The organism is Tolypothrix tenuis PCC 7101 (assembly GCF_963874875.1).
GTDB lineage: Bacteria > Cyanobacteriota > Cyanobacteriia > Cyanobacteriales > Nostocaceae > Aulosira > Aulosira tenue.
The window spans coordinates 8077974-8135644 of the sequence record NZ_CAWNJS010000001.1; the positions used below are offsets into that span (position 1 = coordinate 8077974).

A 57671-nucleotide genomic window follows, 5' to 3' on the forward strand; every position below is an offset into this window, starting at 1 on the left:
CAGTAACTCATCGCCTAAATCTAATGTTGTAAACTCATCATTATTTATTTCTGCAGTTTCAATATTTGCTAATAAATTTAGATTATTTTCCGGCTGTGCTAATTCTGCTACTTCGCCAAAATTCAGTTCTAAATTAGTTGCTGTTGCCAGTAAATCATTACTTAAACCTAAGTCTAACGCTGAAACATCTTCATTAGTGGTTTCTGCGGTTTCGACATTTGCTAATAAATCGATGTTTTGTGGACGTTGTTGTACTTCTGTGGATTCGTTGAAATCCAATCCTAAATCATCTGCTGTTGTTGGTAAGTCATCACCTAAATCTAATTCGGGATTCTCGGAAATCCTGATTTCTGAAGGGTCAAGCTGAATATGTGTTGAGTGAGTAGTGTTGATATCCTCAAATAACAATTGTGGATTATCGCCGCTATTTTCGTTGATGACTTTAAACAAATCATTATCCGCAGAACTACCAAATGTATTGTCTGTTGATGGCTGATTGGTAAATTCTGGGGTGAAATCTAATTCGGGAGGTAGTGTTGTTGAGGGGAGTGGAGAGTGTAGACTCAGTCCTTCATAGATATCGCTTTCCTCTGGTATCAAGCTGCGAATTTCTGTCACAGGTAATTCGGTAGTATCAGTAGAGGAAATAGCTGTGTTGTCTGATGTCAAATCTGCAAATAAATCATCTCCAGTATCAGATCCAAACATCAGATTGATTTGCTCATCATCTGGCTGAAAAGTCAGATTAAAATCTTCTACTTCAAAAGGCGGTGCTGAGGATTGAGCTAACTGGCTATCATCCAAAAAGTCATGAGATGCTGTAAACAAACTCTCCTCTAAGGCTTTGGCGACATCTTGCTCAACCCGAGAACCCAATTCTAGCTGTGGTTCTGCGCCAGATTCTTCATTCCAGAAGTTGCTTAAATCTTCTGCAGAAAGATCGTAATCTCTAGCTACTGTTGCTTGCGGATCGAATAAATCGTCAACTGTTGATTCGCTAGTAGAAAGTAGAGAATTGTCTCCCAAGTCAGTAAATGGATTATCCAAAGATAAGCTTTCTGGCTGTGGGAAGCTAATTGGAGAAATTTCTTCTAACAGACTTTCATTTGCAGTTTCTGAGAATAAGTCATCAAAACTAGCTTCTGGTTGATTTAATTCGCCTAGCGACAGCAGATTGTTATCATCTAGCTCTAAACCCAATAAATCTTGTACTACATCCTGTGGGGCAATATCACCAGGATATTCTTGTAGAATTTCTGTAAATTCTCTGAGACTTTCATTAGTAGATGAGTTTAAATTGATATCGTTTTGAGAGCTATTGCTGATATCAGATTTGCTTGCTGATGTTTGTTGAGGGTGCTGTGTAGGAGTTTCTTTTTCTAAGAAGTTTTCACCAAATAATAGACTGAAATCTTCGGTTTGAATAATAGTTTGTTTAGACTCATCAATACTCGTAGGCTCGTCAAAAGACAGTAAGTCAGCTAAATCGTTATCAGCATCTTCAGTATTACTAGTACTGATCTCAATGCCCAATTTGTTGGCAGCATTAATGTCTAATATTTCTTCTTGTTGCCAAGTCTCATCTAGTTCGGGAGCTTCACCTTCAAATAAATCAGCAAGTGTATTTAACTCAGCAATTCCAACTTCTGGCCCTTTAGGGTCAAGATTATGATTCGTTAGTACTGCTTCCTCTTCATTATTTGGCAATAAGTTAAATAGCTCAGAAGTCTCAGGCTTATAATTTTCTTTATTCGTGAAAATATCTTTCTCTTGTTGAACTGGTGCTGTTAGGTCAGGTAAGCTAGCTATATTGTTATTAGTTGTATTAACAAAATTATCCAGCCTTGGAGCAGCCAATTCATTAGCGATCGCTTCAGTATTAGCTTTAGCAAATAGAGTTGTCCCAATTGCAGATTCATCTGCTAAATCGGTAGAGATATCAAATAAATCAACTTCAGGGAAACTCAAGAGAACTTCTAGCTGCTGGCTAATGACAATCTCAGATTCTTTACCTTTAAGAACTAATTCCTGAGCTTTTTTAATTTCTGTAATGACAATTTTTGCCAGAGTTAGATAACTATTATCTGGATTAGCGATCGCATTTTCTGCGGCTTCGCATAACTTACACCAGTTGGGCAAATTAAATGTTTCACCCAATATGACTAATTGGTGACAAGTTTGCTGGAGATTTTGCCGACTTTCCTCGGTTGTCCCTTGTTTAAATAGCTGCAACATTTCTCGTAGAGTTTGCAGCACTTGAGCTTGAAATTCACCCCAGTTATCATTTGCTTTAGTAACAACTGGCGCAGGCTTTTGGAGTGGTGATTCTTGCGGGACGGGGAAATCCCGTTCCATGAAAATTTCTGTCAGTGTATGGGAGTTATCAACAAAAGCTGGCTGTCTTGCTGGTGCAATGCTACTGTCTACACTACCGCTTGCTTGTTGTACAAGTAGTTCTAAATGCTCGTTGAGCCATTGAAAGACTGGCTCAGTTTCCGACATCAATGTATTAGCTGTCTCTTCTGACAAACCAAATGGGCCGCTCAAATTCTCCAGCAGCGCTTTGAGTGTATCAGAAACCCCTAGAAATAAGGACTCTAACTTTTGGTCAACCTTAATCGGATTTTCTTTGAGGACTTTGAAACAATCTTCTAGGCGGTGAGATGTATGCTGGATGCTACTCAAACCAAGCATCGCCGCTCCTCCTTTAATGGAGTGAGCCGCCCGGAAGACTTCGTTGATCATTTCTGGATCGTTCAGGGTACTCTGAAGATTTAACAACCCCTGCTCAATGGTATTCAGGTGGTCTCTTGCTTCTTCAATAAAGTAACCTAAAATGCGCTGTTGTTGTTCCGGCAGCATAGGACATGATGAAGGATAAAGGATGAAAGAAAAAGATGAAAGATAAAGGTTAAAGGTTAAAGGGACTGAAGCATGAGTAATAGTTCATACTTAATATTTCATACTTCACATTTTATACTTCATCCTTTATCTAGATTCGAGAGTATCTACCCGGAAACGTTCCACAGAAGCAATTAAATCTCTTGATACGCCCACTAAGTGTTGTAGCGCACCAGATACTCTTTGTGCTTCCTGGGAGGTTTCTTGTGCTGTTAGTTCTACGGATTGCATAACGTGAGCTACTGCACGGGAGGTTTCGGTCTGTTCTACAGTATCCGAGGTAATTGAGCGCACCAAGATATCAATACGATTTGCTACTTGAATAATATTTTCTAGCGATCGCTTGGCTTCTTCAGCTAATTTAGTACCTTTAATTACCTGTTGTGTCCCTTCCTCCATTGCAGTCATTACAGAGCCTGTTTCACTCTGAATTTGCATCACGATTTGTTCAATTTCTTTTAAGGACTTGGCAGATTTGTCTGCTAGCTGGCGGACTTCATCCGCAACAATTGCAAACCCGCGTCCGGCTTCACCTGCCCTTGCTGCCTCAATACTAGCGTTGAGCGCTAATAAATTGGTGCGGGAGGCAATTTGTGAAATTAACGCCACAATCTTAGAAATTTCTTGCGAAGATTCAGCTAGCCGTTTCACTTTGCGAGTAGTTTCTGCCACAGTTTCTCTGATTTCTAAAATACCTGCCACGGTATTTTCCACGGCTTCACCACCTTTTAAGGCGATGGTGCTGGCATCACGGGCAACAGTTTCCGCTTCTCGCGCGGCTTCCGCTACCCGTTGAATGGAGTCAGTCATGACCTGTACAGAATTAAGTGTGACTGCTAACTCTTCTGCCTGCCTTAAAGCATCACTAGATAAGGCTCTAGCAAATGTTTCGGAGTTCGTTGCACCCTTGGTTACATCTCTTGCAGCTACTTTTACCTGTTGCACAATATCCCGCAAGTTTTGAATTGTCAGGTTAAAGGCATCAGCTACGGCTCCTAGTACGTCAGCTGTTACTTCAGCTTGTACTGTTAAATCGCCTCTGGCTGCTCCTTCTACATCATCCAACAGGCGAATTACTTGGCGTTGTAGATTTTCTTTGGCTTCTTCCTGTTCATCAGCTTTTCTTTGGGCTTCATTGGTAGTAGTAAAAATTACCCTTGCCATTTCATTAAAGCCAGTAGCCAGCAGTCCTAATTCATCTTCAGAATAGACTGTGGCCTGAACATTGAGATTACCTTGACGAACAGCATCAAACTGAGCTTGCAAGTTCTGGGTGGTGCGGCGAACCTGCTTGATAGTGAAATTACCCATAAAGGCTGCGGTAGCAAAACCAGCCAGTCCTGCTGCTAGTGACATAGCCCAGCCAGTGTTCCGCACTGATTCCCTCTGTTGTGGTGGTGAAAAGGTCGTAGCGCCAAAGCTGACTGTTGCGACCACTAGCGCCGATACTACACCTACAGTTCCCGCAATCAGCCATTGTTTCTTTTCTAGGGAAGCATTTTCTAAAGGCGCTAACCAACCTTGTTCAACGCTGACATTGGCTTCTAATTTAGCAACATCTACTTGGGTAAAAACTGGGACTGCTTCTTGTGAACCAGTAATTGAAAACAGTTCATCTTCGCGATCGCCTGTTTCATCAATTGCAGATGGTTGTCCGGTTTGACTGTGAGGGAGATTACCTATTTCCAATGGGCCAGAATCCATACTTACATCTCGGAAGTTGGCTTCTGCATCTGTCAAATCAAATCCAGGAATGTTACCTAGGTCGTCAAATTCATCAAAGTCATCTAAAAAATCTATATTAGTTTTAGAAGTCTCGTGATGAATTTCTCCTCTACTGATATTGCTTGGTTGGATATTACTTGGTTCTTCATCGGGACTAAAATCATCTGTGCCAAAGGCAGATTCAAAAGCCTCCAAATCAAAACTATCATCAATATCAGAATAATTTTCTTCTACCTTACTAACTTGTTTTTCTGGCTGTTTTTCTTGGTGAAAATTTTGCTCGGTAGCGCTAACTACCTCTTTTAATGTATCTTCAGCTTCTATCGGTCCCAACCAATTATCAGGTTTAGTTGGGGATAAATTTTCTTGAGGCTGGGATGGCAAATTGCTAGTTGTTGGGGCACTTTCCTGGAGAAGTGTTTGGTTTTTGACTAAAGTTTCATTTTCCAGGCTATTACTCTTCCACTCGAAATCAGCTTCGCTAGGTTCTGGATAGGTTTCTGAGGTTAAGAACTCAGTAGGTATTTCCCAATTATTACTGGTTGAAGTATCAAGTTCTTCAACTTCTGAAAACGGTGAATCGCTATAATTTTCCGAATTAGTGAAACCTTTATTATTTGAATTTGTAGTAGCTTCTACAAAAGGATTATTTATCCCTGAATCATCAATAGTATTTTGATTGTTGTCTTCTTGCCAAAAAGCTGGTAACTCTAATTCTCCTTGTTTTTCCCAAATGTTAGCATTGGCATCGCGATCGCTAGCTTCCTCGGTAAAACTAAAGGGATCGTTACTCAAAGGTTCTGAATCATCTGGTAATCCATTAAATGCACTGCTACTATATGCAGAGATATCAAATGAACTGTCTAAAGAACTGTCCAATGATAGCTCTTCTATTTCATCTCCAGATTCCTGGTATTCGCCAAAGGGATTGTCGCCAAAGCTGCCGCTAGCAAAATTATTATTCTGTGGCAAATTCTGTAATTCTTCTGTATCAGCGAACCGATCATTGGATATTGCTGATGAGGAAATATCCTCATTATTTTCACTGATAGTAAACGCATCTGGTAATGATTGTTGATATTGAGCAATACTTTCCAGACCATGCTGGGCAAAATCAATTAATTCTCGATTGTCGGTTAACTGTAAAACTTGTTGATATTCAGCTTTGGCTATATCGTACTGCTGTAAAACGTAGTATATGTGACCCCGTAACAAATGGGAGTTAGGGTCATTTGGCAAATTTTGTACCACTCGATCCACTAAAGTGGCGGCAACATCATAGTTCTGTTGCGCGTAAGCTGTACAAGCCTGCTTATATATTTCTAAGTAATCATCTATACTTGCTGCCATGTCCACCCTCCCAATATCATCCTGCCCACCTCGCACTCCGCAAAATTGCCATTTGATCCAGTAGTCTTAAAGACTTATTTGTTTTGGCATCTATTAACCACTCACCGCGCAGAAAGGGAGCCATCGTATCCGGTACATGAGTTGTTAGCATCAGATGCTGCACGTCAAGCCAGTCCATACCACCTATTTCTTCTACCGCTAAACCCACTATTGTGTCTTGTTCTTCGATAGCGATTACCGGAATTTCTGCTCTATCTGTATTTAATGCGGTTGCTTCTCCTAAAAATTGACCTAAATCAGCTACCCAAATGACTCGACCTCGTAAATTTAGAGTACCCAAAAGTAAAGGAGAAGCATTAGGAATCGGAGTGATTCTATCAGGGCTCAATTCCATTACCTCTCGAATTCCAGTTGCTGGTAGTGCAAACTCTTGGCGCGAGGGGATGTAAAACCGCAAATGTAATTCACCTTCAGGGCTTTCTACTTGTAATTCAGGACGGAAGTGGTCTTGACTACCACCACTTAAAAAGTCCGGTTTACTGACCATTTTCTTTTCATCCTTATCCTCGCAGCAGTTGTTTGACTGTTCCCACCAACTCAGTTGGTTGAAACGGTTTGGCTATGTAAGCGTCTGCGCCCTGTTTCATACCCCAGTAGCGATCGAATTCTTCACCTTTGGAAGAACACATCACAACGGGGACATTTTGGGTTTTCGGATCGGATTTTAACCGACGGCAAACTTCGTAGCCGTTCATCCGGGGCATGACAATATCCAAGACCACTAAATCGGGAGGTGTGCTTTGAATGGCCTCCAAAGCTTCAACTCCATCACTGGCATGGGTGACCGTTAAGCCACTTGCTTTCAGGAGGTCTGTAATCATCTCCCTTTGTGCGATACTGTCTTCCACAATCAGAACTGTACTCATAAATGCCTATCTACCTCCTGATGTAGACGTTCCTACTTGGAACATTCCCTGATTCCCCCGCAAGTATTTAGTGTATAAATTAAGTCTATTCCTTAACTGATTTACTAGATAATAACTTTATACTGGTTGTACTGGGGCTGGCTGATTCTGTGATAACATTTTTTACCTCATCTTTTATACAATCAACAACTGTTCTATCTCTTATGTATGCCAATGTAAGGCTGTTTATTGATATATTTTTCTACGAGCGTGAGTAACTCAGTATTTTGCAAAGGCTTAGTCAAATAATCGGTAGCCCCGACCATACTAGCTCTGACTCGATCGATAAAACTATCTTGACTACTCAGCATAATAATCGGCACCAGCCGAAATGCTGTAGACTGTCGCAACATGGCACAAATCTCATATCCATTTAATTCCGGCATGGTAATGTTGCAAAAAATCATCTGCGGCTTGAGTTGAAAAACAAAACTGAGAGACTCTAAGGGATTAGTTAAAGTTAACACTTCATAACCTTGTTGCTGCAAAATAGCCTCTATAGTCTCACCAATCGTTGTTACTTCGTCAATACATAATATCCGTGGTTTATAGTCTACCTCTACTACTAGCTCCTCTGTATTAATACTGAATATATTAGTACTGGGATATACTAATTTCAGCCAGCCCTGTTGGACGTAGGGATATATTACCTTGGCAATTGTCAAAATGTCTCGGTTGAGATAACGAGCAAGTTGCCGTAAAGATGTTTTGCCATCTGCCCAATGCTTAAGTTTATTGACTGTTTCTGCTGGTAAAGATGAATTCAATTGCACCATCTCAGAAAGTATGGGCACTTGATCGGCAGACTGAATGTGGGGATACAACTGCTGCCAATGTTGCAGTTGCTTGGCAATTTTACTGACTAGCGGAGCTATCTCCCAAGTAGTTAATTGTGGAGTCAGGGCCGGACTTTGATGGAAGATGAAACTACCTGTGTGCAAACCCAGTAAATCAAAGAGCGTTTCATACACCAGACTATGCATGATATTACGCGCTACTTTGGGGTTAATCATATTTTGCTCTAACAGTACCCAAAGATAGCTATATTCTTTTATATTCAGTGGATCTATGGAGGCTAGCTGGATTTCGTTGAGCGGAGTCTCCACACGGTAATGTCTTAAGTAATCGTTAATCCTTAATGAAGTACCATCCCCTTCTTGGCAATAGAGAATCTGGCCATTTAAGAAAAAGACGAACCAGTACTGTTGTGGTTGGTAGCAAAAGGAATGGTGATGTCTGTTCACCTCTTCTCTAGTTTGGTTGCTATTGCGAAAGTTATGAGTTTTCACCAACAGTTGGCCTGTTCGCTGGCCCAACTCAATCAATTGCAGGATACTACGAAGATCTATTTCATTTAAATTTCCCTGCATTTAGCTCAAAGGTGCTCCTTGCGATCCTGTTGATATTCTTTAATTAATTTTGCCCAGTAATTTTTTGATGTTTTAACTAGCACCACCGATCTACACTAAATTGATAATTTCTGCCTAATGTGAATTTGGTGTAAATTATCCCATCAGGGTTTCTAGCCTAGCCCAAAATTACAGTTTTGTGAGGATCTACGAAATTACCAGGGTTTTCCGGCTGGATTTACATTTTGTGTAATTTGTTATATACAAATAAAATTACTGCCTATACAAACATCTCTAGCAATAGAATACGTTCAGCAATATTCCTTAATTTTTTGTAATAAACTTTGATGAAGCTAGTAATCACACGGTAGCCATCATTATTACCATCAGCACACAATATAAAAGCGCGATCCAGAGTAAGCGCATCTAGATTTATATATATCAAGGCGTGATATGTCATGTCTATAAATAGTTTTGCCAGTTTGACTTTCCCTAACTGTGGTTAAATCAAACTGGCTCACAGAATTATCTATGGTATAAACCAAATCACGGACATCAAGTACACAAAAGGACTAACGGTGTGCTGTATTTAGCAGAAGTACAAAAGCAAAAAGGCGGCTTACTTAGTGGTAGTTCCAAAACCGAATTGAAACTGCTGGCTTGTCAGCGAACCGACCAGATTTGGGGTACTGTGTCGGAAGAAGTGATTGCGGCAGAGGAAGCAAGTAAATTAAATGATGGTGCATTAGTACTAGTAGAAGTGAATCCCAACCGCCAAGTGCAACGGATTCAAGAAGCTGGACGGCCACTGGTTAATATATTGCAGAATTTTTCTCGGCAGTTAGAAAAATTTAAGCTCAAGGAAGACGAGATCGATCAGTGGAAACAATCACTGACATTTCAGGCGCAAGAATTGAATCGCCGTGAATTGGACATGGAAGTCCGTATGGAGCAGTTGCAACAAATGGAGGATGAGTTTCAACGACTGGAAGCTCAAAAGCAGGAATTTGAAGCCTCCCGTCAAGAAATTGAAAAGTTGCAACAACAAATTGAACGCGATCGCACGGAATTAGCCGGGGCTTGGGAGCATCTCCGAGGTGAGCAGCGTCGTCTGGAAGAATTTCAAGCAGATGCCACACAGAGTAAGGTGTTAGACGAAGAGCAAAGTCGAGTATTAAGTGAGTTACTCGATCGCTTGTCTAGTCGTGTGGCTCCGACAGAGACAGTAAGGGAACACCTGAATTTTGCTTTTGAATTAGTCGAAAAACAGCAAGCGACTCTCAATGAACACTGGCAAAACCTAGAGCAGCAAAAAACTGTAGCAACTCAACAGCAACAAGAAGTAGATAGCCTTGCCCAAACCTTGAGCGATCGCCAAAATGGTTTGCAAGAAGCACAAAATTCGCTACAGCAACAAACAGCAGAATTAAAAGTTAACAGCGCAATTCTCACAAGCAAGCAAGAATACGCGCAAATTTTGAAAGCGCAATTGCAAAGCCAAGAAAATTTATATCAACAGATTCAGTCCTTGGCTGCAAACTCTAGTGACATGATTCTTTGCGAAGTAGATGTCAAAGCTTTAGAGAATATGCCTATAGATGAACTGCAAAGATTAGTACAAGATTTGCAGGAGAAATACGATATCGATTCTAGTTTTGTCCACGATCAGGAACAAGAACTGGAATATAAAGAAAAAGCTATAGAAGATTTGCAGAATAAGATTCACCAGGCATCCGATCAAGACGTAATCAATTTGGAAATGGAACTAGCAGATGAAAAAGACCTCTACCAAATGCTGAATGAAAGTTTGGTAGGGCAACGTCGTAATTTGCTACAACGGCAAAATTTACTCAAACAACACAAAACTATACTCTTACAAAAGCAAGGACAGACAGTTGTTAATGAACCAGAAGCAGCCAAAATTGATTTAGGGCCAATTCTATTGCAAACTGAAAATCTGCGACAAATACAATCTCAAGATTTGCAAAAATTGGAACATGAGATTGAGCAGATGCATTCTGGTATTGAGTTAGCCCAAGGAATGATTGATAATCACAACCATGACTTGGAACAGCAGCAGCAAGAATTGAAAGCAATGGAAGAAAACTTACTCAAATTGAGAACTGCAACTAGTGAATGCTGGGGTAGAGTGAATCTTTATCAAGAAGCACTACAACCAATTCAGGATAGTCTTGACGATTTACGACAAAAGTTGCAAGCAATGGTGGAAGCTTTGGGACAAATTCAAGAAACGGGCGATTATCAACTGCAAGCTATTGCCCAAATGCGCCATACTCTTCTGGATTTACTGTCTCAGCCAGAATTACTAGCATCCTGAAAATGGATAAAGTATGAAGTATCAAGGATAAAAAACTCCATCCCCTTGTGGTTGGAGTTTTTGGGCTTATGAGAGAAATGATATTCAGCCTTGAAACTTCAGCCTTCATTGTTGATATTTATCCAATCACCTGCGACTTGAGCGATCGCACCTCCGGGAAATGGATCGGTTTGGGAACGATTGGGTGCTGTAATTAAAGCAGTTAATTTTTCAATATGTTCAAAACTGGGAGCATCAGGGAGTATTTGTTGTAAGATTTGACGCATGACTCGACGCTGCAACGCCACTGGTGCTGTCTGCAATACGCGACGATTGAGCCGTAGAGGAAAATTATCTGGATTCTCTGCTGTTAGTGCTTCAGCTTTCAACTTTTGGGCGGCTGTCTCTAAATATTCCACTTCTGCTTGCAAGAGTTCTGCAGTTTGGGCTAAAGCTGATTCGACTTTGGGATTGAAGTGTGCTTGTAAATAAGGTAATAACTCGTTGCGGATGCGATTGCGAGTGTATTTTAAATCCTGATTTGTGGAATCTTCCCATACTGGCAGATGGAAATCATCACAAAATTGTTTGGTTTGTGTACGAGTAATTTCTAAGAGTGGGCGTACTAAGGTAATGTCTATTGTTAGTGGACGTTGCCAAGTTAGAGCTTGTAAACCATCTGCTCCCGTACCGCGCATTAAATTATAGAGAAGAGTTTCTGCGCGATCGCTGGCTGTGTGTCCTGTGACAATATAGTGATAATGATGCTCCTGGGCGATCGCACTCAAAGCCTGATATCGCCAATCGCGGGCAGAAGCTTCACTAGTTAAAGGCTCTTTTGCCGTTTCTAAATAAAATAATGTTTCCCAGTTTTTTGCTAACTGTTCTACATGAAGGGCATTAGCTTGGGAGTCTTCACGCCAGCGATGATCGCAGTGAGCAATACCTAAATGCCATCCCCATTTTGGTTGTAAATCTAATAGTAATTTTATTAAGCATAAAGAATCTTGCCCACCGGAAACTGCGATTAATAGGCGTTGATTACGCTCAAATAGATGGCGCATTCGGATAGTTCGATGAATTTTTGCATGAAAGGGAGTCCATACCATTGTGAATTTTGCACGCCAAATAAACCCAGGACATTATATATTTTATCTACATCATTTTGGGGTTCCCTAACTAACCAAAACCAAAAAGCTGCGTCAATATATTTGGCGCAGCTTTTAATTTAGTATTCATTTAAAACCTAAAAAGTCGGGCTATGTTGCTCGTCCCAACACTTATTATCATGCCAACTCCTATCAGTATATTGGCATTCTGAAGGATTATCAATCCAAGGAATAGATGTCTCGTGCGCTGAAGTGTTTTGGGAGGTAAATAATGATGAAACTGAAGAGGAAGTGGATGAAGATGACAGGAAACGGAAAGTAGCAAAACTACAAATTGGTAGAATTATGAGACCTGCTACACAAAGTAGAGTGTTGTTTAAAGTCCAAGTTTTCTTACCAATTTTTGGCTGAATAACTTTTTTTGCTTTTTTGGAATTTAATAACACAATTTCAATCCTTAAAATATAAACTTGCTGGTATAGATTCATTACCTTTCAAGTTCATTCTATAGACGGATGTTGAAATTAACCATGAGGATATCACGGTTTTTGGATTTTTAGGTTGTAGATAGTTAGTAGGATTAAATACAAAATATTTCTAGCAAAATTAAGTTTTTATGCTGAAAGTATTTTAAGAATATATATATGCTTAATAAATACTTTATATCCCTTTCTGAAGAAAGATAGGGGGAAAGGTGAAAGTAAGTGAATTAACAATATATCTCTAACGCATTGGGGGCGACACACCGCCCGTGCAGTTGCTCTTAATAAATCGTAACTTTTTTAGGAGAGAGATACTGATTTTTTAGGTAAAAATAGCTGAAACTATAAATCGTCTCTAGCTTTACAAAACTTTTTCAGCAACTTTACTGTATCTTTATTGAAAAAATATGAAAAAATGATAACTTAATTTTCAATACTCCGGTTTGCTTGTATTAGTTTCAACTCAATAAGTTTGTCTTTTTAGGAGAAATCTTCATGACTCTGAATCAGTTTTTACAAGATGAAACTATTGATACTACTGAAGAAATTAACACAAATATTCTCAAAATTAGAGGTAAAACTCTAGTATTTGGCAACGTTATATATCAAATTCATAATATTGCAAGTATTGGATTAGTTAGTAATATAACAACTCATACAAAACCAATGCCAAAATTATATATAGCTTTACCTATTATAGGTATTTTTCTATTTTTTATAGCCTCTGAAGTGACAAGAATATTAGGATGTTTGATTATTGTTTTAGCAATTTGGTTAATCAAGAGACATAATGCAAGTAAAACTACAATAGATGGAAAATATGGAATGACCATTTATACCAATGCTGGTACAAAAAAAATTTTTAGAAGCAGAAGTGAAGAATTTGTTAAAAAAGTTATTTTAACTTTGTATAGCGTCATGAATAGTGATGAATTAAAGGCTATTACTTTTAATTTTGAGACTTTGGATGTGTCTACAGATAATTCTATAAAAATTGGAACAAATATAGGTTCTTCTGTTATATCAGGTCATGTTGTTGGAGACGTTGCTAGTCAGGTTTAAAATCATTAGTTTAAATTATTTATTAACTTTAACTATTTTTCAAAAATTTGTAAAGTAGAAACATGGAAGATAAATCGATAAAAATAGAGACAAATATAGGTTCTTCTTTAGTATCAGGTCATACAGTAGGTAATATTTCGAGTCAGGTTCAATATTCATTTAATACATATACTCAAGAGCAGAAACAAAATTTGTGTGAAGCAGCAGCAGAGATTCAAAAACTTTTAGAATATCTGGAACAGTCTTATCCGACTGAAACAACTAGTGGAAAAATGGCAGTAGCTACAGAAACTATTAAGCACATAGAAAGTAACCCCACTTTGAGCCGGAGAATAATTAGTGCCTTGAAAACAGGAGGTGTTAAAGCTTTCGAGCAATTTCTGAGCCATCCAGCAGCTAGTTTTGTTATTGGTGCTTTGGAGGATTGGGAGAAAACGAGGGGTAATCAATCATAATTTGATATTTCTTGAATAAAGATATTTAAGTGCGATTGTGAAGTGAAAAATAAATATATTTTTAGTAATTAATAACAGTAATTATTTATGGATATTAATCGACATTTTAGACAATCCTTGCCCCTTAAGGTTGAAGCTCATGAAGAAAATTTGCTCCAGGCAAGAAATGAGATACAGAAATTCATCAAGCTATCAGAGGGTCTGGTATTTGGGAAGTTGGGGCTTGACGCTGCCATTGGCCTTCTTCCTATAGTAGATGGTTTATACACGGGTATAGCTAGTTTCTGGCTATTATTGCAATCCTACAGAATCAAAACTGATTTTCCGGAAAAACTATTAATTATAATTCTTAGTTTTGCAGATATTTTGCTAGGCTCATTTCCTGGAGCTGGTGATATTGGAGACACATTTTTTCGAGTTCATGCTTGGAATGGCAATCGTTTGATTACACATATAGACAAGCAAATTGCATTAATTAATCGTGTTCGTGAGCAATTAAATCAAGGACTTAATCCAGATATAAGTGCTTTAGAAGATATCCTATTCAGAAATGGAAAAACACACAGATAATTACTTATTGAGGTTATATGTGTTATTGAATTTTTAAGGATATATAGCAATCCTAAATGAGTTGTGAAATATTAAATTATAGGATTGCTATCCTTGTTTAATCTGTTGTAAAGCATACATTAATTGGTATGATTGCTGGCTGATTAGCGCTTTTTGATTTATTAAATAATTCTTACACTTTGTCTTTTTTTCCGTATTTCTTAAGAGTCCCTCAGTTTCACTAAAAAAACCTCCCACGGGGGGAGGCTCATACAGGAAAGCGGAGACAATTTGTCAAACTACAGCCGAACGACAGCGATCGCTCCTCCTAATGCGGAGAAAATAGCAGAGACAACTGCTGTCGCAAATAACCACCAAGCTGCTGTAGCGGCGGCTTTGCGGGTTTCTTCGGCTTGGCGCTGTGCTTGATGCTTGACTTGTTCGAGGCGGCGTTGGGCTTCTTGCTGTAAGCGTTCTGCTCGTTGTAAAACTGTGTTGCGCGCCCCTTCAATTTGGTCGATAATCCGGTTGGCATCTTCTTCGGAAATATCTTCACGGGAACTGATCAGTGCGACTAGGGTATCGCGGTTAAAGGAAGATAGGCGATCGCGTAAAGCGTCAAATCCGGCTTGGGGATCGTCAAATAATTGACGCACATCGCGCTTAATACTATCGTAGTTGAGTTCGGGGCGCTCCAAGGAGTTGAGGTAGTTGCGGATGCGGGCAAATACGCCATCAATCACATCTTGGATACGGCGCTGAATACCCCGTACTTGTTCTACAAATTGTTCTTGTACGGAGACAATATTATCTGCAATTTTCGCTGCTTCCTCATCGGAAATATCTTCGCGGATTTTCAGCAGGGCGATAATTGTGGAACGGTCAAAATGCGCCAGGCGATCGCTAAAGCTTTCAATCCCCACCCGTGGATCATGCAATAACAGTTGTAAGTCGCGCTTGATACCTTCGGGGTTGAGTTCTTCTTTACCTGTCTGCCGTAAATACTCTTCTAAATAAGCTTGGAAGGTTTCTACTCTTTGCTGGGTTCTGGTAGCCAGGCGACGCGGCGCACGCACAAAATTGTGAATCGAATGTTGTACGGAATTAATGACTTCATTGACTTGCTGTTCGCTCAAGTCTTGACGCTGACCAAGTAATTTCACTAGGGTATCTCTGTCTACTTGAGACAAGCGGCGGCGTAGTGCTAAGGCTCCTTCTTTGGGGTTTTCAAACAGTCGATTTAAATCGCGTTGAATACCTTCGGGATTGAGTTCGCTTTTGCCAGTATTACGCAAGTAATCAGCAATGGTTGTGCTAACAGAGTCATATTGCTCTTTGGCTTTATCTGCTACCGCCTGGGGTGCGTGGCGGATACCATGCCATGACTGTTCGACAGTATCAATGATTTGATTGGCTTGGTCTTGGCTAATATCTTGGCGCTGACTCAACAGTTGTACTAGGGTATCGCGATCAAAACGAGATAACCGCGCTCTAATTGCAGCCACACCCGCTTGCGGATCTTCCAGCAATCTTTTGAGATCGGCTCGAATTGCATCGGGGTTAAGTTCGCCTTTGCCGGTATTACGCAGATATGATTCTAAATTCAACCACAGGGTTTCTGCTTGGTATTTTGCCTGATCTGCCAAATTTTTAGATTCAATTAACACGCGATCGCGTTGTTTTTCTAAATCCTCGAGAATTGCGTCTAGTTCGTATGGCTGGATGTCGTTGCGTTGATACAGGATTTGCTGCATTTGTTGGCGATCAATCGCCGCTAACCGCCGTGAGAGGGTTTCATAATCTGCGTCTGGATCGGACAACAGGGGTCTAAAATCCCGTTCAATACCTTCAGAGGTTAAATCAGACTTACTAGTAACGAGGAGGTAGCTGGATACTCGACGCTGCAAGTCTTCTACTATCTCTCTTTCTTCTACCGCCTTTACAGTCACCAATACTTCTTGGCGGACAGTTTCTAGTTGATCTGCAATCCGCTGTATTTGTGCTTGGGTAAGCAGTCCCCGCTGTTGCAAGATGTTGACAAAATCGTTGCGGGATAGGCGCTCTAATTCTCGCCGTACTACTCCAGGGTCGGCTGCTGCATCGTAGATCACATCGCGGAATTCTTGGGCAATTCTTTCGCGGCTGAGTTGCCAAGCAAAGGTATTAGCAAGGTAATTTTCGACATCCGCCCGAATGGGACTGTAGGGTTGCGAAGCTGCGGGTAAACCTAACTTATCAGCTTGTTCGCTAATTTTGTCTTTAGCAGTGGATAGGGATTGCCAAATTTTTTCTACATCTAAATCTGATAAGTCTGTTCTGCCCAAAACAATACCAGTCAAAGCCGAAAGTCCTTGCTGGAGTGTGCTCTGGATTGGCCCAGGGGTAGCTTTTTGGTCGGCTACTTTAGCGTCACGAGTTTCTGCAATTAATCTTTCTAATTTGGTATTGAGTTCATCTGTTTTGGTTTGCCCTGGTGGTAAGGATTTTAGATAATCGACTAATTCCCCGAGGCGGTCTTGGGCTGGTGCTTGCTGACTTACTACCTGCTGCCAGATTTTATATAATGTGTCAGCGATGCGTTTGACATCGCGTTTAGATAGGTCTGTGCGACTGCTGACTAAATCAATAAACTTTTGACGGTCGATGTTGCGGAGGTCAGGACTACCTGCGATGGCTTGGAATTGGGGGTCTTTGAGTAGGTTTTCAAACTCGCTGCGGATTTTGCCTAGATCCAACTCTGGCGGACGCAACCTGTCTAGGTAATCCTCTACATTTTCTCGAATGCTCGTGGGGTCGATCCCGCTTCCTAGTTCGCGGCGCATAGCGGCGGCGGCGGCTTCGGCTGTGGCTACAACTTGGTTATTTACAGCTTTTGCACCTAGTGCAGCTGTCGCTGTCCCCATAATTGCTTGAAAGCCAGAGGTGGCTGTGTTGACTACTGAACCAATTAAGGAACCGACTGTGGTAGAACTAACCCACATCAGTAATAAAAAGTAGGCTCCCCAAATTACTAAGCCCAGAATTGCTCCCAATCCTGGATCTAAAACCAGGAGACTAAGTTTAACTGCTAAGTAACTAGCAATTAAAAGAGCCACTGTTACTGTGACTAAAGTCCAAATCCCTACAGCGGTACCAATTTTGCGAATTGTGCCGCCTAAACTTCCTGCTTCATTATCGGAATCTGAGTCAGATGAATGTCCCAGGTAGGAAATCCCAGCAGCCAGGGAGAGGTTTGTTAATACTAGTTGAAAAGCAAAGGCTAGAATTACGCCGGAAATTAAGGCAATAAAAAAGCGTGGCCCAGAAGTGAGAACCGATGCTTGTGCTGGTGAAATGTCTGAAGTGGGGTTGACTGGAATCTGTGCCAACCTAAAAAGCGACTGGTAGAGTCCCAGGATAATTTCTGTACTTTGAAACATTGTATTTCCTTTCTCTAAGCTTAAATTTGGGGAAATTTAGAATTACGTTTGCAGAAACTCTGTATTTATGGTGATACCTAACTCTTGTAAGTCTCAGAATCGTGGAAATTGGGTATGAAGAGCATCTCTCCACAGTTTGAACAGCATATCTAGCGCTAGATAGAAATTTCACTAGCCAAAGGGAAAATCTTCATTGGATAGGTTGCAAAAATGCGGATTTCTTAGTTATCAAGGCAGATAAATAGCCATATTCATGCATATAAAGAAATATGCATGAATTTTGTGGAGAATTTATTAATTGATGAGTAACATTTCTCAAGTAAATTCTCCCAATATAAAGTTGTTTATGTTGTCTGCGTTACATTTATTTACAAATAGTTTTTTATCACCATCTGCAGGTGGATATATTAGTTGCGATCGCGTTTTAAGCTTCATCCATAAGAAGTGGCTATTCTTTGTACCTCCAGACAGAAAGCAACTTGTTTGTAAATCGTTACATTTAAGGTACGAAACAAATTGTTAAGGCAAAAAATGGAAACTCGCTCTTCCACTGATTTACCAACAATTACTAAAGAATATAACGGCATAGATCGCAATGCTTTTGTATTCGGCTGGACTCCACAGGCTGAACTCTGGAATGGTCGTTTAGCAGCGATTGGATTTTTAGCTTATTTACTTTGGGATTTAGCAGGTTATAGCGTTCTACGCGACGTATTACACCTGATTGGTTACTAAAAATTAAATACAAAAAAATGTAATTTGGGAGTAAAAAAATGGAAACTCGTCCTTCTACTGATTTACCACCTGTTGCTACAGAATATAACGGCGTAGATCGTAATGCTTTTCTGTTTGGTTGGACACCACAAGCTGAACTGTGGAATGGTCGTTTAGCCGCTATTGGTTTCTTGGCTTATTTACTTTGGGATTTAGCAGGTTATAGCGTTCTGCGCGATGTATTACACCTGATTGGCTACTAAAAATTAAATCCAAAAAACGCGTAATTTAGGAGTAAAAAAATGACAAATCGTTCTTCTACTGATTTACCACCTGTTGCTACAGAATATAACGGTGTAGATCGCAATGCTTTTCTGTTCGGTTGGACACCACAAGCTGAATTGTGGAATGGTCGTTTAGCCGCTATTGGTTTCTTGGCTTATTTACTTTGGGATTTAGCTGGCTACAGCGTACTACGTGATGTATTGCGCATTATTGGCTATTAAATTATAGCTAATTAACACAGCATTAAAATACCCGATTTTTTAAATAAAAATCGGGTATTTTATAATATTAAAATTGATTTAGCTGTAAATTAACGACCACCTAAAATTTCTGAGATTGCCGATACAATATCAAGATAAAAATTACCACCTACGGCGCGAAATAATTCAAATTTAGAGCCAGGCGAACCGAAAAATGGTCTTAGAAACCAGCCTAATTGCACACCAACAAAACCATACAAAAATAGCCAAGAACGTAAAATAGTAGTGCGAGTTTTTTTACCAACTTCATCTTGTTGAGAAAGTAACTGCATCCCTTCATAGAGGAATTTTACACCAAATATACCTGTGATGCCAAAAATTAACACATTCAACAGCTTAAAAAATTGGTAAGAATTAGGCGCAGTGATCATAAAAAATAGTGTCACTGGTGCCAAGCTGAATAACAGCACGCTGATTACAGATACAGCTGTGAGCAAAACCACAAAATGCTGTTGAATAGTGCTACGGGAACCAAATAAAACATTAAAAAAGAAGAGAGTCGGGAAACAAATAATCAGTGTGAGCAAGTAAAATGCTGGGAGTTTGATAGCACCAGATAATGCTTGTCCCCAACTATGAGATGCACCGATAATTGCACCATAGATGGCGAAACAGATAGAACTGGAAACAAAAAGAGCGCTGATTTTACTTTGTAACCTGATTCCCTGGCTAATTTCTTCTAAAAAACCCTGGCGATCGCGTAGTAAACTGATGAGAATATTAAACTGCTTATTTTTGTAAGAAGGCTTATCAAGCATAGTGGTGTAGTAAGTAGATTATGGGTAATTCGTAATTCGTAATTAGGAACTGAGCTTTGGATATTTTATGAGGCTGCTGAATTGTAGGGAAATTGTAGAATTACAAAATCTATGGCTGTATTAACGCAATCCTAAAAGATAGCCGATGGCTTGCAGTACACTTAGATAAAAACTACCTTCTCTGTCTCTAAATAGTTGGAAGATAGAACCAGGAGTACCGAAAAATGGTCTGAGAGTCCATCCAAGTTGGCTACCTACAAAGGCATAAAGAAACAACCAAGATAGGATAATTTTGCGGCGTGTTTTGCTACCTTCATTGTCTTGTTCTAAAACTACACTTGTGGCTTGATAGAGAGAAGAAATACCAATAAATCCTGTAAAGCTAAATATCACAACATTCAGCAGGATTAAAAATTGATAATTATTAGTAGTAATTAAGAAAAATAGCGTAATCGGTGCAAAGCTAAATAATAATACGCTAGTTACAGAAACCGCAGTTAGTACTAGTGCAAAATGCTGTCCAAAAGTCCGCTTGGAACCGAAAATAATATTAGAAAAATAGAGAGTGGGTAGACAAATCAGTAGGGTGATTAAATAGAGTGCTGGTAGTTTAACCGCAGAAGATAAAGCTTGCATCCAGCTATGATATGCGCCGATAATCCCGCCATAAATCGCCAGAAATAGAGAACTACAAACTAATAGTGAAATGATTTTACTTGGTAGTCTAATACCTTGGGTAATTTCTTCTAAAAAAGCTTGGCGATCGCGCAGTAAGCCAATCAGTACTTTAAAATATTTGATTCCTGAAGATTGTCGTTCAATCATCATTATCCTCACACAAATTTGAGAAAAAATTACTAATTCGTAATTTGTAATTAAGAGCCTAGTAAAACCTTGTTGCTTGATTCGAGATTGCCAGAGTCAAAAGTCAAAAGTTAAAAATTTGAATGAACAAGTTTTAACTCTTGACATTTGACTATGAACTCTGATAAAAAAATTTTATTTTTTATTAAGTTATTCATCTAGATAATCACTACCAGAACCGAATTTCCAAGCATCAAATAAACGATGCCAATAATATTGTTGGGGGTTTGGCAAATACTTAACTAATGTTTCTAACATTGGACTTAGCCAAAATAAGGCGGTATATATACTTAAATTTACATAATGCAATATCCAATCTAGTAAATTGATAAAACCTACTTGAGGAATTATTTTGGCAATTAATCCCGGATTTGCCAAACCTGTTTTTACAAGTGTTAGCGTTAATGCAGGAAACTTTACTATATCTTGTAAAAATGGCTTAAGTACTTTATTTCCTAATTTTTGCATTTCCTGAAAAACGACAGCAAGCAATTGGTTAATTTGCTCTGGTGAAATATTTTGATTTATGCCCACACTCATGGCTTTTTGAAACAACCAAGTAACAGCTAAACTAGGCTGATAAGGTTGCAGTAAAGCTAGCGCTGTTGTAGATAATTGTTCGGTTTGCAATGCTTCTTGAATACCAAATGTTAAGCGCTTGAGGTGTCGTACCATTGCACCAAAACCGCCGAAACTTAAAGGCGATTGACTGCCGCTACTATCTCCGACTGGCAAAATGCGATTCCAAGGGGTTTTGAGGGGACTTTGGCGATAGGTAGGAAAGAAGCCAAACAGTGCCCGTTGAAATTTCAACTGGCTCAATTCCACACCCTGATATTGTGGTAGAAGGCGCAAATATTCCTCAAATAAAGCTTCTAAACCTAAGCGTTGGGGGTGTGCATCCATGTATGTAAATAAGTAGGTTGTTCTACCATCCCTAGCTGGGAAAGCTTCCCAAAAGTACTGACATTGATTTTGCAAGGGTGTAAAAGATAATAACAAGTCCCCACTGTGATTTTCCGGAAATCCTTGGGCGCAACTTCCCACAACTAAGCATAGTGCATCTGGCTTTTGTCCTTGGCGCGCTTGTTGGGCGATGGGAGAGAGGTGTCCCATTGCATCAATCAATAACCGTGTTTTTAGCTGGTTGTTTACCATCACCCCATTAGGATGAACTACAGCTTCACTCAGGGGTGTGTTTTCCCACAACGCACCACCAGCAGCCAAAAATCGGGTTTTCAAGGTTTCTAAGAGATAGACTGGATCGACACCAATGTTAAGAACATCTTCTACCCATACCTCTGTACCGCCTTGAAAACTAACACGGGCTGGGTTATATTCAGTAGCGATCGCTTGGTCTAATTCTGCATTGGTAAGTAAATTTAATTCCAAAAATACCTCTAACTCTTTGCGAGAAATATTCCATTCTTGTTCTCTACCACGCAAAATTCCCCGTTCAATCAAGCCTACCTTCAGTCCTTGTACCGCTAAGGCGCAACCGATTAAAATCCCCAAGGTTCCACCGCAAATAATTACATCCCAGTCCACATTGTCTAAGAGTTCAGGGTTTTCTTTTACTACCATTGGGATTGGTGCTTGATCTGCCCTCAGTGATGCTAAAGTGCGATCGGCACTACGTAAGCCTGCCATGACATTGCCTGGTAGTTGAGAGAGAATATCTTCGGTGATGCTCATAGCATTTTGGATTTTAGATTTTAAATTTTGGATTTTAGATTGGGAATTACTGTCTCTGTTGGGATTCTGTTAATCCATAATCATTGTGCTGACTTGGCTAGGAATTAGGCAACTAGCGCTGACTATGCAAACAAGCGATCGCCTTGAATGGGCATGAATTCCGTAAAATTATGTAACTGTTATTTGGTGTAACTTAGTATATCTTTGTACTCTTTTGGGAAAGTATGGAGTATAACGTATCAGGACTGATACTAACTAAGTATTTTCCTGCATATAGTTAGAAAAAAATAAACAGATACAACGTATGTTTAAACAAACCACTATACTTTCAGCAACGGCTGCGATCGCATTACTGTTTACAGGTTGTGGCGAGAGTAAAGTCGCTCAATGTAACAAAATAGTTAAGGTAGCAAATCAAGCAGTAACTATCGGTCAAGATTTTGGTAAAAATCCCAATAATGCCAAAACGGGTTCTAAAGCCTTAAATGAAGTCGCAGGTAAGATAGACACAATTACTACAGAGATGAAAGCACTGGAAATCAAGGATGAAAAGTTGCAAGGCTTTCAGCAGCGCTTTACCACCCTTTATCAGAGTACAAGTCAGGGTTTGAAGGATGAAGCTAAAGCTTTAGATAAAAAAGATTTAGCTAGTGCAAAACGTTCTTTAGTAACGTTGAAAAAGAATAGTACTGAGGAAAGTACTTTAGTAAAGGAAATTAATACTTACTGTTCTGGACAATAGACCCGTCCTAAAACTTGCAAGCCAATATTTACAAGGCTTTGAGACCAATCCTTGCAGATTCTCTTTAAACGTAACAATTAGGGTTTGATCTCTCTTTTGTTACTTTAGGGAAAGAAAAATAGAGAGAAGATTAACTAGCAATAGAGAAAAGAATCGGAGAAGCTCGAAAACCATTCATCAATTCGATTAACTTAAGGAAACAGCGTCTCATCCCAGGAATGTTGAATACATCTAAACAAGGTAACAGCAAATGGTAGAAGATATAAGGCTGAACAATTAGTCTCAAGTTATTCAGGGAACTTTTCCATGTCATGCCCGGTTCCCACTCTCGATGTTGGCGAAATTCAGTAGTTGATGCATTGATGAATGAAGAGGAATCAGTGCTAGAATTTGGAAGATTTTCAGCTACTGGTTTCTCAGCTTCTAATTGGAAATAAGTGGACTGAATGCTAACTAAAAGATAAGCACTAAAAATTATCTCCCACCAGCGCTCAATGCTTTCATAGTCTGTGAGGCGAAAATCAGCCCAGCCAAGTTCATTCTTGACTTGTTTAAAGCCATATTCAATCCAGTTTCTCAAACTATAATGATGTAGTGAGTGACCGTCTTGGAGTCCTACTATTTTGGCTATCTCCGGCAGAGATTTCTGTGGCATTTTTGATAGCATTCCCAAGTGTAAAAACTTGAATTCTTCAAAATGTCTCACATCCTCAAATCATGAATAATAGTGTTGACAATAGTTATCTATGAAGGCAACAGTGCTTACTGCCTGTCTACGCGGCGTAACCATCCCTATTCCTTACTGTTTCTGGTTTTCTTCCTGATTATACTTTCCCCGTAGTAACAAAAGAGTGATAACACAAGAGGTTTAAATCCAAGAATTAAACAACATTCGGAGTTTATAACCCTCAGAAGTGAGAGGTAAGCCTAAATAAATTGGTAGCCAGAAGATAAAAGCAGCCAAAATCATAAAACTAATTGTGACACCTAATGCTCGGAGTTCGCGGTGATAGCTGCGAAGACATTGATCAACAAACCAGGCGATCGCTAAAAATACAAAGACGACTGCACAGATATAATGGTAAATAAATACGCATCTCGTGACTTTTACCCAGGGTAATAAATTAGCTGCATAATTTATTACTATGTACAACGCAATCCAAGTATCAACAGCAAGATGGTCAGATATAGCTAAACGCTGCTTTTTCCACAAAGGAATTACTAATTTTGACAACAGCATTGCGGCTATAAATAACATGGCAGCCATACCAAACCACCATAAAAATGGATTACCCATAGCGTGGACATCATATATTACCCGTCCATCAGCAGCGGGTAAATTCGGCCCCATCACAGGTAATGGATCGCTGAAATTACGCGCAGTTTGATAATAATAAGCCATCGGTCGAGTCATGAAAGGCCATTTATACCAAGCTGCACAATATGGATGCACGGCTGGACTATTTCCGCCCATGTGCAAGTGAAAGTTTAAAATTTGCCGATGTACTTCAATAAAATCGTATCTTGTATCTAAGCGTAGGTGAGGAATCCAAATTAAGCTATAGACAATAGCCGGGATGATTCCTAAATAAGAGATCATCTGAAAAATGTTTAGCTGAGTCAGATTTTGTAGCGGTGTCTGAACTTTAGTTAATAAGGGTTCTATAGCTGTTTTATCTATGCTTCCAAAAAAGCTTTTTTGGCTAGTCCAAGAATGTAAAAACCGAATTAACCAAGCTGTTATCCAAAGTAAATAAGCACCTAACAAAAACCATAAACCATTCCATTTAGTACCAGTTGAAGCACCAAAGGCAATACCAGAGGCAATTAACCATAAAGCACGACGTTGTTTTTGATTGTCTAAGGCTAATAATAAAAACCATTGCCCTAAAAGACCAAAGATAACAATATAAATATTATTGAGTGCATAACGAGATTCCACCAAAAATAAACCATCACAAGCAGTAAATAACCCTGCTAGTAAAGCAAAGCTACGGCGATGACTAATTTGATAAGCAATAGCAGCGACAACTACAGGAATAAATGAACCAGTGAGAGCATTGATCCAACGATAATTCCAAGGCGACAATAAAGAACCTGCTAGCCCATTAACTGGTTCTTGCCCAAAATGAAAATGACTCCCAAGCCAAATGCCGATACCAATAATATATTGACTTAATGGCGGATGAGCATTGAAAAACGGCTTATTAATGAGATAGTTATTACCAAATGTGGCGAAATAAACTTCATCAAATACAAGAGTATTGAATCTACTCAATCCCCAAAAACGCAAAGCGAATGAGAAGAGAAATATACCTACTAAACCAATTTGGAACCATTTTTTATTTGTCATTGGTTATTTGTTATTTGTCATTTGTCATTTGGTAATTGGTAATTGGTAATTGCTTTTCTCCCCTGCTCCCTGCTCCCTGCCCCCTTGCCTCACCTACTGTTCAGAATTTATCGGTTGTTTATTATTTGTGGTTGCAATAACTCAATAGCGATCGCAACTACGGCGTTTGGATCAATTGGCTTAACGATATGCCTTTGGAAACCTGCGGCGATCGCTTTTTGCTGGTTTAATTCTCCCGCATAAGCAGTTAAGGCGATCGCGGGCAGAAATTTATCTGGCTGTGAGGCGCGAATAGTTTGCATGAGCATATAACCATCCATCTCTGGCATACCAATATCGCTAATTAATAAGTCGGGGACTGCTTCGACTAAAACTTTGAGTGCTTCTGATCCGGAGGCTACGGTTGTTACTGTTGCTTGTTGTTGTTTGAGCACAAAGGTAAGAAACTCACGGGAGTCTGGCTCGTCATCCACTACTAAAATATTGATACCCTCAAGATTGACATTTTGTTGCTCTGATGCTGGTAATGCAGGTGTCGGCACCGAATTTTTTGCTAAGGGTATATACACTGTAAACGTTGCGCCTTGTCCTTCACCAGCACTATCCACCGCTACAGTACCACCATGCAGTTCTACTAGCTGGCGCACAATTGCCAAACCCAATCCCAAACCCCCAAATTGGCGAGTAGTAGAGCCGTCTTCTTGTTGGAAATGTTCAAACACATAGGGCAAAAACTCAGCACTAATACCTTTACCTGTGTCTCGTACCTGAATCTGGGCATTTGTGTCCACACAGGTTAAACCAACTTCTATTTTTCCACCTGATGGTGTAAATTTCACGGCGTTGGATAAGATATTCCACACTACTTGCTGTAATCTTGTAGGATCGCCGATGACGCTGACCTTGGGGGTGATATGGGTGTGAATTTCTAGGGACTTAGCCTCAGCTCCTAATCGCACCGTTTCTAAGGCTGATGAAATGATGCTACATAAATCCAGGGGGATGGCATTTAAGATCAATTTACCCCGGAGAATCCGCGAAACATCCAGCAAATCGTCAATTAGTTGTACTTGTAACTTGGCGTTGCGCTCGATTGTCGCCAGTGCTGCGGCGGTGGCGCTGGGGCTGAGTTTACCATTTTGCAACAACTTCGACCAACCAAGAATCGGGTTGAGGGGGGAGCGTAATTCGTGAGAGAGGACGGCGAGAAATTCATCTTTGATGCGGCTGGCTCTTTCGGCTTCTTCACGGGCGGCGCGTTCACGCAGCAGTAATAGTTCTCGCTCTTGTTCAACTTGTTTACGATCGCTAATATCTTCGGCAACGCCTGCAATACGATATGGTTGTCCATCCTCATCGCGAACTAAAAAACCGCGATCGCGTATCCAGCGAATCGTACCATCAGGGCGGATAATGCGGTATTCTTCTGTATGATGACCGTTAGTTATGCATTTCTCTGTAGCTTTTAGAACTAAATCTTGATCGTCGGGGTGAATCATCTCTATCCAACTGCTTAAGTCGTGATAAAGAATTTCTGGGGAACGCCCCCAAACTTGCTCATAAGCAGGGCTGACATAAAGTAATTTGTTTGCGGTTGCATCGGATAGCCAAAAGACGCTTTCAATTGTTTCTGCCATTTGCCGAAAGCGTTCTTCGCTCTCACGCAGAGATGCTTCGATTTGTTGGCGATCGCTCAATGCAGCTTCGGCTTGCATTCGTAAGTCTTTTTCGCGCAATTGTGCTTCTTGTCGTAGTTTTGATAATTTTAGGCTTGCTTCTATACGTGCCAGTAATTCTTTGGCTGAAAATGGCTTGACGATATAATCATCGGCTCCAGCTGCTAGTCCTTCAATCCGCGATTCTTCCCCGGCTCTGGCTGACAATAAAATTATCGGGATATATTGAGTTTTGTAATCATTACGTAGCGATCGCAATAATTCAAAGCCATCAATTCCTGGCATCATTACATCAGTTAACACCAAATCTGGTGGATTTTGCCTGATTGCATTCAACGCCGCAATCCCATCCCCGACTGTTTCTACCTGATAGTAATCGCTCAAAAATCGCCGCAAATAATCGCGCATATCCGCATTATCATCAGCCAAGAGAATGCGGGCTGGGGGAGTTGGGGAAGCAGGGGAAGTCAAGGAGGCTGAGGAAGAATCGCCAGTAAATTCTCCCCCTGCTTGCAAAGACGCGATGAATCGCGTCTCTACCCTGCTCCCCTCCGTTCCCCAACGCCGCGCTTCCTCTACGTAAGGAGTTGCACCTAATGCTGTGGAAGGTGATGTGCGACTAGCGCGGAGGGATTCTTGGGGTAAGTGCTCATAGCCAGTAGGAATTGTCACTGTAAAACAGCTTCCCCCTCCCCAAACACTGGTAACGCTCACCTTACCGCCATGAAGTTCGACAATTTCCCGCACTAGCGATAATCCAATTCCTGAACCTTCAAAACTTCGCCCGTGGGCACCTTTAATCCGATGAAATCGCTTAAATAAATTGGGTATTTCTTTGCTGGGAATGCCTATGCCTGTATCTTGAACTAATAAATTAACGTGGTTTTTAAAATACTCTAATTTAACGGTAATTTTACCAGAAAATGTAAATTTAAAGGCATTTGATAACAAATTAAATACAATTTTTTCCCACATTTCCCGGTCAATATAAATTTCTGCGGGTAAGGGCGTACAATCGACGATTAGCTGGATTCCCGCCTGTTCAATGGTGGAGCGAAACGCACTAGCAAGTTCTGCTGTAAAGGTAGCTAAATCCGTTGGTTCATATACTGCTTGAATTCTTCCGGCTTCGATGCGAGAAAAATCGAGTAAGGTGTTGACTAATTTTAATAAACGTAATCCATTGCGCTGGACAATTTCAATTCGTTCTCGTTGAATTGTAGGTAAGGAAGCAGTGTTATCTGTTAACGCATCTTCCAATGGCCCCAACATTAAAGTTAATGGGGTGCGGAATTCGTGGGAGACGTTACTAAAAAACTCGGTTTTGGCGCGGTCAATTTCTGCGAGTGCTTCGGCGCGTAACCTTTCGGCTTCGTAGGCGCGCGCATTTGCGATCGCAGTGCTAATTTGTCCTGCTACTAAATCCCAAAAGCCTTGGTAATCATCATCAAACTGACGGCGGGGACTGATACCTGCAATCAAAAATCCGCTTAGTCGCTCTTGTGTGGGGGTGGTGAGGGGTAGAACTACAGCTGTTGTGGGTGATTCCGGCCAAGCACCACCGGGTAAATCAACAAAACCTGACTTTACCAAATCTACTACCTGACTTTTCCCATCAGCAATGACAGCAGGAAGTAACCAGCGATCGCATATTTGGCTATCGGCGTTGATGTCTATTCTTTGTGGACTGGCGGTAGTTCCTGGGGGTAATCGGGTTGTACCTACTAGTCTTGCCTGAGTTGCTTTCTCATCCAGCAGATAAAGCAAGGCAAAAGGCACATCATAAGGATTATTATCTAAGGTTTTGGCGGAAATCTCACAAGCATCTTCAACAGTTTTCGCCTCTGCGGTATTAGCTGCTAGTTCTCGCAAAATCCGCAATCTGCGATCGCCCACAACCCGACGGGTTTCTTCAGTACAGGCGCAAAAGACCCCACCTACAGTCCCATCGTCTTGAGGGATGGGACTGTAGGAAAAGGTAAAGTAGGTTTCCTCTGTGTAACCATTGCGCTGCATCACTAAGAGCAATTCCTCATTCCACGAAGATTGCCCTTTTTGCAGCACGGCTTCCGCTTGTGGCCCCAGAGTGTCCCAAATCTCCGCCCATACTTGGGATGCTGGCTGACCTAGCGCTTGAGGATGGCGTTGACCCAAAACCGCAATGTAAGCATCGTTATAAAACTTGGTTAGCGACTCTCCCCACCACACAAACATGGGGTAGCGCGACCCTAACATGATGCGAACAGCAGTTTTTAAGCTTTGCGGCCAAGTTTCCACAGCACCAACAGGGGTGGTTGACCAGTCAAGCGATCGCATTAGTACCGCCATCTCGCCTCCACCTGTCACAATATTTTCACATGCTGCTGATTTTTGCTGAGTGCCCACAATCTTTACTCCGCTCTGGAAAAGTATTTCATAAAACCTCACGGTCACGAAGGAAATTCGCTTTTTGAGAGGCGGGGTCAGATGAACAGGGTGGCTTGAGTTTGTGAATTAGCTTCATTGTTAAAGGGGAGGGGGTTGCCAGTCCATTCTCCCAAAGATAAATTTGGGGAAGCTCAACCCCTATGGGTAATTCTGCCAAATAAACAAGTTCTATTGTAATTTTTAAGTAGAATTACCTGCTATGTCTATATATCCTGAGAAAGAATGAATTTAACGCTGATTATCCTCAACTTTGGCAATTTCTAACATTGTTTTTAATACTGAATCTGGATTCAAACTAATGGAATCTATGCCTTGTTCTACTAAGAATTGGGCAAATTCTGGGTAGTCGCTGGGTGCTTGTCCACAAATGCCAATTTTGCGATTATACTGTTTTGCCGCTTCGATGGCCATTTTGACCATGCGTTTGACACCAGGAATGCGCTCATCAAATAATCGCGCTACTAAGGCAGAATCTCTGTCTAATCCTAGTGTTAGCTGAGTTAAGTCATTGGAACCAATCGAAAAGCCGTCAAAAACTTCCGCGAATTCTTCCGCCATAATCACGTTATTGGGTAACTCGCACATGACATAAACTTGCAAGCCGTTGACACCTTGCTGTAAGCCATTTTTTGCCATTTCCTCTAATACTAAACGTCCTTCTTGGGGAGTACGACAGAAGGGAATCATGGGGATGACGTTGGTTAAACCCATATCTTCCCTGACGCGTTTAAGGGCGTAACATTCTAAAGCAAACGCGTCTCTGTAACCTTCATCATAGTAACGTGCTGCCCCGCGCCAGCCTAACATGGGGTTTTCTTCATGGGGTTCAAATTGTTGACCACCTAACAGATTGGCGTATTCATTACTTTTAAAATCCGACATCCGCACGATCACGGTTTTTGGATAAAATGCAGCAGCAATTCTGCCGATACCTTGAGCTAATTTATCAACAAAATATTGGGGTTTATTCTCATATAGTGCGGTGATTTCGCCAATTTTGGCTTTGACAAATTCATCTTTTAAATTGTCATAGTGGACTAAGGCCAGAGGATGAATTTGAATTTGATTGGCGATAATAAATTCTGTCCTAGCTAAACCTACGCCATCATTAGGAATAGCAGATAAGCTAAATGCTTCTTGGGGATTACCCACATTCATTAAAATTTGCGTGCGGGTGCGGGGTAAGTTTTCTAAGGGCACTTCTTTAACTTCAAAAGGTAATAAGCCGGGGTAAACTCTTCCTTCTTCACCTTCCGCACAAGAAATCGTCACTTCTTGCCCAGTTTTTAAGATTTCCGTTGCATTTCCACAACCAACAATTGCAGGTACACCCAATTCTCGCGCAATAATCGCCGCATGACAGGTGCGACCCCCAGAGTTAGTGATAATTGCACTAGCCCGTTTCATAATCGGTTCCCAGTCGGGGTCAGTTCTATCGGTGACTAACACATCCCCAGCTTGGAACTGGTCGATTTTATGCACATCAAGAATTAGGCTGACTTTTCCTTGGCTAATCGCTTCCCCAATGGCGCGTCCAGTTACCAAAGGGACAGGTAATTCAGGATTATGGATGAGGGATTGGAAAGATTTTTCCCCAGCCCCCAGACCCCATTCCCCAGTCCCCAACAACAAGCGATAACTCCGCAACACGTTACCTAACTTCTGCGATTGCACAGTTTCCGGACGTGCTTGGACTACAAATAATTGATTGGTAATACCATCTTTTGCCCATTCAATATCCATGGGGGTGTAATGGCCGTGAACTTGAGAATAATGGTCTTCAATCACGCAAGCCCAACGCGCTAGTTGTAAAATCTCCTCATCGGTGAGGACAAATTGACTTCTTTCGCTGGGAGGAACCAGAACATTTTTCGTAAATTTTGAGCCGTCATCATAGACCATTTTTAATTCTTTACTGCCCAATTTTTTATCGACAATTGGGCTAAAACCAGCTTTTAAAGTTGGTTTAAACACATAATATTCATCTGGATTTACAGTACCTTGCACAACATTTTCCCCTAAGCCGTAAGCAGCAGTAATTAACGCTGCATCCTTAAATCCAGATTCCGTTTCAATAGAGAACATTACCCCAGAAGATGCTAAATCAGAACGCACCATTTTTTGCACGCCCACAGCCAGCGCCACACTAAAATGGTCAAAGCCCTTAGTATGACGATAGGAAATAGCGCGATCAGTAAATAGGGAAGCAAAGCACCGATGACAAGCGCCTAAAACCCCCGCCACACCCACAACGTTGAGGTAAGTTTCCTGTTGTCCGGCAAAACTTGCATCGGGTAAGTCTTCCGCCGTAGCGCTAGAACGGACAGCGACATCTGTATCTGCATTGTAAGACTCACACAAACTTGCATAAGCATTGGCGATCGCACTCCGCAATTCTGGGGGAAATGGTGTGTGCATTAATAGCGATCGCGCTTTTTTACCTCGTTCTTGTAAATTTTTGACATCCTCCACATCCAAATCTGCAAATAGTTCTCTTAGCTTGGCTTCTAACCCCGCAGACTCGATGAAATAACGATACGCATAAGCAGTAGTAGCAAACCCCATAGGCACATTAACGCCTTTGGGTGTCAACTGTTGAATCATCTCCCCGAGTGAGGCATTTTTCCCGCCCACTAAGGGAATATCCGCAATCCCCACCTCATCAAACCAAAGGATCAGCGATCGCTCTTTGGTATCAACAGACAAAGTATTTTTAGCTACTGTTACCATCAGTATTACCTCACAAGTAAATGCTCTGGTTGTAAGTGCGAAATCGCTAGTACTGCTACATTGAAAGTCAAAAGTCAAAAGTCAAAAGAATTGTATTCTCGGCTTTGGGGCTATTTTTTTAGAAGTTTGATTTTCGCCGTACTAGTACAGCTACATATATTGGGCAATATTCAAGCTTTGAAGATTAGGGATCAACGATAAGAAGGAGCGGTTCTTAAATTCTTATTTTTTGAATAGAGTCTTGATTTTTGCCATGTTGTACTAGTACATAGCGACCAAAATTAAGCTAAAAGCTGAAATCAGTAAAAAGCTTGTCAGACAAGCTTTTTTACTTTTTACTTTTTACTTTTTACTTCTGCCGTGGTGTGCTAGTATTTTTTGCCCATGTTTAATTTTAGATATTAAATTTGGGATTGTGCTATAAATTGCCAGGATTTAGTCAAGAAAAGTTAACAATAATTGGCGATAATATCTCTATTGAGAATTAGGGATATAATATAAGATGGCGCAATTAGAACAATTACTGAAAATGGCAGAAGACGAGCTAACTGAGTACAGTACTGATGCTCGCAAAATCGAAAAACTGCGCCGTAAAATTGGCTTATCAGTATCTTTAGCAGAGCAGAGGCAAATCAAAGCTGCCTTATTAGCTACCATGCAACCAAATCAAATTGCCCAAATAGTCGAAGAACAAAGACAAGTTGTTGCTTTACCATTTTGGGGAATTGCAGGTTTGGGTTTATTATTAGGAATTTCTTTAAATCAGCCGATAGGATTATTAGCAGCTATAGCTGGTAGTGTCGCTGCTTTTAGAATTCAAAAATGGGGTTGGCAATTACAAGCAAAACGCCTATTATTGCAAACATTTGAAGATATTGAAGCGCGGATTGCTCAACCAAATAAGTAAAAAACAGATACACACAGATAAGTTATTTGTATATGTCTGTGTGTATCCATATTTTGTAGCGACTGAAGTTGCATCTATGTGTAACACATTTGCCACTTATTGGAAGCAAAAGGTAGCAAAAATAATATTTAATCTTAATAATTAAGTTAATCACTGAGTATTTTTACTTCTTTAGAATTTTCTAGATATCTACTAATAACTACAAGAGCATATGATGCATTCTTGCTCAAGTCAGTGTAATCTCCAGGCTTAAAAGAATTTGTTATGGAAAATCTTTGGCATACTCTTTCTAACCACTTACGTGAATGTTTCCTTAAGATTCCACTAGATAATGGTGTGTAATATAAATCTGTATCTACTACATTAACAACAAACTTGCACTTGAACTTAGCAGTCTCAAGTTCTTGACCTTCTAATGTCTTTGCAAATTTAATTAATTCATCTACATTTACTTGAAACAAACGTGAAAAACCTGCTTCAAAATCATCTAAACCTCGTTGAATACCAACGGTAGCTTCTTGTAAATCTTGCAGTTCCCACTCTAGCATACGAGTTAAAAGTTCAGCCGCTACAAGACTTACATCTTGCCCTTGTTGTGCTGCTTTTTCACGGAGTTGTGCTTCTATTTCTGGACTAAGGGAAATAACGATAGACATATGCTTTTTTTGCTATCAAGTGTTTGTGCGTCATTTTAGCAAAACCCCCAAGAATGAAGCCTAAAGTTTGAAGTTACATAGCAATCTGATTTGATTTCTGAAAAAATCTCAGTAACGCACGAAAAGCTTTGGCATTGATGCGTTACGCTATCGCTAACGCATCCTACGCGAACTCTTAGAAAACTTCTTTCCTGAGTTCATAGAGCTATTTTTCCCCGATATCGGTAATTGCTACCATTGAACCAGCACAGGAGGAAGAAGTTATGGAGATTGTCACAAGTTGGGAACGTAGAGCAAGTCAGAGAGAAGCTGTGACGATGGTTCTGCGCTTGCTCAATCGTCGTGTCGGTGCGTTAACTCCCCTGTTACAGGAACGGATTCAACAGCTATCAACCCCTCAGTTAGAAGATTTGGGTGAAGCCTTGTTAGATTTTAGTGCGATCGCCGACTTAGAAAACTGGTTGATTGCTCATGAAAGTTGAGGATAAGTAAAAGCGATCGCCTTGGCTTTGTAACTACCCATAGTGCAATCGCTTGGACATTTTCAACCTTCCTAAGATTCCCTTCCCGATGTCCAGGTATCACGCCATTTCACAGTACCTTCTTTGGCAATTACCCAGCGACGAGGAACGGTATTCTCCCGCAGGGGCGATTGCCCTTCGCGCCACATGGCATATTTATAACTAATTAACTTACCAGTACTCTCATCAAAGGGAATCTCTGCAAACCAGGTGTTGGTGTTGATGTACTCTAGGGGATAGGCTTTGCTGATATCCCAGTTACCCAACTCTGGACAATCTCCTGTAACTACGATAATTTCACCAGGTTGAGTTTGTACACCGTTTAATTGCACGCGGACAATTGTTTGTCCTTTGATTCTTTCACCAACGTGGCTGAAAACAATCACTCCCCGTTCTGCAAGTACTAAGTTGTGAATTTTGCCGTCTTTGACTTCATACTTATTGCGTGTGATTACACAAGTATGTTCACCATCTGGTAATTCTGTTTCGACTTCCTCTAGAGTGACTTCTCCCCCGCGATTCAAAGCGACAAAGCACAAAGAATCACGATAACGGCGCACGTAGCAATAAACATCTTCAGTTAAGTATTTTTGCCAGTGGCTACCCATTGATATGGCTGGGTTTAATCGCCGTAAGCCAGATAATAATCTGACGTAACGGTAAATTTCTGTATCAGTATCCCAACTTTCCATCATTGGGCGATTGTAGGGATCGTTTCCGCCATCGGTATCGTTATGCAGATATTGTTCTGTGCCGTAATAAATGCAGGGAATACCACGACAAGTCATAATGAGAGCGATCGCAACTTTTAACATCGCTGGATCAGGGTTCAGCGATTGGAAGCGAGACATATCGTGGTTATCGATAAAGGTAATTAACTCTGTAGCACCACTGTAGCGATGGTCTTGGTCAAAGATATATTGAATGGTATGGAAACCGTTTTCTGAACCTTGAGCTAATGCGGCTCTAATGGCTACACACAACCCAAAGTCTAGAATTGTCATCCCTGAGTTATTGGCAAATTCCACAGAGCGATCGTCACTGGGACTACTATAAATCCATTCGCCAAAAATAAAGACATCTGGCTTGTGATTGCACATATCACCAGTGAATTCTTGCCAAAACCAAATCGGCATATGCTTAACAGTATCCACCCGTAAAGCATCTACACCCCGATCTAACCATTGTTTAATCGCCGACTTGATATACTCCCGGTATTCGCTATTATTTTCATTAAAGGTTGCTAGACCAGCTAATTCGCAATTCTGAACTTGCCAATCATCTTCCCAGTTTTGCACTTCACCGTAGTGATGATACCAATGATTTACATCATCATTGAAGTCAGCAATTTTCACGCCATCATCATATAATTCGCCTTTGCTACCACTAGTATCTGGAGTGCTATGGTTGCAAACAATATCTAGTATTAACTTCATGTTGCGCTTATGCATTTCTGCAATTAAGCGGTCAAAAGTTGTATCTTTTGTCTCTTGAGTAGCGTTTAAAGAAGGGTTTTCGTCTTTAGCAATAAATCGAGGATTGAGTCGCTTAAAGTCTTTTGTCCAGTAGCCATGTATGGCAGCATTACCAACAAATAATTCTTCAACTTGTTCAAATAAAGGAGTTAGCCAAATAGCTGTTACTCCCATGTTTTTCAAATAGTCTAATTTATCAATTACACCTTGTAAATCTCCACCCCAGTATTTACCCCAGTCTTGTCCTGTGGGGTCGTAGAGTTCTGAGTTGATACCTTCGCTATTATCTGGATCGCCATCATGAAAGCGATCAACAACGATAAAGTAAATAGTTTCTTGACGAAATTCAATATCTCTGGTGTAGAGAAATTCTAAATTAATGTCTGTCTCAGTTGGCGGTGATTGAATAATATTTTCTACTTCTTGATTGGGAGCATCTACTTTGTATTGCTCTGGAGAAAATTGAGATGGGGGAGTCTGTACCATAAAAATTTCAAAGTTATAGAGAATAAAAGTTTGCAGCCTTCAGAAGATGTCGTGGTGAACTTATTCATGTAACTGCAAACATGGGTATTATCTAATCATATTTCTGCTTTAGGCATCTATCTCCAGTTACTAACAGCTTCTGTCTTTGGTATGACTTAAAGCAATAAGCTATATATCTTGGGATATCAATAGCTAGAGAGCAGGCATTTTATGGAAGCGATCGCTGTATATAAACGAAAGATAGATTTATCGTATGGGCAATGCAATATTGTTATGCTCTTTTGTAAATTCCTAAAAATATTTTCATTAATACAGTCAAAAAGCTCTCATATTTAAATGAGAGCTTTTCAATATTTTATATGGTTCGGCTAATTATTATAGAACTCATATTTGATTTTTGAAACTCAAGCGTAACGCATTTTTATTGCTTCTGTTCTGCTTGCGGACTCGGCACAACATTGACAGGTGAAATATTCTGATTTGGTTTTTGAATATTACTTCTCCTTTGTCTATATACTTGGTTTTGAGCGCAATTGATGCTAGCAGTATGTTCACGGTTCTTTTTTGCTGCATTCAAGCAATGAACATAAGCAGCTCGTTCGCGCCCTCGCAGTCGCCCACCTGCATTAGAGCGAATGTTATTCACTGGTAAATTGGTATTATCTGTTGATACATTAGCGTTGGTTTGTTCAAGTTTAGGTTTAGCTGAAACGCTTGGTATTGTCAGCAAAGAAAATAACAGCAAAATTGAAGCTGTGTAACAATATTTTTTCATAGCTATGTTTGCCAAAAATTAATAATTTTAAGAGCGTACTCTTAGAGGATGTTTGAAAATTCTGTAGTAGTGTATCAAATATTTTTTACCCCACCCTAGCCCTCCCCTTAGAAAGCAGGGCTGATTCATTCGATAAGGTATGTATTTTGTCAATATGATTGGCGATAAATATTCGGGCAAAAGTCATGAATTATTGACCATATTGATGCCTAAGATTGAATGCCAATTGAATACCTTGCTGATTTTTCATCTCCTGAACCCTTGATTTTTCAAGGCTTTTAGGGAATGAAACAGCCCTGCCTTAGAAAGGGGAGGGAACTGGATTTTCCGGTCTCCCCCCTTTCCAAGGCAGGGCCGTTTCATTCGTAAGGATATGTATTTTGTCAATATGATTGGCGATAAATATTAGGACAAAAGTCATAAATTCTTGACCATTTTGATCCCTAATATTAAATGCCTTGCTTATTTTTCATCTCCTGAACCCTTGCATTTTCAAGGCTTTTAGGGAATGAAACAGCCCTGCCTTTCCAAGGGGGGATTAAGGGGGGTAAAAGTGCAATTAAAATCACAGGAAAAAACTTTTCAAACAACCTCTTAGATTAAAAATGACATTAAATATTCAAATAAATAATGTTGTAAGCACCTAATATTAAAAATTTATTGTTAACCAATTGCAGTGTAAATTATTATCTAATTGTCAGTAAAAATATTTATTATTTATGATTTTTTCTAAAAACAATATATATGTCATGAAATTTACTAGCTAACCTGTGCAAATTGTCATAAGCATATATATGCAGTATTAAAAATCAAAAAGCTGATAGTTTAATACTTAACAAGGCTTACTGATCCGATACCCAAATTTTCAAAAAGTCGGGTATCTAAATCCTGTGTCAATCCTTGGTGGTGCGTTAGCCTGCGGCGTAACACACCCTACCCCAAGTACAGGTTTTCACAACAATTTAATCAGCAAAAGCAGATATTGCTTACTCAAAAGCAGCTTTTGCTTTCTCATTGCAGTGTATTTAGTAAGTCAAAGTAAATATGACTTATTCAAAAGCAGCTTTTGCTTTCTCATTGCAGTGTATTGAGCAAGTCAAAGCAGATATGACTTATTCAAAAGCTGCTTTTACTTTCTCATTTCAGTGTATTTAGCAAGCAAAAGTAGATATGACTTATTCAAAAGCAGCTTTTGCTTTCTCATTTCAGTGTATTGAGCAAGTCAAAGCAGATATGACTTATTCAAAAGCTGCTTTTACTTTCTCATTTCAGTGTATTTAGCAAGTCAAAGCAGATATGACTTATTCAAAAGCTGCTTTTACTTTCTCATTTCAGTGTATTTAGCAAGCAAAAGTAGATATGACTTATTCAAAAGCAGCTTTTGCTTTCTCATTTGCGTATTTCCTTGCAGAAATCGCAGCATAAATACAGCAGATGGCAAGTTAGTGAGGTACGCTGTATGTTAAGAATTTTTGATGGTGCTTCCTTATTTTGAATTTCGCCTTGCGGTGCTAGTTTGTCAATCAGTTTTGTAGGTTAGATATTTATGTTTCCCAAGCGACGAATTTTTTCAGCAACGATTATCGCTATTGGTATCTTAGTGACATTTTTAGGAATTAGCAGTTTTCAAAGTTTACCAGCAAATTCTCAGGAAATTCCAAAACCTACCCTTACAGCAACTGTTGACTTGGGACGCTCATTTAATCAGTTGGGTATTCAAGGTTCTATTTTAATTTACGATCGCAACAACAAAAAATTTTACGAACACAATGCGGCGCGCAATTCACAAGCGTTCCTACCCGCTTCGACTTTCAAAATTTTTAACTCGCTTGTCGCCTTGGAGACTGGAGTCATCCCCAATGATGTGGCTGTGTTGACTTGGGATGGTATTCAGCGCCAATTTCCCAGATGGAATCAAGATACCAATATCCGCCAAGCATTTAAAAATTCTACAGTTTGGTTTTATCAAGTGCTGGCGCGCAGAGTTGGTTACGAACGGATGAATAAATTTATCCAGCAAGTTAGCTATGGAAATCGTCAAATTGGTACACCTGAGCAAATTGATAAATTTTGGTTAGAAGGGCCACTAAAAATTACAGCCAGACAACAAATTGAGTTTTTAGAACGTCTCCAGCGCCAAGATTTACCTTTCTCACAGCGGACTTTTGATTTAGTCAAAGATATTATGATTTACGAAAGTACTCCCGACTATATACTGCGAGGAAAAACAGGTTTAGCTACAAGTGTTACTCCTAATTTTGGCTGGTTTGTAGGATATTTGGAACAGAATAATAATGTTTATTTCTTTGCAACAAATATTGATATTCGCAATGAAAATGATGCTCCGGTTCGCATTGAAATTACTCGGCGTAGTCTCAAGGCTTTAGGGTTATTATGAGGTGAATTGTGTAGTTAATTTCAATTTGAAACAAGAATGTGACAGATTGTGGGGGTAAGGCAATGCCCATACGTGTCAACTTAACGTGAAACCCGCTTGGTTGCAAGGTTTCGTCCTCACCCTGTGCCCCTCTCCCTCAGGGAGAAGGGAGCAAGAGATTCAATTCCCCTTCTCCAGGGGGAGAAGGGGTTAGGGGATGAGGGCGCGAGGTATTTGTACAACGCCTGCCCTATATAGCTTTTAGCTTAAGTTGACACCAATGGGTAAGGCAATGCCCATACGTGTCAACTTAACGTGAAACCCGCTTGGTTGAAAGGTTTCGCCCTCACCCTGTGCCCCTCTCCCTGAGGGAGAAGGGAGCAAGAAATTCAATTCCCCTTCTCCCTGAGGGAGAAGGGGTTAGGGGATGAGGGCGCGAGGTATTTGTACAATGCCCGCCCTATATAGCTTTTAGCTTAAGTTGAAACAGGTGGGCATTGCCTTGCCCTCTAGAATATTATTGATTTGTTGCAAACATTATTTGATTTGGTATTAATACCAATTTGAAAAAATCATGCGAAAGATGGTTAGGGCACGGCATCCAAAAATTTCTGGTATATTCAATTATCTTACTGGTGCCTTGCCCCTACAAAGAATTTATATGTGGCAAAGATTATTTGAATTGGTATTATTACCCTTTACCCTTTTACCTTTCCCCCTTAACCCTACACTAGGAATATTTAACTAAAACGATTTGCTCGTTTGCGGCGTTTTATTTCTGCTTGAATGGCATTAACCACAGTTTCAACTACTTTAACTCTGGCATAATATTTATCATTAGCAGCAACGATTGTCCAAGGCGCAGTTGGGGTAGTGGTGCGTTGAATTGCTTGATTAACTGCAACTTCGTAATAAGGCCACTTTTCCCGATTGCGCCAATCTTCATCGGTGAGTTTGTACTGTTTAAAAACATCATTTTGGCGTTCAGTAAAGCGCTTTAGTTGTTCCTCTGGGCTAATGTGTAGCCATAATTTAACTAAAACGTAACCTGCACTGGTTAATTGGGCTTCAAATTCGTTAATTTCTTGATAGGCTCTGCGCCACTCGGTTTCTAGTGCAAATCCTTCGACTCGCTCAACTAAAACACGCCCATACCAAGAACGATCAAAAATACCAATTGTGCCAACTGTGGGTAATCGTCGCCAAAATCGCCAGAGGTAATGATGGGCTTTTTCTTCATCTGAAGGTGCAGCAAAGGGATGGACGAAGTAACTCCGGGGATCGAGGATATCAGTTAAACGCTTAATAGCTCCACCTTTACCTGCTGCATCCCAACCTTCAAATAGCACTAATACAGGAATTTGATGTTTGTGGATGCTTAACTGCAACTGACGCAGTTGTATTTGTTCTCTAGCTAATTGCTCCTCGTAGTCTACTTCGGAAAGACTTTGGTTTAAATCAACCTGAGCCAGGATGTTAGGTTCTGTGGGTTCTAAATGCGCTTGTGGCGGTATTATCGGCGCAGGAAGTTTAATTTCTAGTCTATCCAGCGCAGTTGTTAAAGTAGCTACTAGATGAGTTAGTACTTTTACCCTAGCCCAGCGTTGGGAATCACCTTCTATTAAAGTCCAGGGAGAACTCCCAGTACTAGTTTGCACTAGCATTTCCTCAGCAAAAGCCGTATAGCGATCGTAATGTTTTTCTTGCTGCCAATCTTCCTTACGTACCCGCCAAGCTGTCAGGGGATCTTTAGCATATTCTTTCAAGCGGCTTTTTAATTCTTTACGGCTGAGATGTATCCAAAATTTAGCGATCGCAACTCCATCATCTACCATTTGCCGTTCAAAAGAATTAATTTGCCCCATTAAGGTGGGGATTTGAGCGTTTGACACAAGCTCAAATAAACGGTCTTCTAAAACATGGGTGTACCAACTATGGTAAAAAATGCTGATTACGCCTTGGGATGGTAGTTTTTCCCAAAACCTCCAGAGAAAGGGATATTGGCGTTCTTCGGGTGTAGCCGCCCAAATGGGATGAACTTTAAATCCACGGGGGTCAATATAAGATACCATTTGCTTGACTAACCCACCTTTACCAGAAGCAGCCCAACCTTCCAAGACGACAATCACAGGTAATTTTTTTTCCCAACAAGCAGTTTGCAACACCCGCAGTTGATGCATGAGTCTGTCAATCTCAGACTTATAAGTTGCTTTCTCTAAAGTCAAGCTTAAATCTAGTGTATTTAACATAATAATTTTTAATTCGTAATTCGTAATTCGTAACTCTTAATTAAGAATTGCGAATTTTTCGGGATACTGATTGCTGAATTATAGATAATATGCCGAAAACACTAGAGTAAACATAAATGGTAAGTGAAATATAAATTTGTTAACAACTATTTAAGGAATTTGGCTTCAGGCTCGTGACAGTATAAATAGCAGCTGCCTTGCTGCTTAAGACTGTATACAAGCAGTAGTGGGCGTGGATAGCCAATCCAAGTCAACTACTCAGGGTAAAACTTTTCTCTAATGGTGATTGGCATGACTGAAACACCGATGAATGTGAGGTTTCCTCAAGGACGCACAGCTTTTTTGCTGATTCATGGGATTGGCGAACAAAATCCTTATGAAACTGTAGACTATTTTGCTCAGAACTTCCTCAAATATTTTCAAGGGCAGAATTTACCAACTGAATTAGAACATTTAATTGCTAGGCGTAAACTAGCTAATGGCGGTGCGTGGACAGAAAGCTTTGTTAGGTTAAGTCCTCCTCATAATGAACAAGATTTAATTGATGTTCATGAATATTATTGGGCACCTGATACAGAAAATAAAACCACTGTACCTGAGATATTACAATGGGCGGAACAAACCCTAGATGGGACAATTAAGTTTTACAACCGTAAGGAAAATAAAGATTTATTAGATAAATTACTGGATAACCAACATCGCCAAGGTGTATTTAAATTCCGACTGCGATCGCTGACTTTATTCTTGCGGTTATTTAACTTCCTTTACCCTGGATTACGATTAGCAATTTTGTTAGTTTTGTTATTAACTGGTCCTATGCTCAAAGGACGTTTTTTACAATCAGCATGGAAACTTAGTAAACAACTAATTACGCCACCTTTGGTTAATTTTGTGGGTGATGTTTCTATCTACACTAAAACTAATCCCAAATCACCTTACCAAAGAATTCGTCAGCAAGTAATTACAGATTGTCTAGCTTTGTTGCAACAAATTAGCCAAGACCCGCACGCAAGATACGATCAAGTGATTATTGCGGGACATTCCCTTGGTAGTTGTATTGCTTACGATACCTTAAATCTTCTCTGTATTGAGGCCAGCCTGGATAAGGAATCTAGTGCAAATATGGGTATTGATAAGCTGAAAGGATTAATTACTTTTGGCTCACCTTTAGATAAAATTGCTTTTTTCTTTCGCGAAACTGCAGAGGAACAGCAATATATTAGACAACGTATTTTAGAACACCTTAATTCTTTCCGCGTCAAGCCAGAATTTACGCGCAAAATTTCCTATTTATCGAAAAATCCAGTAACTTGTAAGCTTGAGCAACTCAAATGGGTGAATTATTTTCACTTGAAAGACCCAATTAGCGGTAATCTAGATTACTACGAAAATTTAGAAAATGAGGAAATGACCGATAAAACAAAGTGGGGAACTGATGGTCACTTAATTTACTGGACTAGTATGAAGTTCTATGAGAGCATTACTAATCACTTTTTATATGTCTCAAAAAAATAAGGCAGCAAAAAACCTGACTTTATACTAAAAGTTATTCGTTGGTTGTTAAATAAACCTTAAATAAATTATGGCTACAATGGCGAATCTTCGTTAAGGGAGATTCGCTTTATTGCGAAACTTGCCATTCTCTCTTTTAATCAGTGATGAATAGAAAGCTATTTTTTGGAGGTAGCAATAATGACTCGTTATGATAAGATTTTTAACTCAAAAGAAACCACAGAAGATGTTTTGAATCCAGAAGAAGCTGTAGCCGCGATCGCGGTGATCACTGCGATCGCAGATTCTTCTCTAGAAGATGTAGATGCAGAAAGTTTAGCCAGCGTTCTGTGGGATTTCGAGGTTTTTGACGAATATGCAGAAGAGGAAATCACCGAAATCGTCTATAGATTAATCGACATCGCCGAAACAGATGGACTCGGCGCTTTGTACAATATCGCCAGCGCCGCCTTAGGGGATGATATTGTACTGGATGGGTTTGCGGCTGGTGTCATTGTACTTATAGACGAAGAATTGACGATTCCGCCAGCAAAACAGGCTTATCTAAAAGAATTACAAGCAGCGTTGGATTTAGAAGATGAAGAAGCACAGGAAATTATTCAAGAGGTAATTGCTGCTGTTGAAGAAGGAGAAAATGCTGAGTTTGCAGATGACGAAGCGGAAATTACCTTACCTGAAGACTATCTTGATTCTGTGTATGAATCGCCTTTAGGAAATTTTACAGTTCCCATTCCAGTTAAATCAGAGAATGGAGGGAGAATTCAAAGCCAGGAAGGAGTAGTTGGCTTTTCTGATGACATAGGGACTTTATTACGAATTGATTATTATCCACTTCTCCCGGAATACCTTGAAGATATAGAAACTGTTGGACAGGAAGAATATCTCCAATCAATTTTAGTAGAAAAATATGTACCTCAAGCAATTTATGCTAATGTACCCAATTCGGAAATCAAGTATGCTGAATATTTAGAAGATGCCTTAGATGGTGCTTACTACGTATTAGTTGATATGCCGCAAGGTTCAACAATTTCTAAGCAAGAAAATAACGGCAATGCTAAAAGATTAGATGCCTACCGAGGGTTAATTACCTTTATGAATTCTGATTTTTTATATATAGTCAGCAGTCAGCGCAGCTTCTTGAATGGCGACAAACCTGCACCTTTAGAAGAAGAAATCGAGAACATTAAAGAACAGATTTTAGATTTTGTAGAAAGTATCGAGTTTAATTAGCAAAATTATAGTCATCCCTCTGTAGTGAAAGCAGGGGGATAAGTATTTGGGGAAGGGGTAATTGGTAATTGGTAATTGGTAATTGGTAATTGGTAATTGGTCAATTTTGTAGGGTGGGAACTGCTAATATTTCTTTAAAAAAACAGATTTTGATTGCTTTTTAAGGATTAAATGTTTTTTCTTTGCCTTTCCCCTTTCCCTTTTTTCCCCTTACCCTACAAGTATTGAGAGTGGTTGACAATTTACTAAGAGTGATCGCATTATCCAATGGTCTAAAAATGCGTGGAACGAGCAAGTTCTTCTGTAAGCTGAAATTAGCTCTTTTCTCTATGGGAGAAAATTTATCAGATGTCAAATGATGAATAATTTGGGTGGTTGAGTTGGTAATATGTCAAACTATCATCGGCACGTGTATTAGCCGGATCTGATAAAAACTTGCTATAACCTGTGTGCAGACAGAATCGTCATTTCTCGTTGAATCTCATTGTGAACCCTAAAATATATGGCGCAGCCACTCTCACCTCCTCAAGAACCTTTTGACACTGGGACAGCAACTAAAGGCAAACACAAACTTTCTCCTCGTTTGTTGATACCTTTAGGTTTATTACTCACAGGTATTGGGATTTTCACCTCCTATGTGATTTCCTCGAACTCACAAGCCAATACGCTGCGAGTAACTGGTCGGATTGAAGGTTATGAAACTGATATTGGCGCTAAAGTAGCGGGAAGAATTGAGTCTGTAGCGGTGCGCGAAGGCGATACTGTGCAAAAAAATCAAGTTATTGTCAAGCTAGACGACGCAGAGATCCAAGCTCAACTTAAAGGTGCATTGGCGCGTGTGGATGCGATGCAAAAGCAAGAAGAACAAGCACGCTTGCAAATTAGTATTTTAGAAAGTCAAATTTTAGAAAATCAATTGGTTTTAAAACAGGCTTTGGGAGATGCGAAAGGTCGGATTTTTCAGGCGGAATCATCAGTAGCCTCCAGTCAAGCGCAGCTAAATCAAGCGATCGCCAATGTAGAACAAGCCAAATCTGAGTTGAAATTGGCGCAAATGAACCGCGATCGCTACGCTAGATTGGTAAATCAGGGAGCTGTAACTAGGCAACAATACGATCAAGCGCAAACTAGCTGGGAAACTGCTTTAGCTAACCTCAGATCCCGTCAAGCGGCTGTCGATTCTTTCCGCAAATTAGTCAATTCAGCTCAAGGACAATTAACCCAAGCTCAAAGTTCTGGGTATAACCCCTCCATTCGCAGCACTCAACTCACTGGCTTAACCACGCAATTGGCGCAAACTCGCTTGAAACTCGCCGCTGCACAAGCTGATGTCGCCAATGCTAAAGCCTCTCAGCAGGAAATGAAAGCCAAAATTGCCGACCTCAACGTCATTAGTCCAATTAACGGCGTAGTTGTCAGCCGCAGTGTAGAACCAGGTGCAGTTGTAACCACTGGCAAAACTCTCCTGACAATAATTGATCCCAAGACAGTCTATCTCCGTGGTTTTATTCCCCAAGGCGATATTGGGAAAGTGCGCGTCGGTCAAGAAGCCAAGATATTTCTAGACTCAGCAGTTAAAAAACCCCTGAGTGCTAAGGTTGCTGCTATTGATACTCAAGCATCTTTTACCCCAGAGAATATTTATTTCCAACAAGACCGAGTAAAACAAGTCTTTGGTGTGAAAATTACCATCGACAACCCCGAAGGATTTGCTAAACCAGGAATGCCGGCAGATGGGGAGATTGATATTTCGTTGGAGAAGTAGGGGTTGGGGATTGGGGACTGGGGATTGGGGACTGGGGAGATGAGGGAGATGAGGGAGATAAGGTAGACAAACCCCAATTACCCATTACCAATTACCCATTACCAAATGACAAATGACCAATGACAAATGACAAATGTGTCGTAATTGAAGTGGAGGCTTTACAAAAACGCTACGGCAAATTAGTTGCTGTGAAGGGGATTGATTTTGCTGTCAAGCAGGGAGAGATTTTTGGCTTAATTGGCCCTGATGGTGCGGGAAAAACTACGACATTCCACATTTTGGGTGGGGTGATGGAAGCATCGGCTGGGAATATCCAGATTTTAGGTAAGCCTCCCCGGGATGCACGTTTATCTATTGGTTACCTAACACAGCAATTTTCTTTGTATCTTGACCTCAGCATTGATGAAAATCTCCGTTATAGCGCTGGCTTGCGTGAAGTTCCTGAGAATGTTTTTGTACAGCGTCGCCATAAATACCTGCGATTAATGAGTTTGGAGAAATTTGGCGATCGCTTGGCGGGTCGTCTCTCCGGTGGGATGAAGCAGAAGTTGGCTTTGTGTTGTGCGTTGATTTCTCAACCAGAAATTTTATTGCTAGATGAACCGACGACGGGTGTTGACCCAGTATCGAGGCGGGAATTTTGGGATGTTTTAGCGGCGATTGCGGCGGAAGGTGTGACTGTAGTGGTTGCTACACCTTATCTCGATGAAGCCGAGAGATGCGATCGCATTGCTTTAATGTATGAGGGAGAAATTCAGCAAGTTGGTACGCTTTCCCAGTTGCGAGAAAGTTTAGGTTTACAACGTTTAGAAGTTCGCACCAATCACATAGAAGCAGCAGAGAAAGTATTACATGAAGCTAGCAATAATACCCAAACATCTATTGTCGATATCCAAACTTTTGGCGATAGGTTAGATGTCTTAGCAAAAGACATCGTTACAGCACAAGCCGCAGTCGAGAAAATTTTTACACAAAACAAATTACAACTAGACAATATTCAAGCTGCAGATGCAACCCTAGAAAATGTTTTTGTCACCCGTTTACGTGCATCTGGAAATGACCCAGAATTCCTTCCTTTTCCTCGTACTAAAAAAGGGACTGGGGACTGGGGACTGGGGATAGGTGATAGGGTAAACAATTTTGCTTCTGTGGCAATTGGTGCAAATAACTTACGAAAAGTCTTTGGGGATTTTGTCGCAGTTAAAGGTGTAGATTTAGAAATTCGCTATGGCGAAATTTATGGATTATTAGGAGCAAATGGTGCAGGTAAAACAACTACAATTAAAATTCTCTGCGGACTGCTAGAACCAACATCAGGAAATATTACCTTAGCGGGACAAACTCAAAATTTACGTAGCAGTGCTTTACGACAACGCATTGGTTACATGAGCCAAAAATTTACACTCTACGATGATTTAACTATTATCCAGAATCTCGAATTTTATTGTGGAGTTTACGGCGTACCTAGAAGATTACGCCGCAGAAAAATTGATTGGGTATTGGCGACTTGTGGCTTAGTCGGTAGAGAAAATATGCTTACCGGACAACTTCCAGGAGGTTGGAAGCAACGCGTCGCCTTTGGTGCTTCCGTAATGCATGAACCAGAAATTCTCTTTTTAGACGAACCCACATCAGGAGTAGACCCCTTAGCGCGTCGTCAATTTTGGCGCTTAATTAATGAGTTTGCCAGATCCGGAACAGCAATATTAGTAACAACCCATTATTTAGAAGAAGCCGAACAATGTAACCGCATGGGCTTTATGGTAGCAGGTGAAGTAGTAGTTCAAGGTTCACCCAGCGAAATTAAAGCCGCTCAACCAGGACAATTAATCGAGATAGTCACCGACAAAACGCAAACAGCCTCTAATTTACTGAAAACACAATTAGCAGCTTGGCGAGTCTCAATTTTTGGCGATCGCCTCCACCTAGTTCTCGACTATCCCGACTCCGAAATTCCCCATATTCGCTCAACTCTCGAAAATAATAGTATCAATATTCATTCCCTACGCTCTATCCCCTTCTCCCTCGAAGATGCTTTCATTGGCATAGTACAGCGCATAGGGGGGACTGGGGATTAGGGATTGGGGACTGGGGACTGGGGACTGGGAGATGAGGAAGATGAGAAGAAATTCCCATTACCAATTACCAATTACCAATTACCAAATGAAAAGAATTTTATCTCAATGTCGCAAAGAATTAGCACAATTTAGGCGCGATCGCCTTTCTTTAGCGCTGGCGTTTCTTTTACCATTAATCACCTTAATTATTTTTGGTTTTGTGATTCGTCTGGAATCGAAAAATATTCCGTTATTTATCCAAGATTTCGATAACAGTCCTCTCAGTCGTAGCTATATTGAGCGCTTATTTGCTACTAATCAATTTGAACCTATTCAAAATTCTAGTTTTCCTTTTTTTCCTGCAAAGGAAAGTCCAGAAATTCGCAATCCTCAAACAGCCATTGATCAAGGATTAGCGAAAGCTTCTATCGTCATTCCTCCAGATTTTAGCCGTCGCATCAAATCAGGTTTAAGTACTGATGTTCAAGTCTTAGTAGATGGAACTGATGTAAATAATGCCCGAATTATTAAAAACAGTATTCAAGCCACCACAATATTTTTCTTAAGAGATTCTGGTTTGCAATCTGCATTTGATAAAATCATTACTCATATCCGCCTGTGGTTCAATCCCGGTAGAAAAGAATCCTTGTATATCGTACCTGGTATTTATGCCGTTATTTTGTGGATTTATCCCTCATTATTAACAGCAGTTGCTATGGTACGCGAAAAAGAAAAAGGTACAATCTTACAAGTTTATGCCTCTAGTCTCACTGCCGAAGAATTACTTTTAGGCAAAGGTTTAGCTTTTCTACTAATTGGTATCTGCATAGCCATAGTTATTATGCTGATCAGTGCTATCATTTGGCAATTATCTTGGGTAGTAGAGCCAACTTCTTTATTAATAGGAACGCTACTATTTTTAATAGATAGTGTCATGTTTGGTTTATTAATTGGCGTGCGAGTCCCTAACCAAAATGCTGCGGTTCAAGCTGTAGCCTTATTAGGCTTTCTCACAGCTTTACTACTATCAGGATTTATTTATCCTCTCAGCAACATACCATTTCCACTCTCACTATTTTCTGCAATCATTCCCGCCAGATACTATATTACAATTACCCGTGATGCCTACGTGCGCGGTACTGGCTGGGTAGGTATTTGGTTTTCTATAGTAATGCTAATTATTTTAGGATTATTATTATTTAATGTTGCACGTCGCATTTTAAAGCGAATGCAACTTTCAGATTAGCTCACACTACCGATTAGCAGAATTAATGTATAAACAACCTGGTGAGTTTCCACAACGGATGAACAATGATAACTACAGATGCAAAAAAACTTATTTTGCTTCTAGAATGCAAGCAACCCTGCATTCATCAAATGCTAGTGAATAAGTATTCAATCCACTATATAAAGGTGAATTAGCTATGCATAGTATTAAATTAAAAAAGCGTATTGGTGCAGATGGAGTTTTACATTTAGATATCCCAGTGGGGATAACAGATAAAGAAGTGGAAATTATGGTGATTTATCAAACACTAGAAACACAAACTCAGCTAAAAACACCAGAGCAAAGAGGCTGGATGCCTGGCTTTTTTGAAGAGGTAATTGGTGGTTGGGTTGGAGAACCGCTAGAACGACCATCCCAGGGAGATTATGAAATTAGGGAGCAGCTATTTTGACTTATCTGCTCGATTCAAATGTTTGTATCCGCTTAATCAATAACAGTAGTCTGGTGGTAACAAATCGGCTGGCATCCTTACAACCAGAAGATATTGTAATTTCTACGATTACCCTATTAGAACTTTATTATGGTGCTTACCGTAGCATTCAACTGGAGAGAAATTTAGCAATATTACAACGTTTTTTTAGTCAGTTTAATATCATACATTTAGATTCAGCCGCCGCAGTCATAGCGGGGAGACTAAGGGCAGAATTGGCTGCGAGTGGTACCCCGATTGGCCCCTATGATGTACAAATTGCTGCTATTGCAATGGCGAATAATTTAATTTTGGTCACGCATAATACGCGGGAATTTGGGCGAGTGAATGGGTTGCAGATTGAGGATTGGGAGGAAGAGAGTTGATGAAAGATAGAGAAGAAGTTAACTTTGACTCTGGGATTGGTGATTCAAATCCATTAGCGGCAATCAATTCGATTTCAAAAATCAACTCTTCCCCATCACCAAATCCTCCTAACTTTACCTAAATATGAACTGGATTCAAACCTTATTTAATAGCCGATTCTGGAGTTTAGCAACTAAAGAATTTCGCCAAATATTACGGAGTCGAGAAACATTAGTATTATTAATTATCCCTCCAACAATCCAAATGCTACTTTATGGATTTGCACTCAATCCAGATGTGCATTATTTGAAGTTAGGAGTAGTCGATTATGCAAACACCTATGAAAGTAGAGAATTAGTTTCCGTTTTAACAGTCAATAAAGTCTTTACCTTAGAAGAATATCTATACAATGTTCAAGATTTAGGAGAACAGGTACGCCAAGGAAAAATCACCGCAGGTTTAATTATCCCGCCAGATTTTAAACGGAATTTAGCAGAAGATAAGTCTGGCGAAGTGCAGATTTTAATTGACGCAGTTGACGCAAATACAGCAGGTATCGCCCAAGGTTATCTCAATCAGATGATAAATCAATTTGGTCGCCGCTTATCATCTAATCAAGCCCCGCCATTAATTACTCCCCAAACCACTTTTCTTTATAATCCGGGATTAAAAAGTAGTTGGTTTTTCATCCCAGGAGTTTTAGGATTAGTTTTAACTCTAATTAGTTCTTTAGTCTCTTCAATCACAGTTGTGAGAGAAAAAGATACAGGAACACTAGAACAATTATTAATGACTCCTGCAGAAGCCTGGGAGATTTTATTGGCTAAAATTGTGCCTTTATTTGTGTTACTAATGGGCGATGTAATTTTAGCTTTAAGTATAGGAAAGTTAGTTTTTAGTGTCCCTTTTCGCGGAAATTTTCTACTGTTCTTAGCCCTATCAGGACTATATTTATTTGTCGGAATTGGTATTGGAATCATGCTAGCTACAGTTTGCCGTACCCAGCAGCAAGTTGTGCTGACATCATTTTTTATTAATTTACCCTTGATTCAACTTTCTGGTGCCATTTCCCCGATAGAAAGTATGCCCATTTTCTTTAAGTATGTATCTCTACTAGATCCCTTGCGCCATTATATAGAAATTGTGCGCGGCATACTGCTCAAAGGCGTAGGATTAGAAGTACTTTGGTGGAATGCGATCGCACTTTTTCTCTTCGCTACATTACTCTTATCCATCAGCATCAATCAATTCCGCCGCCAACTGAGTTAATGGTTATAGCATCAAGTCAAAATCGCCCCACCCATTAACCTTTCATACCTATACTTCAACTCTTCCTTCATTAAATACCAACGCTCTAAAGTTGCATCTATTTCAATCACTTTCTCTGCTGCTTGTCGCGCTAATATCAAAACTTCCTCATCTTCCACCAAACTCGCTAGGGTAAAATCAGGCACACCCGATTGACGAGTTCCCAAAACTTCCCCAGGGCCGCGAAAACGCATATCCATTTCCGAGATAAAAAAGCCGTCCTGGGACTGTTCCATCACTTTTAGCCGTTGTTGTGCGTCAGGACTTCTGGAACTACTCATTAACAAACAATAGGACTGCGCCGCACCACGCCCAACCCTTCCCCGCAATTGATGCAGTTGTGATAAACCAAATCGCTCTGCATTTTCAATGAGCATTACAGTCGCATTCGGCACATCTACGCCTACTTCTACAACGGTAGTTGAAACCAAAATTTGCGTCTTGTTCTCGCGGAATTTGGTAATTGCTTCGTCCTTCTCGGCGGAAGTCATGCGACCATGAAGCAACCCGACTTGAAACTCCGGAAAAACGCTTTCTTGTAGCTTTTGATGCTCATCAACAGCTGAACGCAAATCCAGTTTTTCTGATTCTTCCACCAACGGCAAAACTACGTAAATTTGCCTTCCTTGGGCAATTTCTCGCCGCATCAGGTCGTAAGCATGGCTGCGTTGCTGACCTGTCAGCATTGTAGTTTGAATCTTTTGCCGTCCTGGTGGTAACTCATCAATTTGGCTAACATCCATATCTCCGTGTATTGTCAATGCCAATGTCCGGGGAATGGGAGTAGCTGTCATTGTTAATACATGAGGTTGTTCGCCTTTTTGCTGCAATCTTGCCCTTTGTTGCACCCCAAAGCGATGTTGTTCGTCAATTACTGCTAACCCCAGTTGCCTAAAGTTTACCGGGTCTTGAATCAAGGCGTGAGTGCCAACTAATAAAGGTAATTCTCCTGTTTCTAGCTGGGCATGAATTTGTCGCCGCTTCACAGTTTTTGTTGAGCCTGTCAGTAATTCTACTGGTAAATGCAGCAGGTTAAACCAACTTACTAACTTGCGGTAATGCTGTTCTGCTAACACCTCAGTGGGAGCCATCAGCGCCGCTTGGTAGCCAGATTGAATCGCTGCTAAAATAGCCACCACAGCCACCACAGTTTTCCCAGAACCGACATCACCTTGCACCAACCGATTCATCGGTGCAGGTTTTTGTAAGTCGTTGAGAATATCGTTAATAACTCGCTGCTGCGCGCCAGTGAGCTTAAAAGGGATAATTTCGTAGAATTTCTCTAATAGCTGACCTTTAGGAGCGAGAATAGCGCTAGTTTGGATTTGTTTAGCTTGATGTTGCCGTTGCAATAAACTCAATTGCAAATAGAAAAACTCGTCAAAAACCAGGCGACGACGGGCAACTTGCAGAGAAGCACTATCTGGGGGAAAGTGAATATTAGCGATCGCATCTTTCAATTCGATCAAGCCGTATTTATCTCGCAAACCACTGGGTAAGGGGTCTTTGAGATTTGCCGCTGCGGGTAAAGCAGCTATCACTGCTTGCCTGACCATATTCGCCGCTATACCCTCAGTTAAGGCATAAATTGGCACAACGCGACCAATGGTCAAAGAATCAATCGTATCACCAGGATTTCCTAACACTTCTAATTCCGGATTATCCAGCGTCAAGCCGTATTTGCTGGCTTTCACCAATCCGCAAGCTGCAATCACACTACCCACCGGATAGCGCCGTTTTAAACTTTCTTGCCAAGCGCGACTGGTAAACCTTGCACCCGCCGAAAAGCGACTGACTTTGATTTGTCCGGTGTTATCCTTCAGTATCAGTTCTAAAATGGATAATTTCTGATTTTTCGGACTATTAAAACAGTTGCAGCGCTTCACTGTCGCGACTATTGTCACCGTTTCACCCGCTTGCAACTCGCGTATATTTACCTGACGTGCATAGTCAATATGGTCACGGGGATAGTAATAAAGTAAGTCGCGTACAGTATACACACCCAAACGCGCCAAATTATCAGCTTTTCTAATGCCGATTTCTGGTAAATCGCTGAGTTTTTGGTCAATTTTGGGTGCTAGTCTCCGACTCACTTCAGCCACAATCGGCGTTGTCGGCTGTTGTTTTTTCGATTGATAATTTCTCTGCTGCGCCTCAGCTACCCCATTATTTTCTGGTGGCTTACCGCTATCTTGCTGTAATTGATACAGATACCTGCGTGTTTCTGCTACTAAATGTTGCCTATCTTCCAAGCCCAAATGAGAATATTTTGCAAATTGCAGCGCTAATTCTTGCCAGCGACGGCGTTCAGTTGTGGGTAACCCAATAGGAAACTTGCCCAGAGTCAAACTGAGAAATTCACTAAAGCGATATTGCCTACCCATCAAATCTGTAAAACCGTGTTCCGCCTCTACAGCTAAGGCTTTTTGCAATCTTATCCAATCGGGTGTTTCATTAGTCATGGGGCATTGGGCATGGGGACTGGGGACTGGGGACTGGGGATTGGGGACTAGGGATATGGGGAAGCAAGGGAAGAAATTCTCATTACCAATTACCCATTACCAATTACCAAACACCAAAACTAATCATCATCCCAAATTGCACGCCATGCGGCTTCTGCTTCGGCAATTGAGCGTTCTCGCTGCTTTTTTTGATAATCTTGCCCTAGTTTCTTGAGCTGAATTAAGGTGTTACGAATTTGTCGGCGTGCAGATGAGAGTTTGGCATCAGCAAATTCAATTTCTCCTAGTCGCAGGTTAATAGCCATAACTTTTGTCAGGCTAGATTCTTCTGCATCCTGCTCATTTGGGATTTCAATGACCACGTTTAATAAGTTAGGTGGCCCAGGCATAACTTCGGCAGATGCTTCTGATGCCGCCGCAGCTACTTCTAAAATCGGTTCAGGTATTTTGTTAGGTAAAATATTGACTTTTTGCAGGGCAGCATTAGCATCATGAGAAACTTTTTTGAGTGTATGTTGAGTTAGCTTCTCTAGGCTTTGTTGCCATACTAGTAACTGCATCGGATTAGAAGGGTCGGTCAATTTCAAAGTAGAGATTTGGGATTTTGCATTGCGATGACCACCCGCATCAATCTTATCTACCTCATCTTCCTCATCGCCCACCCTATCGGGAAACTGCTTCGCATCTACCTCATCCCCATCATCCCCCTCATCTACCTCATCCCCATCATCCCCCTCATCTACCTCATCTACCTCATCCCCTTCATCTACCTCATCTCCCTCATCCTCCTCATCCACCGCTACCGCATTCTGATTTTCTTCACTACTAACAATAGCCAGTAATTGCTCACCAGCTTGCTTACCTAATTTGCGGATGGCTTGTTGCAAATTGTGCCGTTGATTCAATGACAAGCTCAAGAACTTTTCGGGATAACCCTGGGTACACAGGTGATAAGTTGCCAGAATCAACTGCTGACGAACAGCTTGCCCTAACAGGTCTAAGTAAATAGCATAAGATTTTTGCAGTTCTGTGGCGATCGCAGCGATCGCTTCTTTCAGCAATGCAATATCCCGATCAATTCGCTCGATTGCTCTAGCCATATCTTCTCTTAATTACCCATCTAATCCCGATTATGGTACAAATGTACGAATCTATTTTAAATGAAATATTTTTAGGATTTAAGATTTTCTCGAAAGTATAGCAAATCTACTCTAAATAAAATTCTCGGTTAAAGGGGAAGGGGCAAAGGGAAATAAAATACCTTTAACCATTACCCTTTTACCTTTCCCCAAGCCAAACAGGTATAAAAAATAAAATACAGGCCAGCAAATTTTGCTTGACCTGTCTTAATAACAAGTCATTTGTCATTCATCATGAGTCAAATGACAAATAACAAATGACAAATGACAATAATTATGACTTAACGCCCATTTGTGCAGCGACTTCTTCAGCAAAGTTGCTTTCTTGCTTTTCAATGCCTTCACCTAAGACATAGCGCACAAAGCGTTTGATTTTGATGTCTTGGCCGACTTTAGACTTAACTTGCTTCACCAAGTCTTCTACTGAAATGCTTTGATCGCGAATGAAGGGCTGATCCAGCAAAGCCAATTCTTTAAGACGTTTTTCAATCCGTCCTTGAACAATCTTTTCTTTGATGTTCTGTGGCTTGTTGGATAAGTCATCCCGCCCCATTTCCACTTCTTTTTCTTTATCAGCAACTTCAGCAGGTATTTCGTCTACACTGACATACTCGACATTGGGGCAAGCAGCTACTTGCATAGCGCTGTTCCGTGCTAAAGCTTGGAAATCTTCATTGCCCACGGCTGCATCAGTTTCAGATTCTATCTCAACTAACACACCAACTCGACCGCCAGTGTGAATATAGCTGTCTACTATACCTGCTTTGCCTTCCGCTAATGAAAAATTGACAAAGCGGCGCACCTGGATATTTTCACCAAGTTGAGCAATCAATTGCTTGATGGATTCATCTACAGTTGCACTTGCATCTTCAATATAAGGTTGAGCCAATAAAGCTTCAACGCTATCAGCTGATGCTGCTTGCTTTGCCAGATTTTTAACTAAAGCCTTAAAAGACTCGTTACGGGCAACGAAGTCGGTTTGGCAGTTAACTTCTATCAGTACACCTACCTGAGATCCAGGCTGGATGAAGGTGTCTACTAGACCTTCTGCTGCAACGCGATCGCTTTTTTTACCAGCTGAAGTGATGCCCTTTTGACGTAACCAATCTATGGCTTTGTCAATGTCACCATCATTTTCTTTTAGTGCTTTTTTGCAGTCCATCATGCCAGCATTGGTTTTTTGGCGTAGCTCTTGGACTAGTTTTGCAGATATTTCCGCCATGTTGCCCTCAATTCCTACTTGACCTCGAGTTGTAATCGCTAACTGGTGTTGAGTATTTCTATCTTACTCAGCGCTGAAGAAAGTATGAAGTTTGAAGTATGAAGTCTGAAATTTTCTCCTTCATACTTCATCCTTTACCCTTACCTATTCTTCTTCGTCTTCGTCGCTAGCATATGAGCCTGTTAGCTCAGTTTCTTCATAGTCGTAATCTTCTTCAGCACCTTCGTAATCTTCATAGTCATCTTCTGCATCCAGCTGACCATGACGACCTTCATAAATCGCATCCGCCAATTTGCCGACGATCAGCTTAATTGATCTGATAGCGTCGTCATTTGCGGGGATGGGAATATCTACGACATCGGGGTCACAGTTTGTATCTAACATTGATACAATCGGAATTCCCAATTTTTGGCACTCTTGAACTGCGTTATACTCCCGGCGTTGGTCTACAATCACAACGACATCGGGAACTTTCCGCATGGTTTTAATCCCGCCCAAATATTTTTGCAGTTTCGCCATTTCCCGGCGTAACATTGAAGCTTCTTTTTTGGGCAACAAGTCCAATGCTCCGGTTTCTTCGCGGCGCTCTAAATCTTTGAGGCGGTCTACTCTGGTTTTAATAGTTGTCCAGTTGGTCAGCATTCCGCCCAACCAACGTTGGTTAATGTAGTGGGAACCGCAACGGCTGGCTTCTTGGGCAATAATACCCGCAGCTTGCCGCTTGGTGCCGACAAACAAGAATTTCTTCCCTTGTTCAGCTTGTGTACGCATATAAGTATATGCATCTTCCATCAACTGGGCAGTTTGCACCAAGTCGATAATATGTACACCATTGCGGGAAGTATAAATGTAAGGAGACATTTTTGGGTTCCAACGCCGGGTCTGATGACCAAAGTGAACCCCTGACTCCATCATTTGAGCCAATGAAACGACTGGCATATATTTCTAACTCCGATTCGGGTTAAACCTCCACCCAGGCGTATCTCCCAATAGGGAAACACCCGAATTCCTGGATGTGCGAGATTAATGAACCATACTAGGGTAGCACATTTGGGATCAGGGGTAAGTCAAAAAGGCAAGGGAGCAGGGAGCAGGGAGCAAGGGGGAGTGCTGCAACAGCCTCAAAGCCAGTGCTAGTCAGCCTCCTAATTTGCTAGGGTAACTTGCTCCTAAATTTATTGACAATCAAAACCTGAGCAATAATACCTCTACCGTCTAAAATCTCAATGTTCAGTGTGGTTTCTTTCTCCCCTCTGCCCCCTGCTCCCTGCCCCTTTTCC

At 40.6% G+C, this 57671-nt stretch carries 41 protein-coding genes and 1 pseudogene; 19 read left to right on the forward strand and 23 right to left on the reverse strand.

The window, feature by feature from the left end; all coding sequences use genetic code 11:
- The 6 genes from AACU25_RS31860 to AACU25_RS31885 form a co-directional block, all read right to left on the reverse strand.
- A partial coding sequence (locus tag AACU25_RS31860; RefSeq protein WP_339382091.1) for an Hpt domain-containing protein occupies positions 1 to 2862 on the reverse strand: 2862 nt, incomplete at its 3' end.
- A gap of 126 nt (positions 2863 to 2988) precedes the next feature.
- Positions 2989 to 5976, reverse strand: coding sequence for a methyl-accepting chemotaxis protein (locus AACU25_RS31865; protein WP_096582557.1), 2988 nt, complete (start codon positions 5974 to 5976; stop codon positions 2989 to 2991).
- A 16-nt stretch (positions 5977 to 5992) separates the two neighbouring features.
- Positions 5993 to 6523, reverse strand: coding sequence for a chemotaxis protein CheW (locus AACU25_RS31870; protein ID WP_045867637.1), 531 nt, complete (start codon positions 6521 to 6523; stop codon positions 5993 to 5995).
- Between the two features lie 13 nt (positions 6524 to 6536).
- Positions 6537 to 6902 carry a response regulator transcription factor gene (locus AACU25_RS31875; protein WP_045867638.1) on the reverse strand — a complete coding sequence of 122 codons (366 nt, stop codon included), beginning with the start codon at positions 6900 to 6902 and terminating at the stop codon, positions 6537 to 6539.
- Positions 6903 to 7096: 194 nt separating this feature from the next.
- Positions 7097 to 8311, reverse strand: coding sequence for a response regulator (locus AACU25_RS31880; RefSeq protein WP_096582559.1), 1215 nt, complete (start codon positions 8309 to 8311; stop codon positions 7097 to 7099).
- Positions 8312 to 8570: 259 nt separating this feature from the next.
- Entirely contained in the window at positions 8571 to 8750 is a 180-nt protein-coding gene (locus AACU25_RS31885; RefSeq protein WP_096582561.1) for a hypothetical protein, read from the reverse strand.
- 120 nt (positions 8751 to 8870) lie between these two features.
- Here AACU25_RS31885 and hmpF point away from each other — a divergent pair, with 120 nt between their 5' ends.
- Positions 8871 to 10628, forward strand: coding sequence for a pilus motility taxis protein HmpF (hmpF, locus tag AACU25_RS31890; protein WP_096582563.1), 1758 nt, complete (start codon positions 8871 to 8873; stop codon positions 10626 to 10628).
- A 98-nt stretch (positions 10629 to 10726) separates the two neighbouring features.
- Here the strand turns inward: hmpF and tilS are convergent, their stop codons facing one another.
- Positions 10727 to 11716, reverse strand: coding sequence for a tRNA lysidine(34) synthetase TilS (gene tilS / locus AACU25_RS31895; RefSeq protein ID WP_096582565.1), 990 nt, complete (start codon positions 11714 to 11716; stop codon positions 10727 to 10729).
- A gap of 977 nt (positions 11717 to 12693) precedes the next feature.
- On the opposite strand from tilS, the gene AACU25_RS31900 reads away from it, so the two are divergent.
- The 3 genes from AACU25_RS31900 (at position 12694) to AACU25_RS31910 (ending at position 14285) form a co-directional block, all read left to right on the forward strand.
- The gene (locus AACU25_RS31900; RefSeq protein WP_096582567.1) at positions 12694 to 13260 is read left to right on the forward strand and encodes a DUF6232 family protein; all 567 of its coding nucleotides are present in this window, start codon (positions 12694 to 12696) and stop codon (positions 13258 to 13260) included.
- A 62-nt stretch (positions 13261 to 13322) separates the two neighbouring features.
- Entirely contained in the window at positions 13323 to 13715 is a 393-nt protein-coding gene (locus tag AACU25_RS31905; RefSeq protein ID WP_096582569.1) for a hypothetical protein, read from the forward strand.
- Between the two features lie 87 nt (positions 13716 to 13802).
- Positions 13803 to 14285 (forward strand): DUF4112 domain-containing protein, encoded by a 483-nt coding sequence (locus AACU25_RS31910; RefSeq protein ID WP_096582571.1) that lies wholly within the window; start codon positions 13803 to 13805, stop codon positions 14283 to 14285.
- 278 nt (positions 14286 to 14563) lie between these two features.
- On the opposite strand, the gene AACU25_RS31915 is transcribed toward AACU25_RS31910, so the two are convergent.
- Positions 14564 to 17683 carry a hypothetical protein gene (locus AACU25_RS31915; RefSeq protein WP_096582573.1) on the reverse strand — a complete coding sequence of 1040 codons (3120 nt, stop codon included), beginning with the start codon at positions 17681 to 17683 and terminating at the stop codon, positions 14564 to 14566.
- Between the two features lie 531 nt (positions 17684 to 18214).
- On the opposite strand from AACU25_RS31915, the gene AACU25_RS31920 reads away from it, so the two are divergent.
- Genes AACU25_RS31920 through AACU25_RS31930 form a run of 3 tightly spaced genes read left to right on the forward strand, consistent with a single transcriptional unit; the run spans position 18215 to position 18903 of the window.
- A complete protein-coding gene (locus AACU25_RS31920) occupies positions 18215 to 18418 on the forward strand; it encodes a high light inducible protein (protein ID WP_096582575.1) in 204 nt (67 codons plus the stop codon).
- 38 nt (positions 18419 to 18456) lie between these two features.
- Positions 18457 to 18660, forward strand: a complete 204-nt coding sequence (locus tag AACU25_RS31925) for a high light inducible protein (RefSeq protein ID WP_096582577.1) — start codon at positions 18457 to 18459, stop codon at positions 18658 to 18660.
- Positions 18661 to 18699: 39 nt separating this feature from the next.
- Positions 18700 to 18903 (forward strand): high light inducible protein, encoded by a 204-nt coding sequence (locus tag AACU25_RS31930; protein WP_096582579.1) that lies wholly within the window; start codon positions 18700 to 18702, stop codon positions 18901 to 18903.
- Positions 18904 to 18992: 89 nt separating this feature from the next.
- Here AACU25_RS31930 and AACU25_RS31935 read toward each other — a convergent pair whose 3' ends face one another.
- The 3 genes from AACU25_RS31935 to AACU25_RS31945 all read right to left on the reverse strand — a co-directional run bounded on the left by AACU25_RS31935 (position 18993) and on the right by AACU25_RS31945 (position 22259).
- A complete protein-coding gene (locus AACU25_RS31935) occupies positions 18993 to 19700 on the reverse strand; it encodes an actin-binding WH2 domain-containing protein (protein ID WP_096582581.1) in 708 nt (235 codons plus the stop codon).
- Between the two features lie 120 nt (positions 19701 to 19820).
- Positions 19821 to 20525 carry an actin-binding WH2 domain-containing protein gene (locus tag AACU25_RS31940; RefSeq protein ID WP_096582583.1) on the reverse strand — a complete coding sequence of 235 codons (705 nt, stop codon included), beginning with the start codon at positions 20523 to 20525 and terminating at the stop codon, positions 19821 to 19823.
- Between the two features lie 189 nt (positions 20526 to 20714).
- Positions 20715 to 22259: a Rossmann-fold NAD(P)-binding domain-containing protein gene (locus AACU25_RS31945; RefSeq protein WP_096582585.1), complete on the reverse strand. Its 1545-nt coding sequence runs from the start codon at positions 22257 to 22259 to the stop codon at positions 20715 to 20717.
- Positions 22260 to 22563: 304 nt separating this feature from the next.
- On the opposite strand from AACU25_RS31945, the gene AACU25_RS31950 reads away from it, so the two are divergent.
- Positions 22564 to 23001, forward strand: a complete 438-nt coding sequence (locus AACU25_RS31950) for a hypothetical protein (protein ID WP_199347324.1) — start codon at positions 22564 to 22566, stop codon at positions 22999 to 23001.
- Positions 23002 to 23440: 439 nt separating this feature from the next.
- Here the strand turns inward: AACU25_RS31950 and AACU25_RS37095 are convergent.
- The 4 genes and pseudogenes from AACU25_RS37095 to ppsA all read right to left on the reverse strand — a co-directional run.
- Positions 23441 to 23587, reverse strand: a pseudogene (locus AACU25_RS37095) (IS701 family transposase); the annotation flags it as partial.
- A gap of 282 nt (positions 23588 to 23869) precedes the next feature.
- On the reverse strand, positions 23870 to 25354 hold the full coding sequence (locus AACU25_RS31960; RefSeq protein ID WP_096582589.1) for a dolichyl-phosphate-mannose--protein mannosyltransferase: 1485 nt from the start codon (positions 25352 to 25354) through the stop codon (positions 23870 to 23872).
- 107 nt (positions 25355 to 25461) lie between these two features.
- The gene (locus tag AACU25_RS31965) at positions 25462 to 29415 is read right to left on the reverse strand and encodes an ATP-binding protein (protein ID WP_321206701.1); all 3954 of its coding nucleotides are present in this window, start codon (positions 29413 to 29415) and stop codon (positions 25462 to 25464) included.
- A 270-nt stretch (positions 29416 to 29685) separates the two neighbouring features.
- Positions 29686 to 32187, reverse strand: coding sequence for a phosphoenolpyruvate synthase (gene ppsA / locus AACU25_RS31970; RefSeq protein WP_096582591.1), 2502 nt, complete (start codon positions 32185 to 32187; stop codon positions 29686 to 29688).
- A gap of 502 nt (positions 32188 to 32689) precedes the next feature.
- On the opposite strand from ppsA, the gene AACU25_RS31975 reads away from it, so the two are divergent.
- The gene (locus AACU25_RS31975) at positions 32690 to 33094 is read left to right on the forward strand and encodes a hypothetical protein (RefSeq protein ID WP_096582593.1); all 405 of its coding nucleotides are present in this window, start codon (positions 32690 to 32692) and stop codon (positions 33092 to 33094) included.
- Between the two features lie 146 nt (positions 33095 to 33240).
- On the opposite strand, the gene AACU25_RS31980 is transcribed toward AACU25_RS31975, so the two are convergent.
- A complete protein-coding gene (locus AACU25_RS31980) occupies positions 33241 to 33750 on the reverse strand; it encodes a hypothetical protein (RefSeq protein WP_321206702.1) in 510 nt (169 codons plus the stop codon).
- Positions 33751 to 34013: 263 nt separating this feature from the next.
- Between AACU25_RS31980 and AACU25_RS31985 the strand changes: the two genes are divergently transcribed.
- Positions 34014 to 34232, forward strand: a complete 219-nt coding sequence (locus AACU25_RS31985) for a DUF4351 domain-containing protein (RefSeq protein WP_096582595.1) — start codon at positions 34014 to 34016, stop codon at positions 34230 to 34232.
- Between the two features lie 71 nt (positions 34233 to 34303).
- Here AACU25_RS31985 and AACU25_RS31990 read toward each other — a convergent pair whose 3' ends face one another.
- Entirely contained in the window at positions 34304 to 36232 is a 1929-nt protein-coding gene (locus AACU25_RS31990; protein ID WP_096582597.1) for an alpha-amylase family glycosyl hydrolase, read from the reverse strand.
- 421 nt (positions 36233 to 36653) lie between these two features.
- Positions 36654 to 37007, reverse strand: coding sequence for a hypothetical protein (locus AACU25_RS31995; RefSeq protein WP_096582599.1), 354 nt, complete (start codon positions 37005 to 37007; stop codon positions 36654 to 36656).
- A 1546-nt stretch (positions 37008 to 38553) separates the two neighbouring features.
- On the opposite strand from AACU25_RS31995, the gene blaOXA reads away from it, so the two are divergent.
- Positions 38554 to 39405 carry a class D beta-lactamase gene (gene blaOXA / locus AACU25_RS32000; protein ID WP_096582601.1) on the forward strand — a complete coding sequence of 284 codons (852 nt, stop codon included), beginning with the start codon at positions 38554 to 38556 and terminating at the stop codon, positions 39403 to 39405.
- A 719-nt stretch (positions 39406 to 40124) separates the two neighbouring features.
- Here blaOXA and pap read toward each other — a convergent pair.
- On the reverse strand, positions 40125 to 41633 hold the full coding sequence (gene pap / locus AACU25_RS32005) for a polyphosphate:AMP phosphotransferase (protein WP_096582603.1): 1509 nt from the start codon (positions 41631 to 41633) through the stop codon (positions 40125 to 40127).
- Between the two features lie 291 nt (positions 41634 to 41924).
- Between pap and AACU25_RS32010 the strand changes: the two genes are divergently transcribed.
- From AACU25_RS32010 to AACU25_RS32045, 8 genes are all read left to right on the forward strand, one after another.
- A complete protein-coding gene (locus AACU25_RS32010) occupies positions 41925 to 43148 on the forward strand; it encodes an alpha/beta hydrolase family protein (protein ID WP_096584344.1) in 1224 nt (407 codons plus the stop codon).
- Between the two features lie 177 nt (positions 43149 to 43325).
- Positions 43326 to 44375 carry a tellurite resistance TerB family protein gene (locus AACU25_RS32015; protein ID WP_096582605.1) on the forward strand — a complete coding sequence of 350 codons (1050 nt, stop codon included), beginning with the start codon at positions 43326 to 43328 and terminating at the stop codon, positions 44373 to 44375.
- Positions 44376 to 44877: 502 nt separating this feature from the next.
- Positions 44878 to 46140, forward strand: coding sequence for an HlyD family secretion protein (locus tag AACU25_RS32020; protein WP_096582607.1), 1263 nt, complete (start codon positions 44878 to 44880; stop codon positions 46138 to 46140).
- Between the two features lie 119 nt (positions 46141 to 46259).
- Complete coding sequence (locus AACU25_RS32025) at positions 46260 to 48218, forward strand: ATP-binding cassette domain-containing protein (RefSeq protein ID WP_096582609.1); 1959 nt, start codon at positions 46260 to 46262, stop codon at positions 48216 to 48218.
- 85 nt (positions 48219 to 48303) lie between these two features.
- Positions 48304 to 49443, forward strand: a complete 1140-nt coding sequence (locus AACU25_RS32030; RefSeq protein WP_096584347.1) for an ABC transporter permease — start codon at positions 48304 to 48306, stop codon at positions 49441 to 49443.
- A 178-nt stretch (positions 49444 to 49621) separates the two neighbouring features.
- Complete coding sequence (locus tag AACU25_RS32035; RefSeq protein WP_096582611.1) at positions 49622 to 49876, forward strand: hypothetical protein; 255 nt, start codon at positions 49622 to 49624, stop codon at positions 49874 to 49876.
- Positions 49873 to 50280: a type II toxin-antitoxin system tRNA(fMet)-specific endonuclease VapC gene (gene vapC, locus AACU25_RS32040; RefSeq protein WP_096582613.1), complete on the forward strand. Its 408-nt coding sequence runs from the start codon at positions 49873 to 49875 to the stop codon at positions 50278 to 50280. The genes AACU25_RS32035 and vapC overlap by 4 nt, the downstream gene beginning before the upstream one ends.
- Positions 50281 to 50404: 124 nt before the next feature.
- Complete coding sequence (locus AACU25_RS32045; RefSeq protein WP_096582615.1) at positions 50405 to 51529, forward strand: ABC transporter permease; 1125 nt, start codon at positions 50405 to 50407, stop codon at positions 51527 to 51529.
- A gap of 11 nt (positions 51530 to 51540) precedes the next feature.
- Here AACU25_RS32045 and recG read toward each other — a convergent pair whose 3' ends face one another.
- The 4 genes from recG to rpsB all read right to left on the reverse strand — a co-directional run bounded on the left by recG (position 51541) and on the right by rpsB (position 57330).
- Entirely contained in the window at positions 51541 to 54030 is a 2490-nt protein-coding gene (gene recG, locus AACU25_RS32050) for an ATP-dependent DNA helicase RecG (RefSeq protein WP_096582617.1), read from the reverse strand.
- 119 nt (positions 54031 to 54149) lie between these two features.
- The gene (locus AACU25_RS32055) at positions 54150 to 55130 is read right to left on the reverse strand and encodes a hypothetical protein (protein ID WP_096582619.1); all 981 of its coding nucleotides are present in this window, start codon (positions 55128 to 55130) and stop codon (positions 54150 to 54152) included.
- A gap of 313 nt (positions 55131 to 55443) precedes the next feature.
- Positions 55444 to 56391, reverse strand: coding sequence for a translation elongation factor Ts (tsf, locus tag AACU25_RS32060; protein WP_096582621.1), 948 nt, complete (start codon positions 56389 to 56391; stop codon positions 55444 to 55446).
- A gap of 144 nt (positions 56392 to 56535) precedes the next feature.
- The gene (rpsB, locus tag AACU25_RS32065) at positions 56536 to 57330 is read right to left on the reverse strand and encodes a 30S ribosomal protein S2 (protein ID WP_096582623.1); all 795 of its coding nucleotides are present in this window, start codon (positions 57328 to 57330) and stop codon (positions 56536 to 56538) included.
- Positions 57331 to 57671 lie beyond the last annotated feature (341 nt).

Coding starts and splice junctions, on each gene's coding strand:
- AACU25_RS31950 (WP_199347324.1), top strand. CDS start 22,564: ATGTTTAAACAAACCACTATACTTTCAGCAACGGCTGCGATCGCATTA.
- blaOXA (WP_096582601.1), top strand. CDS start 38,554: ATGTTTCCCAAGCGACGAATTTTTTCAGCAACGATTATCGCTATTGGT.
- AACU25_RS32025 (WP_096582609.1), top strand. CDS start 46,260: ATGACAAATGACAAATGTGTCGTAATTGAAGTGGAGGCTTTACAAAAA.
- AACU25_RS31930 (WP_096582579.1), top strand. CDS start 18,700: ATGACAAATCGTTCTTCTACTGATTTACCACCTGTTGCTACAGAATAT.
- AACU25_RS31940 (WP_096582583.1), bottom strand. CDS start 20,525: ATGATTGAACGACAATCTTCAGGAATCAAATATTTTAAAGTACTGATT.
- AACU25_RS31990 (WP_096582597.1), bottom strand. CDS start 36,232: ATGGTACAGACTCCCCCATCTCAATTTTCTCCAGAGCAATACAAAGTA.
- AACU25_RS32045 (WP_096582615.1), top strand. CDS start 50,405: ATGAACTGGATTCAAACCTTATTTAATAGCCGATTCTGGAGTTTAGCA.
- AACU25_RS31935 (WP_096582581.1), bottom strand. CDS start 19,700: ATGCTTGATAAGCCTTCTTACAAAAATAAGCAGTTTAATATTCTCATC.
- AACU25_RS32010 (WP_096584344.1), top strand. CDS start 41,925: ATGACTGAAACACCGATGAATGTGAGGTTTCCTCAAGGACGCACAGCT.
- AACU25_RS31865 (WP_096582557.1), bottom strand. CDS start 5,976: ATGGCAGCAAGTATAGATGATTACTTAGAAATATATAAGCAGGCTTGT.
- AACU25_RS32055 (WP_096582619.1), bottom strand. CDS start 55,130: ATGGCTAGAGCAATCGAGCGAATTGATCGGGATATTGCATTGCTGAAA.
- AACU25_RS31945 (WP_096582585.1), bottom strand. CDS start 22,259: ATGAGCATCACCGAAGATATTCTCTCTCAACTACCAGGCAATGTCATG.
- AACU25_RS31910 (WP_096582571.1), top strand. CDS start 13,803: ATGGATATTAATCGACATTTTAGACAATCCTTGCCCCTTAAGGTTGAA.
- AACU25_RS31875 (WP_045867638.1), bottom strand. CDS start 6,902: ATGAGTACAGTTCTGATTGTGGAAGACAGTATCGCACAAAGGGAGATG.
- AACU25_RS31975 (WP_096582593.1), top strand. CDS start 32,690: ATGGCGCAATTAGAACAATTACTGAAAATGGCAGAAGACGAGCTAACT.
- AACU25_RS31980 (WP_321206702.1), bottom strand. CDS start 33,750: ATGTCTATCGTTATTTCCCTTAGTCCAGAAATAGAAGCACAACTCCGT.
- AACU25_RS32015 (WP_096582605.1), top strand. CDS start 43,326: ATGACTCGTTATGATAAGATTTTTAACTCAAAAGAAACCACAGAAGAT.
- AACU25_RS31900 (WP_096582567.1), top strand. CDS start 12,694: ATGACTCTGAATCAGTTTTTACAAGATGAAACTATTGATACTACTGAA.
- recG (WP_096582617.1), bottom strand. CDS start 54,030: ATGACTAATGAAACACCCGATTGGATAAGATTGCAAAAAGCCTTAGCT.
- AACU25_RS31960 (WP_096582589.1), bottom strand. CDS start 25,354: ATGACAAATAAAAAATGGTTCCAAATTGGTTTAGTAGGTATATTTCTC.
- AACU25_RS32035 (WP_096582611.1), top strand. CDS start 49,622: ATGCATAGTATTAAATTAAAAAAGCGTATTGGTGCAGATGGAGTTTTA.
- rpsB (WP_096582623.1), bottom strand. CDS start 57,330: ATGCCAGTCGTTTCATTGGCTCAAATGATGGAGTCAGGGGTTCACTTT.
- AACU25_RS31885 (WP_096582561.1), bottom strand. CDS start 8,750: ATGACATATCACGCCTTGATATATATAAATCTAGATGCGCTTACTCTG.
- AACU25_RS32030 (WP_096584347.1), top strand. CDS start 48,304: ATGAAAAGAATTTTATCTCAATGTCGCAAAGAATTAGCACAATTTAGG.
- tsf (WP_096582621.1), bottom strand. CDS start 56,391: ATGGCGGAAATATCTGCAAAACTAGTCCAAGAGCTACGCCAAAAAACC.
- AACU25_RS31880 (WP_096582559.1), bottom strand. CDS start 8,311: ATGCAGGGAAATTTAAATGAAATAGATCTTCGTAGTATCCTGCAATTG.
- AACU25_RS31915 (WP_096582573.1), bottom strand. CDS start 17,683: ATGTTTCAAAGTACAGAAATTATCCTGGGACTCTACCAGTCGCTTTTT.
- AACU25_RS31870 (WP_045867637.1), bottom strand. CDS start 6,523: ATGGTCAGTAAACCGGACTTTTTAAGTGGTGGTAGTCAAGACCACTTC.
- AACU25_RS31995 (WP_096582599.1), bottom strand. CDS start 37,007: ATGAAAAAATATTGTTACACAGCTTCAATTTTGCTGTTATTTTCTTTG.
- ppsA (WP_096582591.1), bottom strand. CDS start 32,187: ATGGTAACAGTAGCTAAAAATACTTTGTCTGTTGATACCAAAGAGCGA.
- AACU25_RS31905 (WP_096582569.1), top strand. CDS start 13,323: ATGGAAGATAAATCGATAAAAATAGAGACAAATATAGGTTCTTCTTTA.
- AACU25_RS32020 (WP_096582607.1), top strand. CDS start 44,878: ATGGCGCAGCCACTCTCACCTCCTCAAGAACCTTTTGACACTGGGACA.
- pap (WP_096582603.1), bottom strand. CDS start 41,633: ATGTTAAATACACTAGATTTAAGCTTGACTTTAGAGAAAGCAACTTAT.
- AACU25_RS31920 (WP_096582575.1), top strand. CDS start 18,215: ATGGAAACTCGCTCTTCCACTGATTTACCAACAATTACTAAAGAATAT.
- AACU25_RS31985 (WP_096582595.1), top strand. CDS start 34,014: ATGGAGATTGTCACAAGTTGGGAACGTAGAGCAAGTCAGAGAGAAGCT.
- AACU25_RS31925 (WP_096582577.1), top strand. CDS start 18,457: ATGGAAACTCGTCCTTCTACTGATTTACCACCTGTTGCTACAGAATAT.
- tilS (WP_096582565.1), bottom strand. CDS start 11,716: ATGGTATGGACTCCCTTTCATGCAAAAATTCATCGAACTATCCGAATG.